Origin of the sequence: Streptomyces sp. NPDC050161, from assembly GCF_044460025.1 — a bacterium.
Lineage (GTDB): Bacteria > Actinomycetota > Actinomycetes > Streptomycetales > Streptomycetaceae > Streptomyces.
This window is the reverse complement of sequence record NZ_JBITJM010000009.1, coordinates 1-56,173: the sequence shown is the minus strand read 5'-3', so window position 1 is coordinate 56,173 and position 56,173 is coordinate 1. Positions and strand designations below refer to the sequence as shown.

The following is a 56,173-nucleotide window of genomic DNA, read 5'->3' as shown; positions in this document are numbered from 1 at the left end:
CACCTGGGGTGCGGTGCCGGGCGGCGGGGTGGTGAACTTCTCCGCCTGCGCGTCGCCCGCCGGGGCGCTGCCCGGCCCCTTGGCCGGGTCGCCGGACGTCGCGGTCAGTGCCCACACGCCGCCACCGCCGACGACGGCCACTCCGGCAGCGGCGGCTGCGGCGAGCCCGAAGAAGCGCCGACGGGACGGCTGCGCGGCGCCGCCCGCGGTGTTGCCCGTGGGGCTGCCGGTGCCGACGGCGGTGGCCGCGTACGCGGGGAGGGCGGGGGTCGGCGCGCCGCTGCCGTGCCCGCCGTCGTGCCCGTGCCCGCCGCCCGCGGTCCCGTACGCGCCCGGGGCGGTGCCCGGCGCCGCCCCCGATCCGGTTCCCCCGCTCGCGCCCCCGCCGAACACATACGTCGGCGCAGAGCCGAATCCGGACGGTGCCGCCGGGGCGGCGCCCTGGCTCGGTGCCGGTGTGCCGTGCTCCGGTGTTTCCAGGTCGAGGATGCGGGCGGCGTGCGTGGCGATGGTCGAAGAGACGGCGCCCGGCAGCCAGTTGGCGAAGGCGGCGCCGGTGCCGTCGGGGGCCAGCGCCTCCCGCACCTGCGCGGGGGTGGGGCGCTGCGCGGGGTCGCGGTGCAGGCAGGCGGTCACGAGGTCGATGAGGTGGCCGGGCACTCCGGTGAGGTCCGGCTCGCCGTGCACGACTTGGTAGAGCACCGCCGCCGGGGTCGTGTCGCCGTACGCGGTGCGGCCGGTGGCGGCGTAGGCGAGCACCGCGCCGAGGGCGAAGATGTCGCCCGCCGTGCCGACCTGCTGCCCCAGGGCCTGCTCGGGCGGTATGTAGCCGGGCGAGCCGACGACCACGCCGGTCTGCGTCATGCGGTCGCCGTCGACGGCGCGCGCGATACCGAAGTCGATGACCCGCGGGCCGTCGGCCGCCAGCAGCACGTTGGACGGCTTGAGGTCGCGGTGCACGAGGCCGGCAGTGTGGATGTCGGTGAGCGCGGCGGCGAGCCCTGCGCCCAGGGCACGGACGCTGTGTTCGGGCAACGCGCCGTGTTCATCGATGACTTCGGTGAGCGAGGGGCCCAGGACGAAGGCGGTGGCGAGCCAGGGCAGCGCCGCCTCGGTGTCGGCGTCGACGACGGGTGCCGTGTAGCGGCCCGACACCGCGCGGGCTATCTCGACCTCCTGCCGGAACCGCCCGCGGAACGCGGTGTCCTGGGCCAGGTCGGGCCGTACGACCTTGACCGCGACGGTGCGTCCGCCGGCCGACCGCGCCAGGTAGACCCGGCCCATGCCGCCCGCGCCGATGCGGCCCAACAGGCGGTACGGCCCCAGGGATTGCGGGTCGTCCGGAAGCAAGGGGTCCATCGGGTGGCCTTCCACGTCGGTCGGTGAGGGCGCGGCAGTGCGCGTCACACCGCGCCGCGGGTGACCGGCGCACCGGAGCAGTGCATCGTAACGTCGGCCGAAATCCGGGCCCCCCTTGGCTCGAAACGGCGGCGGGACGCGGGGACTTCCGCACTCCCGCCGCCCCTCACCCCGGCACGGCCGCGTGCAGGAACGGTTCTACGGCCCGGCGCCACGCCTCGGGCTGTTCCCAGGGCAACAGGTGCCCGGCGTCGGGTATTTCGGCGTAGACGCCGCGCGGCAGCACCCGGACCATCTCCTGCGCCTCGGCCCGGCCCAGCTCACCGTCCAAGCCACGGACGACGAGGGTGGGGCAGCTGACGTGCGCCAGCTCCTCCCAGTGGGCGTCGTGCACCCAGCTCTCGCGGACGGTGAGCATCTGCCGCCGGGAGAAGACGGGGCGCCAGCCGTCGGCGCTCTCGGCCATCACCTCGGCGAAGAACTCGCCGCGGGCCGGCCGGGGCCGCTCCAGCGTCGGGTCCTCCTCGCCGAACCAGGTGCGGACGTCCGCGAGGGTGGTGAAGGGGAGCGGCCAGGTGCCGAACCACTCGGTCCATTCGCGCTGCGAGGCAGCGCCGAGCGCGGAGGCCCGCATGTCGCAGATGACCAGGGCGCTGACCAGGTCGGGGCGGCGGGCCGCGAGCTGCCACGCCGTCAAGGCGCCCATGGCGTGGCCGATGAGGGTGACGGGGGCGAGGCCGAGCTGTTCGATGGCGGCTATCGCGTCGTCGACGTAGGCCGCGCGGTCGAAGGGGCCCTCGGGCGGCTTCTCGCTGCGGCCGTGTCCGCGCTGATCGAGGCCGACGGGGCGGTGCCGCGCGCTCAGCCAGCGGGCGGTGCCGGCCCAGTGCGCCGCGCGGCCCATCAGGCCGTGGAGCAGCAGTACGCCCGGCCGCTGTTCGGTCTCCTCCAGCCCGCCGCCGGTCTTGGGCGGGTCGGTGAACTCCCAGGCCGCGAGCTGCACGCCGCCGGCCCCTGTCACATCGATGCGCCGCACCATGTGCCCTGGCACCCCCAATCGTCCGTTGAGCAGCCCCACACTATCGAACCCTTATTCGAACACGGCGGTCTCGTACGCAAGTCCCCTCGTTCGGGTGACAGCGCTCAGGGGTAGACGGAGCCCGCCCAGGGGAGACAGCTACAGGGAGGCGGGCCCTACCGGGAAGGGGGCCCGTCCCGCAGGACCCTGGGAGCTCGGGGCTCCGGGTCTTGACGGGGGAACATGGGGAGGCGGGGCCTCGGCTGCTCGCAGCGCCGGGGCCCCGTTCACACCCCGGCACCGGACACCGCACCCCGGCCTCCGGATCCGGCGCGGCACATCCCCGACGCGACACGGCACCCCGCACGCGCGGCGGACCCGGTGACCGCATCCACGCTCCTCCCCGTCTCCGGAGAACGAAGCGCGCGACCTTCGCACCCCGTACGCATCCCGCGCGTACGGGCCCGGCCGCTCTGCCGCCCCGCCTCACGTCCCGGTGTCCCACACCCCGCGCACCGGCGCCGGTGCGCGCCCGTGCCTGACACCACCGTCCGCACCCGGCACGCCGCCGACACCACCCGAAGTGGCCGTACCCCGACGCAGAGGTGCGTCGCGTCAGACTGGCACGCCGTTGACGCCACCGCTCGGATTCCCACAATTTCGTTCACCGTTCACCTGCGACACAGCCCGCCGAACGGCGCGTCGGCGCAGTTCAGCGGGCTGATGAGGAAGCGGAAGGATTTTGTGGGAAAACGAGGTGAACAACGGTGACCGGCCGGGGCCGGCCGCCTCAGCGCTTGGCGACGAAGACGTGCGCGGCGATCTCGGAGTCCAGCTCGGCGGCCTCGCCGCTGCTGCCGACCAGCACTCCGGCCGGCGACTCCGTCACGCTCACCACCGCGCCCGGCTGCACCCCGGCCCGCCGCAGCGTGTACATCAGCTGGGCGTCCGCCTGGATGGGCTCGCCGATCCTGCGCACCACGACCGTCTTGCCGTCGGGCCCGGCGTCCAGGTCCATCAGGCTGACCATGCCGGCGTCCAGGAACGGATCCGCCTCCGACTGCTCACCCAGCTCCTCAAGCCCCGGAATGGGGTTGCCGTACGGCGACTCCGTCGGATGCCGCAGCAGCTCCACGACGCGGCGCTCGACCGCCTCGCTCATCACGTGCTCCCAGCGGCACGCCTCGGCGTGCACCTGCTCCCATTCGAGCCCGATGACATCGACGAGCAGGCATTCGGCGAGGCGGTGCTTGCGCATCACCCGGGTCGCCAGCATGCGGCCCTCTTCCGTCAGCTCCAGATGCCGGTCGCCCGCTACGGACAGCAGGCCGTCCCGCTCCATGCGCGCCACGGTCTGGCTGACCGTCGGGCCGCTCTGTTCGAGTCGCTCCGCGATCCGGGCGCGCATCGGGACCACGCCTTCCTCTTCGAGTTCGAGGATGGTGCGGAGATACATCTCCGTGGTGTCGATCAGTCCGGACATGCGTGCCCCTTGATGTGTCGTGCGGTGGCCCTGAACTCAATTCTGACGCATCCCACCGACAACGGTGCCGTCCCGGCCGTCCGCGGACGTCGCGCCCGTATTGACAGGGCACTGGTCCAGACCGCAACGTGATCCGCGCCACGTGTGCCCCTCGGGTGTCGCGGGCGAGAATCCATCGACTTTTTCGACGAAATTCGGCGCGATACGGCGAAATTCGACGAAATCCGACGAGAGAGGCCCGCGGGAATGGCTGAGAGTGACCGGCTTGCCGGGCAGTACTTCGATGCCGCGATCGATCTGTTGCGACAGGTGCGCGACGAAGAGGGTACGTCGATCACGGCCGCCGGGCGACTGATCGCCGACACCGTCGAGGCGGGCGGCCGGATCTTCTCCTTCGGCGCCGGCCACTCCTCGCTCCCCGCGCAGGACACCGTCTACCGCGCGGGCGGCCTCGCCGTCATGAATCTGCTGTCCGTGCCCGGGGTGGTGGGCGTGGACGTCCGCCCGGCGACGCTCGGCAGCGCGCTGGAGCGGGTGGACGGCCTGGCGGGCGCCGTCCTGGACACCAGCCCGGTGGAGCCGGGCGACGTCCTCGTGATCATCTCGCTGTCCGGGCGCAACTCGCTGCCCGTCGAGATGGCGATCAACGCGCGCGCCCTCGGCCTGAAGGTCATCGGCCTGACCTCGGTCGCGTACGCGGACACCACCAAGTCACGGCATGTATCCGGCAGTTACCTCAAGGACCACTGCGACATCGTGCTGGACAGCCGGATCCCGGTCGGCGACGCGGAGTTGACGCTGCCGGACATCGAGGCGCCGTTCGCGCCCGCCTCCACGGTCGTCACCAGCGCGATCATGCAGGCGGTGGTCGCGACCGCGGCCGGCGAACTGGCCGAACGCGGCATCGAACCGCCGCTGCTGCGCTCCGGGAACGTCGACGGCGGGCACGAGTGGAACGGCCGGGTGATGCGCGAGTACGCGGACCGGATCTACTACCGGCACTAGAAACGGCCGCCTCGGCCCCCTCAGCCCGCCCCCGCCAGATCCAGGGCCGCCGCGATCCGGGCGGCGACCTCCTCGGCGTAGGAGGCGTCCGCACGGTCGAAGGGGCGGCGGGCGGGGGTCCGCAGGAACGTCGCGACACCCAGGGTGCGGCCCCGGCTGCGCAGCACCACGCACAGCCCGTGCACCGAGCCTTCCGGCCATTTCCGGTCCGCGGCCCAGCCGTCGTCCGCGTCGTGTCCCGCGCTGGTACGGACCGAGCCGCGCCGCTCGTGCGCCTGGGCGGCGGGGTGCCCCTGCGGGTACGCGACGGGCAGTCCTGGCCCCGGCAGCGCCAGGCAGGGGCCAGGCGATCCGGCCGGGGACGCCAGGGCCCGCACCAGCCGCGGCGGGCCGCCCGTCCGGCCTGCGCTCTCCTCGGGGCCCGCGTCGGCGGCGTCCAGCGGGCCGTCCGCGGCGGCCCCGTCCGGCTGCGCCAGATCGACCAGGCCGTGGTCGGCGAATCCGGCCAGGGCGTAGTCGAGGTGGACGGCGGCTGCCTCCACCGGGTCGGGGCATTCGGCGGCGGCCCGGCCCGCGCGGTGCAGTTGCTGCGAGCGGAAGCGGAGCAGGGCGCCGTCCCGTTCGGCCTGCTTGGTGTCGGTGATGTCCTGGAAGAGCCAGGCGACGCCGAGCGGCGACGGTTCCTCGCTGAGCGGCGACGCGAGCCGGACGAAGCCGCTCCGCCAGCACCTGCGCGGGCGTTCGGCCTCCGCCGAGCGCAGCGTCACCCACAGTTCCGCGGGGTCGGGCGGCGCGCCCTGGGCGAGTACGTGCTGCACCGCGCCCTCCAGTTCCTCCACGCCCTGCGACAGCAGCTCGCCCAGTGGCCGGCCCAGCAGCGCCGTGCGGCCCGTGCACAGGGCGCGGGCGGCGCGGGCGTTGACGGCGGCGGGCCTCAGATCGGCGTCGACGAGGACCACGCCCCAGGAGGCGTCGTCGAAGAGCGCTTCACTCAGGGCGATGGAGCGTTCCAGGTCGATCTGGGTGCGGACCTCGCTGAACGCGCAGTAGATGCCGACGGCGCGGCCGTCGTGGCCGCGGACCGCCGATGACTGGGTGCGGACCAGGACGCGGTGCCCGTCCTTGGTCAGCAGGGCGTATTCGTGGACCTGGCGGCCCGGGGCGCGCAGGGCCGCCAGGAGGCCGGACTCGACCTCGCCCGCGTCCTCCTTGCGGACCGCCCAGCCCGTCAGCCCCCGGCGGCCGACGGCTTCGGCCGCCGTCCAGCCCAGGATGCTCTCGGCCTCGCGGTTCCAGTGGGTGACCGTGCCGTCGGCACCGAGGGCGATCAGGGCGGTGTCCATGCCCTCCAGGAGCGCGGCGAGGAGCCCGGAGTCGTCGCCGTACAGCCGTTTCCCGGGGTCCGTACCGGACGGCGGGAGCTGCGGGGCGCCTTCCGGCGGACCGCCCGGCGCGGTCCCGGAACGGTGTTCCGCCGAGGAAGCGGACGAAGCGGTCATGGAACCCCCTACGAACGCGGTCGCACGTGCTGCACCACGGCTCATTCAACTCGAACGTGACCCAGCCCACATCCGATTCGCGGAAATCGTTGCCGGTGGGAAATTCGGTTGTGGCGGTGCGGGCGTGTTCCTAGGGTGGTGGGCACACGAGAAGGGAGGTGGTTCGGAAGATGATTTCGCACCGGACGCGTGAGGTGGCTGCGGGCTAGGTCCCGTCGCTTCACCCAGTGCAGCGCCGGACCGCGCATACTGCAGATGCGCAGTCGGCCCATTCCCAGCAGTCACCCGACCCGCGGGCTACCGGTTCGTCCGACCGGTCCTTCGCGCCTCATGGCGCGGGGGAAGCAGCCCGCGGGTCGTCTGCGTGTGCGGACCGTCCCAGGCACTCCCCCGGGCCGCGCCCCGCCTTCAGGGGGCCAGGCGCTCGACGGTCCAGGTCCCGCCGGTGCGCACGTACCGCAGCCGGTCGTGCAGCCGGTTCTCGCGGCCCTGCCAGAATTCCACCGTCTCGGCGGTGACGCGGTAGCCGCCCCAGTGCGGCGGCGCCGGCACCTGCTCGCCCTCCGGGTAACGGGCCGCCAACTCCTCGTAGGCGCGCTCCAGTTCGGCGCGCGAGGCGACGGGCGACGACTGGTCGCTGGCCCAGGCGCCGAGTTGTGAGCCGTGCGGCCGGGAGCGGAAGTAGGCGGCGGTCTCGTCCCTGCCGATGCGGGCGGCGGTGCCGATGACGATGACCTGGCGGGCCAGCGGGTGCCAGGGGAAGAGCAGCGAGATGTGCGGGTTCTCGCCGAGTTCCCGGCCCTTGCGGCTGGTGTAGTTGGTGAAGAACACAAAGCCGCGGTCGTCGAACGCCTTGAGCAGCACGGTCCGTGAGCTGGGCCGGCCCGCCGCGTCGGCGGTCGAGACGACCATGGCGTTCGGCTCGTGCAGTCCGGCCGCCGCCGCGTCCTTGAACCAGCGCGCGAACTGCTCGTGGGGCTCGGCCGCGAGGTCGGGTCCGGTGAGTCCGTCGGCGCGGTACTGGGCGCGCATGGACGAGGGATCGAACGCGGAACGGTCTTCGGGAGAGGGCTCGTCGGCGGGGTGCACGGCCCTCATCTTGCCGTATGGGTCCGCGTACCGGCAGGCCGCGAGGGGGAAAGTCTGCCCCTCGTCGCCGGGACGTAACCCTCCCGTCGGCGAATCGATCACTGTGCCGGACGTCACGCTTCCCCGCAGGTGGGGAACCCGCCAAAATCGAGGGGCCGCACACTGTGGACTCCGGACATCGACCACTATCGTGTCCGGGCCGGGTACGCGTCGCGGCCCCGGAGAGCCACGCGTCGGCCCACGGCCGACCCAAGACACCGCACGACACGCACAGCGCCCATGGGCCGTCCCCCCTCGGGCGGAACCGTCGCGTCATCCTTGCCATCGCCGGGCATCCCCGGGGTGACCGGTACGGACCGCGAGCTGCCAGGCGCAGCCGCGTAACCGCACCGGCGCCGCAGACAGATCCGACCGCACGGCAGCCGGTCACCACGGCCGTTTGCCGTCCCCATCTTGAGGAGCCGCCTGATGTCCGACTTCGTACCCGGACTTGAGGGAGTCGTCGCGTTCGAGACGGAGATCGCCGAACCGGACAAGGAGGGTGGTGCGCTGCGCTATCGCGGGGTCGACATCGAAGACCTCGTGGGGCACGTGACGTTCGAGAAGGTCTGGGGCCTGCTGGTGGACGGGGCGTTCACCCCGGGGCTGCCACCCGCCGAGCCGTTCCCGATTCCCGTGCACTCCGGTGACATCCGGGTCGATGTGCAGTCGGCGCTCGCCATGCTCGCGCCCGTGTGGGGCCTGAAGCCGCTGCTCGACATCGACGAGCGGACGGCGCGCGACAACCTCGCGCGCGCCGCGGTGATGGCCCTGTCGTACGTGGCGCAGTCGGCGCGCGGGCAGGGCCTGCCGATGGTGCCGCAGCGGGAGATCGACAAGGCGGAGACCGTCGTGGAGCGCTTCATGCGGCGCTGGCGCGGCGAGCCCGACCCCAAGCACGTCGCGGCGGTGGACGCCTATTGGACGTCGGCGGCCGAGCACGGCATGAACGCCTCGACGTTCACCGCCCGGGTCATCGCCTCCACCGGGGCCGATGCCGCCGCCGCGCTGTCCGGGGCGGTCGGTGCGATGTCGGGCCCGCTGCACGGCGGCGCGCCGTCGCGGGTGCTCGGCATGATCGAGGAGATCGAGCGGACCGGCGACGCGGCGGGCTTTGTGCGCAGGGCGCTGGACAACGGCGAGCGGCTGATGGGCTTCGGCCACCGCGTCTACCGTGCCGAGGACCCCCGGGCGCGGGTGCTGCGGCGGACCGCCAAGGAGCTGGACGCGCCCCGTTTCGAGGTGGCCGAGGCGCTGGAGCGGGCCGCGCTCGACGAGCTGCACAACCGCCGCCCCGACCGGGTGCTGGCCACGAACGTGGAGTTCTGGGCGGCGATCGTGCTGGACTTCGCCGAGGTCCCGGCGCACATGTTCACGTCGATGTTCACCTGCGCCCGCACGGCGGGCTGGAGCGCGCACATCCTGGAGCAGAAGCGCACCGGGCGGCTCGTACGGCCGTCGGCGCGCTACGTCGGCCCCGGTGCGCGCGACCCGCGGGAGATCGCCGGCTACGACGGCGCCTGACGGATGTGGTGCGCGGGGCTCGCCAACGGGCGGGCCCCGCGCCCCTGTTCACCCCAGTGCGCGGTCCAGCAGCGCGCCCCACTGCATCACGACCCGCTCGCGCCGCGCCGTGTCGTCGCTGAGCAGCGTGGCGAGCCCCAGCCCACGGGCCATGTCCAGCAGCCCCTGGACGGTCTCGCGGACACCGGGTACGGATTCGTCCACGCCGAGGAGTTCCACGGCGATGCGGTGGGATTCGCGGCCGACCCTGGCCTCCAGCTCGGTGACGCGGGGCCGCAGCTGTTCCTCGTCGGACGCGGCGACCCAGAGGTGCAGCGCGGCCCGGAACAGCGGCCCCGTGTAGAGGTCGACGACGGCGGTGACGACGGCCTTGCGGTCGACGGCGCCCGCGGCCCGTTCGGGGAAGAGGTCGCGCAGCGCCTGCGAGCGTTCCTCGGCGACGTATTCGACGGCGGCGGTGAACAGGTCCTCGCGGGTGGGGAAATGGTGCTGGGCCGCGCCCCGGGAGACACCGGCCCGCTCCGCGACGACGGCGACCGTGGAGCCCGCCCAGCCGTGCTCCGCCAGGCAGGACACGGCGGCTTCCAGCAGCTTGCGCCGGGTGGCGCGGCTGCGTTCCTGCTGCGGTGCCTTGGCGCTGCGCGGCGTGTTCACCGCGCCCATCGCGGGGCCCTCCGCTCCAGGAAGGCGGTCATGCCCTCGCGGGCCTCTTCGGACCCGAAGAGCCGCGCCGACTCCTCGGCCAGCGCCTCGGTGTCCCGGTCGAACGCCCGCAGCACCTCGGCCGTGACCAGCTTCTTCGACGCGGCGAGCCCCTGCGGCGAGCCCTTGCGCAGGCCGTCGATGACCGGCGCGAGCCCCGCGTCGACGTCATCCGGCGCGAGCGTCACCAGACCGATGCGGGCCGCTTCCGCCGCGTCGAACCGTTCGCCCGTCAGGTAGTAGCGCCCGGCGGCGCGCGGGTCGAGGCGCGGCAGCAGCGGCAGCGAGATGACGGCGGGCGCGAGCCCGAGCCGCGCTTCGGTGAACGCGAAGGTGGCGGCGGGACCTGCGGCCGAGATGTCGCAGGCGCCGAGCAGTCCGAGCCCGCCGGCCCTTACGTGTCCCGTGACGCGGGCGACGACCGGCGTGGGCAGCTCGACGAGGGCGCGCAGCAGCCGGGCCAGGCCCAGCGGCGCGGACGTCGCGGCGCCGGGTGCGGTGGCCTCGGACAGGTCGGCGCCGGCGCAGAAGGTGGTGCCGGTGTGGGTGAGGACGACGGCGCGGGTGGCGTCGTCGGCGGCGGCCTCGTCCAGCGCCCGGCGTAGCTCGTCGACCAGCCGGGCGGACAGCGCGTTGCGGTTGTGCGGCGAGTCCAGGGTGAGGGTGGTGATCCCGCGGTCACGGGCGACCCGCACGAGCGGCCCGCCGCCCGCTGCGGCGCTCTCGGACGCTGCGGCGCTCTCGCACGCTGCGACGTTTTCGGACGCTGCGACGTTCTCGGCGTCGGTGGTGGCGTCGGTCATCAGACCCCAGAACTCCTTTCCCTGGCGCGCAGTTCGCGGCGCGCTCGGAGCGAGCGCAGGCTCGGCGGCCTTCCGAGGGTGACAGCGCCAGGGAGAACAATCAAGCGCGCTTGCATGGTTTATCGGACCGAGGCAGCGGCTCGGCCGGACCCGGCCCGCGGGGCATCGGGAACGGCGCTCCGTCCGCCGGAACACGAACGGACGGGCCCATGACCGAAATCCACGCCCGAGAAGGCCACTATGACCGTGTTCCACCCGGTCCCATTCACTCAAGGTCGGCCCGCTTTCCAACGACCGAACGGGCAATAGACACCGTTATCCCTGACAGGTTGAATGACACGAAGCGACTCGCGTGACGTCAGTGACGAATGCGATGAAGGCCGAGCTGCTTTCCTCGGGCAGCACTGCAGGGAAACTGACGGAGAGTACGGTTTTTGCGCAGCGCCGCCAGGGCAGCATCACCGGCAGCCCCACCTTGCGGGCACTTCAGGTCCGAGTCAGCCGTATGCGCATGCCATGAGAAAGGGCATTGCTTTGCTGATCTGCGGTATCAAGGTTTCACATGACGGCGGCATAGCGGTAATCGACGGAAACCGCCTGGTCTTCAGCATCGAGGCAGAGAAGATCGACAACTCCCCGCGTTACAGCCCACTGGGAGATCTCCGCCGAGTGCCGGACATTCTCAGGTCCGAGGGTATGGAGCCCGAGGACATCGACCGCTTCGTCGTAGACGGTTGGCGGACGTCCGCCAAGAACCCGTGGACCGTATCCACATCCAAGGACGGAGAACCAACGTTCCTTCCCGTAGCGCCTTACGTGGACGGTTCCCTGTCAACCGACCCCCTGCACCGCTACACCTTCACCGCACACGACTTCAGCAAGAGAACTCCCGGCTACGCCAGCTACCACCACGTGGCGAACCACCTGATCGGCGCCTACTGCTCCAGCCCTTTCGCCGCACAGAGCCACGACACTCTCGCCCTTGTGTGGGACGGCGGAATTACGGCGCGGCTGTACGAAATCACGCCGCAGGAGGGGTCCGTCAGGCTCGTGGACCGCCTACTGCCGTTCCGTGGCAGGCTGTTCTCCCTCTTCTGCTCCAACTTCGCGCCATTTCGCGCAAACACCCCGCACATTGACCAGGAAGCGGAGAAGCGGCACCACCACTCCGTCCCCGGAAAGGCAATGGCCTACACGGCATTGGGCAAGGTTGAGGAGGGCGCGCTCCCCGTTCTCGACGCTGCCCTCGGCGGCATGTCCGAGGCGGCCAGGGAGAACAGCATCGCCCTGGACCGAGAGTTGGTCGCCGAGCGCGAGCGTCTCTTTCCCGGCATGTCGGATGCCGACCTCATCGCGACCTTCCAGGAATATCTTGGCCGCGCTCTCGTATCCGCCCTCTCGGCCGTGGTGCACAGCAAGTACAAAGGCCGGTATCCGCGTCTTGTGATGGCCGGAGGCTGCGCTCTCAACATCAAATGGAACTCGGTGATCCGGGCCACCGGGCTCTTCGATGAGATCTGGGTTCCGCCGTTTCCCAATGATTCCGGCGCCGCTATCGGCACCGCCTGCTGCGAGATGGTGCACAGCACGCAACACCACTCTCTCGCCTGGGACGTCTACAGCGGCCCACGCCTCCAACAGGACGGGGCCTTGCCGGAAGGATGGCAAGTACGGGACTGCGACGAACGCCAACTGGCCGAACTGCTGCACACCGACGGATCACCCGTCGTCGTCCTCTCCGGCCGCGCAGAGCTGGGGCCAAGGGCACTGGGCAACCGCAGCATCATCGCTCCCGCCACCAACGCCGGGACCAAAGACCTGCTCAACGCGATGAAGGACCGGGAAGCCTACCGCCCCGTCGCACCGGTCTGCCTCGCGCACCGGGCCGGTGAGGTGTTCGATCCGGGCTGCGACGACCCGTTCATGCTCTTCGACCACCGCGTACGTCCACAGTGGGTGAACCGCATTCCGGCGGTCATCCACCTCGACGGCACTGCGCGGCTGCAGACGATCAGCCGCACATCGAACAGCGCCACCGCGCGCATCCTCACGGCCTATGAGGAACTGACCGGCATCCCCGTCCTGTGCAACACCAGCGCCAACCACAACGGACGCGGCTTCTTCCCGGACATCGCATCGGCCGCCGCATGGGGCCGCGCCCGCTACATCTGGTCGGACGGCCGCCTCTTCATCCATCCGGAGCAGGCCGGCAAGTCCTCGCCTTCCCGACTGTGAGAGGGACACGCCGGGGGTAGGCGCAATCGCCCTGGACACCGGCCGGCTCGGCTCGGCTCAACTGGGCCGAGCCGGCGTCCGTCATCAGCCCCCTCAGTACAGTGTCGCCATGATTCGCGCTGTGGTCTTCGATGTCGGTGAGTGCCTGGTCGACGAGACACGGGAATACGGAACCTGGGCGGACTGGCTGGGCGTTCCGCGCCATACCTTCGCAGCGATGTTCGGTGCGGTCATCGCGCAGGGGCGGGATTACCGGGAGGTTTTCCAGGAATTCGCTCCGGGTTTCGATCTCGACGCGCAGCGCCAGGCACGCGCGGACGCCGGCCGACCGGAGCACTTCGATGAGAGCGACCTGTACTCGGACGTACGACCGGCACTTGCACAACTGCGAGCCGATGGGCTGCGGTTGGGGATTGCGGGCAATCAGACCGTACGGGCGGGCGGCATCCTCCGCGAATTGTTCAGCGACGATGTCGACCTGATCGGCACATCGGACGACTGGGGCGCCGCCAAGCCCGACCCGCTCTTCTTCGAACGGGTCGCCGACGCCGTCCCGTTCACAGCGGATGAGATCCTCTACGTCGGCGACCGGGTCGACAACGACCTCAGGCCAGGGGCCGCGGCCGGGATGCGCACCGCACTGATTCATCGGGGCCCGTGGGCGACGATCCAGTGGAATACGGCCGAGGCTCGTGACCTGCCGACGTTCCGCATCGCATCGCTGATGGACCTGCCCGAGGCCATCACGAAGTTCAACGGGCCAGGGCACTGACTGTCATCGTCCATGCGTGGGCGCCTTGCCCCACACACGGAGAAGGGCCCAGCGCTGACAACGCAGGGCCCTTCTCCATACCAGCGCGCGAGGCCGCGGGGTACCGTTCTGATGTCGAGTCAGAACGGAGTTCAGTATGCCTGCCATCCCGTCTGAGCACACCGGTGCGCGCGTCGCGCGCCTTCGCGGCATCCATCATCTGACGCAAACGGGGCTAGCCCAGCGCGCCAACGTATCGACTTCCCTCATCAGCAAGGTCGAGCAGGGAAAAGCCCCGGCAAGTCCGGCGTTCATCGGAGCAGTTGCCCGCGCCATGGGCCTCTCGACAGCGGACATCACTGGTCAGCCGTACATAGAGGAACTGCGCGCCGACCAGATCGACAGGCTGATCCAGCCGATCCGCGAGGCGCTGGACGTCTACGACCTTGGCGCAGACCCGGAGATCCGGCCTCGGCAACAGTTGGCTCTGGACGCAGCCGCAGACCAACTGTGCGCGATGGTCCGTGAAACGAACATCAAAGCCGTCACGGCGGAGTTGCCGGCTCTCATCCACGAGGCGACTACGGCCGCCTATCTGAGCCCGTCGGACGATATGTGGCGCACGCTGGCTTCGCTGTACAGGACGGCGTACGACGTTTCGACGAAGCTCGGGTACACCGACCTGGCGACACTGGCCCTGGACCGACTGGATTGGGCGGCGGCCCGTGCCTCCGACCCGGTACTGGGGACGCTTCGCCAGTACCTGCGAGGTCTGGCCTACCTGCGGGCCGCCCAATACACCACCGGAAAGCGGCTGGTCGGAATAGGGCTACGGACCATCGAACAAGCGGAAGCCGGGCTGTTGCGGGACGTGGTGACCGGGCAGCTACACCTGGGCGCGGCCATCCTCGCGGCCAGGGACCAGCGCGAGGACGACGTCGCGGGGCATCTCTCTGAGGCACAGCTCATCGCCGACCGCACTGGACCTGCCGAACAGGCGCTATGGGTCAGCTTCGGCCCAGCGAACGTGACCCTTCACCGCGTGGCGGCGCTCGCAGAGATGGACAAGTATGCCGATGCGGTACAAGCGGCCCGCGGCGCCGACCTGAGTACGTTGCCGCCATCACGAGTCGGCCACCACTACGCGGATCTGGCACGGGCGGAAATGTGGTCCGGCAAACCGGAGGACGCGTACGCCTCGCTCCGGCGCGCGCGCTCGGTCGCACCGCAGCAGACGCGGTACAGCCCGTTGGTGCGGCAGACAATGGAAGACCTGACGTCGCACTACCGATCAGTGCCGGAATCGTTCGCCAACTATGCCCACTGGATCGGCATGTGACCCGAAGTAGCAGCGGGTAGAGGTTTGGCCCCAACTATCAAAAAGCTTTGATAGTTGGGGCCTTCGCACTTCGTCACCCTGATGTTGTGAGTTACACAACAGCCGGGGAGTCACAGTGAAGACGCATCCACCAGAAACCGAATCGCTACGCGCCGAGTTCGACCCGGCCGATGCAGAGATCGCTACGGCGGCGATCAACGCAGCCATGCGGCTGGCGGCGGGGCAACCTGACCGCACAATGCTGGTCGAACTGCAGCAGGCACTACGTGGTCACATCGCGCTTCTACTGCCCCTGGCACGGAAATCGGCCCGCGCCCCGCGGCACGGCAGTGTCGAGGCGAATCGGCTGACGGCTCGTTTCGACAGCATTGAGAAACAAACGCGCCGAGATCTGCCGACAGGACCACTCTCCGCCAACGTCCAGGTGCAGCAACTTGCCCACGACTGCCAATGGTTACTGGCACGGTGCGGCGATGGTGGCTCGTGAGTGACGCACCTCTCCACGCCTACGCATACGTCTACGACCGGACCCCCGCCCACCATTCCCGACGCCTGCTGGACATGCGCCTCCTGGGCTGCCGGAACACCGCCGAGCGTTACGGATGGCAGGTCGTCGGCGTCTGGATAGACCGCGGGGTCGACGCCTTGCACGAACTCCCGTCACAGCGGCCGGAGTTCATGAACCTCGTGCGGCAGCTGACGGCCGACGGGCATGCACTCGGGCGCCCCGTGGTGTGTCTGGTGCACAACTGGGACCGCCTCAGCGCCGACCATGCCGTCCGCAGCGCGTTCCAGCGCCACATCGCGGGCGCCGGCGGCCACACCGCCACGACGTTCGAGGAGTCCGACCTGCGCACCCTCAACACCTTCACCAGGAGACATCCGTGACGGATGGCGCGAGCTTTCGCAGCCGGACCTGTGGGACCGGCGCGTGAGCGACAACTCAAGTACACAGCCAGGAAAGGACTTTCCCATGACCACCCCCGAACGCTGCGACACCTGCGGCACCACCGAAGGCGTAGCGGAGGTCTACCAGCACGCGGCCTCCGGTCCCGGCTGGGAACTACCGCTCTGCGAGCCCTGCGCCCGCACCCCGCGGCAGTCGCCTCTCCATGTTCCCGAGGCGCACCCGCGGGCCGCGCGGGCCGACGCCTTCCGCGTCGGCAACCGGGGAGGCGCCAGGTGACCGTCTCCGAACGCTGCGATTGCGGTTCCACCCGGGGCCTGCGCGACGTCTACATCGACACCGCCTCCGGGCCGTGCGTCATCCGCACACTCTGCGGCCACTGCGCGCCCGGCCCGAACGCCTTGGACGCGGTTCCCTGGAAGGGCACTGACCCGCCACCTCATGTCGCCTCATCACCTCTGAACTGCTGGCCGGGGACCGGCACATGAGCAGCACCGCTGCGGCGTAGGCGACACCGCCCCGGGCGCCGGCTCGGCTCGGCTCAGCTGGGCCGAGCCGGCATCCGTCATCAGCCCACGGAACGCCGCTCCCGCTCCCGGAGCTCCCGCCGCAGGATCTTCCCCGTCACCGCGCGCGGCACCGCCTCGGTGAATTCCACGTGGCGGATGCGTTTGTACGGGGCGACACGGGCGGCGGCGTACGTGAGGATGTCGTCCGCGCTCAGTTCGGCGCCCTCGCGGCGCACGACGTATGCCTTGGGGAGTTCGTTGCCGGCTTCGTCGGGGACGCCGATGACGGCGGCGTCGGTGATGTCGTCGTGGGTGAGGAGCAGGGCTTCCAGTTCGGCGGGGGCGACTTGGTAGCCCTTGTACTTGATGAGTTCCTTGACGCGGTCGACGACGTGCAGCCAGCCGTTCTCGTCGGTGCGTCCGACGTCGCCGGTGTGCAGCCAGCCGTCGGGGGTGATCATGGCGTCGGTTTCGGCGGGCCGTCCCAGGTAGCCCTTCATGACCTGGGGGCCGCGGAGCACGATCTCGCCGCTGTGGCCGGGCGGCAGGTCCTCGCCGGTTTCCAGGGAGACGATGCGCATTTCGGTGTTGGGGAGCAGCTTGCCGACGGCTCCCGGTGGGGCGTTCTCGGTGCCGCGCGGCACCGCGTGGCTGCCGGGTGACAGTTCCGTCATGCCGTACGCCTGGAGGATGGGTGGCAGGCCCAGGCGGCGGGAGCAGGCGGCGGCCAGTTCGGCGTCCAGGGGTGCGGCGGCGCTGACGAGGTACTCCAGGGAGGAGAGGTCGTAGCGGGCGACCAGGGGGTGCTTGGCCAGGGCGAGCACGATGGGGGGTGCGGCGTAGACGGCGGTGATGCGGTGTTCGGCGATGGCCGCGAGGAACTGTTCCAGGTCGAAGCGGGGCAGGACGACGACGGTTGAGCCGTTGCGCAGCGGGGCGTTCATGAGGGACGTGAGGCCGTACAGGTGGAAGAACGGCAGCACCGCGAGTACCCGGTCGCCTGGGCCGCTGGAGATGAGGCTGTCGAGCTGGGCGAGGTTGGTGGCGATGCTGCGGTGGGTGAGCATCACGCCCTTGGGGGTGCCGGTGGTGCCCGAGGAGTAGGGGAGGACGGCGAGGTCCTGGGCGGGGTCGATGGTGACGTCGGGTTCCGGTGCGGTGGAGGCGAGCAGGTCGAGGAGGGAGCGGTGGCCTGCGGCGCGGTCGCAGACGAAGATCTCGGTGATGCCGCCTGCCAGGTCGGCGGCGGCGCGGGCGGTGTCGAGCAGGGCGGCGACGGTGACGAGCCAGCGGGCGCCGGAGTCCCCCAGCTGTTTGCCCAACTCCTCGGCGGTGGCGAGCGGGTGGACGGTGGTGACGGCGGCGCCGCAGCGCGAGGCGGCGTAGAAGACGGCGGGGAAGGCCAGGCTGTTGGGGCTGTGCAGGGCGAGCACGTCGCCCTTGCGGAGTCCGGTCTCGGCGAGGGCGGCGGCGATCCGGCGGCTGTGGTGGTCGAGTTGGGTGTGGCTGAGGGTGGTGCCGTCGGTGCCGTCGATCAGTGCCGGGTGGTCGCCGTGTGCGGCGGCGCGCCCGAGTACGTAGGAGTGGATCGGCTCTTCCACGGGGGTGATGGCGGGGTACTCGCTGTGGAATACGTGGGACACCGTGCTGGGTCCTTCCCCTGGGGTGGCGGGAGCGGGCGCCGGCGGGCCGGCGCCCGGGGGATGCGCGCCAATACAGCGGATCTCGGTACGACTACGGCGGATCTCGGTACGGCTACAGCGGATTTCCGTACGACTACAGCAGATCTCAGTACGACTTGGGCAGTCCCAGGGACTGGTGGGACACGTAGTTGAGGATCATTTCGCGGCTGACGGGGGCGATGCGGGCCACCCGGGCGGCGGTGATCAGGGACGCCAGGCCGTACTCCTGGGTCAGGCCGTTGCCGCCGAGGGTGTGGACGGCCTGGTCGACGGCGCGTACGGCGGCCTCGCCGGCCGCGTATTTGGCCATGTTGGCGGCCTCACCTGCGCCCATGTCGTCGCCCGCGTCGTAGAGGTGCGCGGCCTTCTGCATCATCAACCGGGCGAGTTCCAGGTCGATGTGGGCCTGCGCGAGGGGGTGGGCGATGGCCTGGTGGGCGCCGATGGGCTCCTTCCAGACCTGCCGGGTGCGGGCGTAGTCGACGGCCCGTTCGAGTGCGTAGCGGCCCATGCCGAGGGCGAAGGCTGCGGTCATGATGCGCTCGGGGTTGAGGCCCGCGAAGAGTTGCAGCAGCCCGGCGTCCTCGTCGCCGACCAGCGCTTCGGCGGGCAGCCGCACGTCGTCGAGTGTCAGCTCGAACTGCTTCTCGGGGGCGGCGAGTTCCATGGTGATGGGGCTGCGGCCAAAGCCGGGGGCGTCGCGCGGGACGATGAAGAGGCAGGGCTTGAGGCGGCCGGTCTTCGCGTCCTCGGTGCGGCTGACGATGAGGGTGGCGTCGGCGATGTCGACGCCGGAGACGAAGACCTTGCGGCCGTTGAGTATCCAGTCCGAGCCGTCGCGGCGGGCGGTGGTGGTGATGCGGTGCGAGTTGGATCCGGCGTCGGGTTCGGTGATGCCGAAGGCCATTTTGCGGCTGCCGTCGGCGAGTCCTGGCAGCCAGGTCCGCTTCTGTTCGTCGGTGCCGAAGCGGGCGATGACGGTGCCGCAGATGGCGGGTGAGACGACGAGCATGAGGAGGGGGCAGCCCGCCGCACCCAACTCTTCGAGTACGAGGGAGAGTTCGGCGATGCCGCCGCCTCCGCCGCCGTACTCGTCGGGGAGGTTGACGCCGAGGTAGCCGAGTCCCGCGGCCTCGTTCCACAGGTCGTCGGTGTGCTTGCCGTCGGCGACGACGCGGGTGAAGTACTCGCGTCCGTAGCGCTTGCCGAGCGCGGCGACGGCGCTGCGCAGGGCACGGTGTTCCTCGGTCTCGATCACAGGGTTGCTCATGGCGTTGCTCATGGCTGCTCCATCTGTGCGGTGGGTGAGGGGCGCGGACACACCCCGAGGGGCGGGCGCCTGCGGTCAGTCGGCGACGACGGCGAGGAGGGTGCCGACCTCGACCTGTGCGCCGGCCGTGACCGGCAGGCTGGCCAGGGTGCCGGCGGCGGGTGCGGTGATCTTGTGTTCCATCTTCATGGCCTCCAGCCACAGCAGCGGCTGCCCGGCTTCGACCGCGGCGCCCTCGGCGAGTCCCGGCGCGATGCGGATGACGGTGCCCGGCATCGGCGCGAGCAGCGAGCCGGGTTCGGCGCGGGCCGTGGGGTCGGGGAAGCGGGGCAGGGCGGTGAAGGCGTGGGCGCCGGTCGCGGTGTCGGTGTGGATGCGGTCGCCGTAGCGGGCGACGGTGAACTCCCTTCGCAGGCCGTCCACTTCGAGGACGACGCGGTCGGCGGCGAGGTCCAGCAGGCGGGCGCCGGGGAAGTCGTCGGCGTGCAGCCCCGCGCGGTCGATGCGGTAGCGGATCTCGTGGGTGGCCGCGTCGCCGCCGTCGCCCGCGTAGCTCTTGGACTGCGGCTGCGAGGGGACGTTGCGGAAGCCGCCGAAGCGGGAGCGGCCGTGCGCGTCGGCGAGTGCGGCGGCGAGCGCGGCGAGCCGTTCGCGGGCGGCGCGGGCGGTGTCGCGGGTGGTGAGGGCGGCGAGGTGGCGCTCGTAGAAGCCGGTGTCCAGGCCGGTGGCGGCGCTGAACTCGGGGTGCCGCAGCGAGCGGACCAGCAGGTCGCGGTTGGTGACGGGGCCGTGGATGCGGGCCCGTTCCAGGGCGTGTGCGAGCTTGCGGACGGCTTCGGTGCGGGTCGGCGCCCAGGCGATGACCTTGGCGAGCATCGGGTCGTAGTGCGCGGTGACGGTGTCGCCGTCGGTGACGCCGGAGTCGAGGCGGACGGCGCCGGGTACGGACAGCCGGTGCAGGGTGCCGGTCTGCGGCTGCCAGCCGGCGGCGGGGTCTTCGGCGTAGAGGCGCGCCTCGACGGCGTGGCCGCGCGGCTGCGGCGGCGCGGCGTCCAGCGGCTCGCCCCGGGCGACGCTCAGCTGGAGCGCCACCAGGTCGAGCCGGTAGATCTCCTCGGTGACGGGGTGCTCGACCTGGAGGCGGGTGTTCATCTCCAGGAAGTGCGCCCGGCCGTCGGCCGACACCAGGAATTCGACGGTTCCGGCGCCGCGGTAGCCGATCGCGCGGGCGGCCTGCGCGGCGGCCTCGTGCAGGGTGTGGCGCAGCGCGTCCGGGAGGCCGGGTGCGGGTGCCTCCTCGATGACTTTCTGGTGGCGGCGCTGGAGGGAGCAGTCGCGGGTGCCGAGGGTCCAGACGGTGCCGTGCGCGTCGGCGAGTATCTGCACCTCGACGTGGCGTCCGCCGACGACGTACGGCTCGACGAACACCTCGCCGTCACCGAACGCCGCGGCGGCTTCGGCCCGCGCCGCCCCCAACTCCCCTTCCAGCGCGTCCAGTTGCTCAACGATCCGCATGCCGCGTCCGCCGCCGCCCGCCGCCGCCTTCACCAGCAGCGGCAGCTCGGCCTCGGTGGCGAGCGCCGGGTCGACGGGCGCGAGGAGCGGCACGCCGGCCGCCGCCATCAGCTCCTTGGCGCGGGTCTTGGACGCCATCGCCTCGATGGCGGCGGGCGGCGGGCCGATCCAGGTCAGCCCGGCGTCGGTGACCGCGGCGGCGAAGGCGGCGTTCTCGGAGAGGAAGCCGTAGCCGGGGTGGACGGCGTCGGCGCCCGCGTCCAGGGCCGCCTTCACGACGAGGTCGCCGCGCAGGTAGGTGTCGGCGGGCGCGTCGCCCGGCAGCCGTACGGCGGTGTCGGCTTCCCTGACGTGCGGGGCGCGGGTGTCCGCGTCGGAGTGCACGGCGACGGTGGCCAGGCCCGCCTCCCGGCAGGTGCGGAAGACCCGGCGGGCGATCTCGCCGCGGTTGGCGACGAGGACGCAGGTCAGCGGGGCGGGGGTGGCCGCTGGGGGCGAAGTGGTCATGTGCTGCCTCACATCCGGAAGACGCCGAAGCCGCCGCGCGCGCCCTCGACCGGGGCGGTGTGCACGGCGGACAGGCACAGGCCGAGGACGGTTCGGGTGTCGCGGGGGTCGATGACGCCGTCGTCGTAGAGCCGCCCGGAGAGGAACATCGGCAGCGACTCGGACTCGATCTGCTGCTCGACGATGGCGCGCAGCCCGGCGTCGGACTCGTCGTCGTAGGGCTGCCCCTTGGCGGCTGCCGAGGCGCGGGCGACGATGGACAGCACGCCGGCCAGCTGCTGCGGGCCCATGACGGCGGATTTGGCGCTCGGCCAGGCGAAGAGGAACCGCGGGTCGTAGGCACGGCCGCACATGCCGTAGTGGCCGGCGCCGTACGAGGCGCCCATCAGGACGCTCAGGTGCGGGACCTTCGAGTTCGACACCGCGTTGATCATCATCGCGCCGTGCTTGATGATGCCGCCCTGTTCGTATTCCTTGCCGACCATGTAGCCGGTGGTGTTGTGCAGGAACAGCAGCGGAATGTCCCGCTGGTTCGCCAACTGGATGAACTGGGCGGCCTTTTGGGACTCCGCGCTGAACAGCACGCCCTGCGCATTGGCGAGGATGCCGACGGGATAGCCGTGCAGGGTGGCCCAGCCGGTCGTCAGGCTCGGCCCGTACAGCGGCTTGAACTCGTCGAAGTCGGAGCCGTCGACGATCCGGGCGATGACCTCGCGCGGGTCGAAGGGCGCCTTGAGGTCGCCGGGGACGATGCCGAGCAGCTCCTCCTCGTCGTACTTCGGCGGCTCGGCCGGGGCCGGATCGGCGTGCGCCTTGCGCCAGTTGAGGCGGGCGACGACGCGGCGGGCCCGGCGCAGCGCGTCCGGCTCGTCGAGCGCGAAGTGGTCGGCGAGCCCTGAGGTGCGGGCGTGCATCTCGGCGCCGCCCAGCGATTCGTCGTCGCTCTCCTCGCCGGTCGCCATCTTGACCAGCGGCGGGCCGCCGAGGAACACCTTGGCGCGTTCCTTGACCATGATGACGTGGTCGGACATGCCGGGGACGTACGCGCCGCCCGCGGTGGAGTTGCCGAAGACGACGGCGACGGTCGGGATGCCGGCCGCGGAGAGCCGGGTGAGGTCCTTGAAGAGCGCCCCGCCCGGGATGAAGATCTCCTTCTGGCTGGGCAGGTCCGCGCCGCCCGACTCGACGAGCGAGACGACCGGCAGCCGGTTGGTGCGGGCGATCTCGTTGGCCCGCAGCGCCTTCTTCAGCGTCCAGGGGTTGCTCGCACCGCCGCGTACGGTCGGGTCGTTGGCGGTGATCAGGCACTCCACGCCCTCGATGACGCCGATGCCGCAGACCAGCGAGGCGCCCACGGCGTAGTCGCTGCCCCAGGCGGCGAGCGGGGAGAGTTCGAGGAAGGGGGTGTCGGGGTCGATGAGCAGTTCGATCCGCTCGCGGGCGGGCAGTTTGCCGCGCTTCCGGTGCCGGGCGAGGTACTTCTCGCCGCCGCCCGCGAGCGCCTGCTCGTGCGCCTGACCGACATCGGCCAGCTTCGCGAGCATTTCCGTACGGCGTTCCGCGTACTCGGCACCCGATGGGTCGAGCGCGGTCCTGAGCAGGGTCACAGCAGAGCCTCCGGTATGTCCATGTGCCGCGAGCGCAGCCACTCCCCCACGGCCTTGGCCTGCGGATCGAAGCGGGCCTGTGCGGCGACGCCGTCCCCCAGCAGCCCTTCGACGACGAAGTTCAGCGCCCGCAGTCCGGGCAGTACGTGCCGGTCGACCGGCAACCCGGCCGTCTCGGGCAGCAGTTCACGGAAGGTCTCGACGGTCAGCGCATGCGCGAGCCACCGCCACGCCTCCTCGGTGCGGGCCCACACGCCGACGTTGGCCGAGCCGCCCTTGTCCCCGCTGCGCGCCCCGGCGACCAGGCCGAGCGGCGCCCGTCTGGTGGGCAGCGCCGCGTCCGGCGGCTCGGGCGGTGCCGGGTCCGCGAGCCGCGCCAACTCCCGTGATTGCGGGGCTGGTTGGATCGTCACGCGCCGCCCGTCGGGCAGCACCGCGGTGTGCGTCACCTCGCCCGCGTCCACCGCCACCGCTTCGAAGACGCCGTACGGGGCGCCCTTGCCCGGTGGCGCGGTGACGTGGAAGCCGGGGTAGCTGCCCAGCGCCAGTTCGACGGCGGCGCCGCTGACCGCCCGGCCCACCGCTTCCGGGTCGGTGTCCCGCACCACGAGCCGCAGCAGCGCGCTCGCCTCTTCCTGCACGTCCGCGTCGTCGCGGTCGGTGCGGGCCAGCGTCCACCGCACCTCGGCGGGCGGCTTCGGCGCCGCGGCGAGTGCCGCCGCCATCTGCTCGCGGACGAGCCGGGCCTTGGCGTCCACGTCGAGTCCGGTCAGCACGAACGTGACCTCGTTGCGCCAGCCGCCGATCCGGGTCAGCCCGGCCTTGAGCGTCGGCGGCGGCGCCTCCCCGCGGACTCCGTCGATCGCGACCCGGTCGGGCCCGTCCTCGTGCAGCCGTACGGTGTCGAGCCTGGCCGTGACGTCCGGGCCCGGGTAGCGCGCGCCGGCCGTTTCGTAGAGCAGTTGGGCGGTGACCGTGCCGGTGGTGACGGCGCCGCCGGTGCCCGGGTGCTTGGTGATCACCGCGCTGCCGTCGGCGGCGATCTCGGCGAGCGGGAAGCCGGGCCGCCGCACGTCGTGGGCGCCGAAGAAGCTGTAGTTGCCGCCGGTCGCCTGGGTGCCGCACTCCAGGACGTGGCCCGCGACGACGGCGCCCGCCAACGCGTCCAGGTCCTGCGGCCCCCAGCCGAAGTGGGCCGCCGCCGCGCCGCTGACCAGCGCGGCGTCGGTGACCCTGCCGGTCACCACCACATCGGCACCGGCCCGCAGACACGCGGCGATCCCGCCGCCGCCCAGATAGGCGTTGGCGGTCAGCACCCCGTCACCCCACCGCGCGCCGTCACCGCCACCGGCCAGCAGATCATCACCCTCGACGTGCGCCACCCGCACCGGCACCCCGACCCGGTCCGCCAACTCCCGTACGGCGTCGGCGAGTCCGGCCGGATGCAGCCCGCCCGCGTTGGTGACGATCCGCACGCCGCGCTCGACGGCGAGCCCGAGCCCGTCCTCCAACTGCCGCAGGAACGTCCTGGCATAGCCGCGGTCCGGGTTCTTCAGACGGTCCCTGCCGAGGATCAGCATGGTCAGCTCGGCGAGGTAGTCGCCGGTCAGGACGTCCAGCGGGCCGCCGGTGAGCATCTCGCGCACCGCGTCGAACCGGTCGCCGTAGAACCCGGAGGCGTTGCCGACCCGCAGCACCGCGCCGCTCATGCGCCGCCGCCCGCGTCCCGGGTCCGCCCGGCCGCCGGCGGCCTGCCCTTGCCCGGCGGCCCGGCGAATGCCTGCGCGATGCCGAGCCACCGCTCGGCTTCGGCGCCTTCGGCCCGTACGTCCGGCACATCGTCACGGTGCGCCCGCTGCGTGACCAGCAGGCAGAACTCCAGCGCGTCGCCGGTCACCCGCTGCCCCGCGCCCTCGGGCCCGTACGTCCACAGCGTGCCGTCGGGCGCCCGCAGCTCGACGCGGAACTCCTCGCCCGGAGGGTCGAGTTGATGCGCGGCGTAGGAGAAATTACGGGCCCGCACGCCGATCCTGGCGACGTGCCGCAGCCGGGCGGTGGGCGTACGGGTCACGCCGAGCGCGTCGGCGACGTCCTGGCCGTGTGCCCAGGTCTCCATCAGCCGCCCGGTGGCCATCGACGCGACGCTCATCGGCGGCCCGAACCACCCGAGTTTCGCGCCGTCCGGCTGCCCGCCGAGCGCCCGCAGCAGCGCCTCGCGCCCCTCCCGCCAGCCGGCCAGCAGCCGCTCGGGCCGCTGCCGCGCACCGGCTTCGGCGCCCTCGTCGACGAAGGTCAGCGGCGACCGGAGTGCCACCCGTACGGCATCGGCGAAGGCGTCGGGGTCGGTGGCGGAGAGCAGTGCCTGCCGGTCGGTCCAGGCCAGGTGCGCGATCTGGTGGGCGACGCGCCAGCCGTCGGCCGGTGTGGGGTCCGCCCACCGCTCGGCCGGGAGGTCGGCGACCAGGGCGTCCAGCTCCTCGCTCTCGTCCCTGAGGTCCGCCAGAACGGCGCCGGGATCGGACACGCGACACTCCCCTCGTCGGCCCGTACGCCGCGTCGGCGGGGCCTGGATGACTGCGGATTCGTGCGGTGGCTGCCCGCCGGGGACGCGGGCGGGTGGTGCCCGGTGCGGCGGCGGTGCCTGCGGTGCGGTTCGAGACTGGCAGCGACCGCAGAAACAATCAAGCACGCCTGCATGATTTTTCGGCCGACTCGGGGGCCTGGTTCGTTCGACTCCGGGACCTGTGCCTGTTCGGCCGACTCCGGGCCCGGAACGCGCCGGAGGGCGGGGACGCCGGCCCTCCCGGACCATCCGTCCCCGCCCTCCCGGCCATCGGCTCAGCCGCGCGAGGCGCTGCGCACCGCCCCCACACTCGCGATCACCACGAGCCCGATGGCGACGATCTCCGCCCAGCCCAGCGCCTGGTCCAGGACCAGGAAGCCGGCGGTGGCGGCGGCGGCCGGCTCCAGGCTCATCATCACGGCGAAGCCGGAGGCGGGCAGCTTGCGCAGGGCGAGCAGTTCCAGCGTGTAGGGCAGCACCGACGACATCAGGGCGACGGCCGCGCCCAGGCCGATGGTGACCGGATTGAGCAGCGCGGACCCGGCGCCCGCGATGCCGAGCGGCAGGCTCAGCACCGCGGCGACGGTCATCGCCAGCGCGAGCCCGTCGGCCTGCGGGAAGCGCTGCCCGGTACGCGCGGACAGCAGGATGTACGCGGCCCACAGCCCGCCGGCCGCCAGCGCGTACCCGGCACCTGCCACGTTCAGCCCGTCGAAGCCCTCGCGCCCCAGCAGCACCACGCCGCCCAGCGCCAGCGACGCCCACACCAGACTCAGCAGCCGCCGCGAGGTGGCCACCGACAGGATCAGCGGCCCCAGGAACTCCAGGGTGACCGCCGCGCCCAGCGGAATCCGGTCGATCGCCTGGTAGAAGAGCGAGTTCATGCCGACGAGGGCGACGCCGAAGGCGAGCACCGTGGCCCAGTCGCCGCGCGAGTGGCCGCGCAGCCGGGGGCGGCAGGCGATCAGCAGCACCAGCGAGGCGACCACCAGACGCAGGGTGACCACACCCAGCGCGCCGGCCCGCGGGAAGAGCAGCACCGCGACCGACGAGCCGAACTGAAGCGAGACGATCCCGCCGATCACCAGCGCCACCGACCCGAACCGGCCACGCCCGCCACCGGCTGCGGCACCCGCCGCCGCCTCGGCCGTCATCACCTCGGGCGAGGCGGGCACCGGCTGCGGCACGCCCTCCTGCGCCGGACCGCGGGCCACCGAAGCGGTGGCACCGGAGGCAGCGGAAACGGATACGGACGCGGGCGGAAAAGCGCCGTCGGATTCGAGGGGTGAGGGATTCACCCCACCCACGCTACGGCCCGCCATCCGGTCCGTGAAATGCAGTTTTTCCTGTTGTTATGCTCCGCACGCATGAGCATCGAGCTGCGTCATCTCCGCTGCTTCCTCGCCATCGCCGACACCCTCAGCATCACCCGCGCCGCCGAACGGCTCCACCTGACCCAGCCCGCCGTCTCCCGCACCCTGCGCAGCCTGGAACAGGAGCTGGGCGCCCGCCTCGTCGACCGCTCCACCCACCACCTGGCGCTCACCGATGACGGCCTGCTCTTCCGCGACCAGGCGGCCATCGCGGTCACCGCCTTCGACCGCGCGGTCGGCCTGGCCAGGCACGCCCCCTGGCCGCTGCGCCTCGGCCACGCCTGGTCGGCGGCGGGCGCGTCCACCCAACTCCTGCTCCGCCGCTGGCACGAGGAGCACCCCGACACCCCACTCGAACTCCTGCGGATCGACGACCGCACGGCGGGCCTGGCACGCGGCGAGGTGGACGCGGCACTGCTGCGCGGCGAGGTCAGCACGCCGGGACTCGTCACCGAGCGGCTGACGACCGAGCCCCGGGTGGCGGGCCTGCCCGCCGACGACCCGCTCGCCCGCCACCCGCACCTCACCCTGGCCGACCTCGCCGACCGCACCCTCGCCCTGAACACCGTCTCCGGCACCACCACCCTCGACCTGTGGCCCGCGGACAGCCGCCCGACCGCCACCCTCACCATCGGCAACACCGACGACTGGCTGGCCGCCATCACCGGCGGCCGAGCGGTAGGCGTCACCACCACCGCCACCGCCCTCATGCACCCCCACCCAGCCATGGCCTACGTCCCCCTACCCGACGCCCCACCGGTCCCCGTCGTACTCGCCTGGCGCGACGGCCCCGGCCACCCCCGAATCCCGGACCTGCTGCGGATGGCGCGGGAGGTGGTTGGGGAGGGGAGGTGAGGGGAGGTGGTGCGGCCGGCTACGGCACGGTCCCGGCGGACTGTGGAGCCCACGGCCCCGGCACCGTGGACGTGCCGACACCGGGCGGCGCGGGCGAAGGGGCGTCCCCGCGTTCGCGGGGCCCACTCGATCCAGGCAGTGATCCGGCCCTGCTCGTCGGGACCATCCCCGCGTCTGCGGGGCCCACAACAGGCCGAAGCCCTGGTCCTGGCGTGGATGGGGACCATCCCCGCGTCCGCGGGGCCCACTCGGCCAGGCGGTGGTTCTTCTCCAGCCGCCACGGACCATCCCCGCGTCCGCGGGGCCCACTCGGTGGTGGTGTCGAGGGCGCGGTGTTTGATGGGACCATCCCCGCGTCCGCGGGGCCCACACTTCCTGACCTGTGACTTTACTCGCGCCCCACGTCATTTTCCTCCAGTTGCGGTGGGGCACCCCGCCCCCACCCCCTCCGCAAGATGGCGCCCTCGACGCCCCGTGAGGTGGTCAAGCTGGGTGCGGCAGGAGAAGCCGTCGGCGAGGAATTCGGCATGCTGGGGGCCACTTCCGGCCGTAGGGCCGCTGACGGGACGTGCCGCGTTGCTGCTGACCGCGTACGAGATCGCTGCGCGGTCAGCACGTAACGGCGGGCCCACCGATTCTGGTGGGCCCACCGTTATCACTGCTGGAGAGCGCCGACCTTGTCCAGAGCGAGGTGCCAGGGGAAGGGGCGCTTCTCCCCGGGTTGGTTGGGCTCAAAGCCTCCAGGCCCGTACAGCACGCTCACCCCGGCGCCCCGCAGTGTCGCGATGGACCGGTCGAGCTGTGGGTGCTGCGCGTAGGCCGCATTGACGCACGGCATCGCCGTCGTAGGAATGCCCTTGCCGATCGCCTCGGCAGCCACGCCGACGACGAAATGGTTGGTGAGGCCAAGAGCCCAGCTGTTGATCGAGTTGAAGGTGACGGGCGCGAACAGGATGCCGTCGGCCGGCGGCCAAACGTCGCCAGATCCAGGGGCCTTGTACTCGGAGCGCACGGGATGACCGGTCAGCTCTTCGAGGGATTCGATGTCATCGGCGAGCCATCGCGCGGCCATGGGGGTCAACCCCACGCACACATCGATCTCCTGCTTCTGGAGGCGGCGCACGACGTCCGGAAGGCCATGGACCGGCGGGGCAGCGGACCCGAACAGATACAGCACCTGCGTCATGCGGCCATCACATCACACGCAACTTCCCCAGATCCGGGTGGAATTGGGGGGGGCAGTGGCACTGCACCCGCCTGCGTCGCGCGGGCATGTTCCGGTTGGCTGCAAGGGACGGAGCCGTTATGCCGTCTCCAGGCGAAAATCACGTGGGCGCTCGCATTCGGCACGAACGGAAACGCGCCCACCTCACACAGCGCGGGCCGGTGGCCCGGATCCCCCACTCGTACAGCTTGGTGAATCAGGTCGAGTGCGGCGACCGGACGGCAAATGACGAATTTCTGGCTGCTGTTGCCGACTACCACCGCCCGCGTTTTACGTGGTCATCCACCGGATCCCGATGCGCGGCACGACGCATAGGGTGCCCACATGATTCGTGCGGTAGCCCTCGATGTCGGTGAGACCCTGATCCGCGATGACCGCGTCTGGGGGGCGTGGGCAGACTGGCTCAATGTCAGCCGCCACACGCTGTCCGCCCTCGTCGGGGCGGTGGTCGCGCAGGGCCGGGACAACGCCGAAGCGGTGCGTCTCGTCCGGCCCGGTATCGACATCGAGGCCGAACGCGCCGCGATGGAGCAGGCCGGTTACGGCGAGGCTCTGGACGAGTCAGACCTCTACCCGGACGTGCGCCCGGCGCTTGCCGCGCTCCAGGGTGCCGGAGTGCGCGTCGTCGTCGCCGGGAACCAGACCGCCCGCGCGGGCGGTCTGCTGCGTGCGCTGAACCTCCCTGTGGACGCGGTGGCCACGTCCGGAGAGTGGAGGGTGGCCAAGCCGGACCCCGAGTTCTTCGCCCGAACCGTCGAGCTGGCCGGTGTTCCCGCCGGCGAGGTGCTGTATGTCGGCGATCACCCGCAGAACGACATCGCGCCCGCGCGTGCGGCCGGCCTCCGCACCGCACACCTCAGGCGCGGGCCGCTCGGGCACCTCTGGGCGGATACCGCGGAGGCGGAGGCCGCGGACTGGCGGCTGGGCGGTCTGGCCGAGCTGGTGGACGTGGTCCGGCTTCAGTGAGCGTCAACTGGGCGGCCCCGCCTGCGCGATGCTTCAGACGAGGCCGTGCCGCACCGTAGTCGTGCGGGTACCGTTCGGAGTGGACGCACCGGCCGGAGACGGGACCTGTATGCCCAATACCGTGTATCGCGGGGTAGGCCCGCACATCGCCTACGCACGCCGTGTCGCCCGCCTGACCCAGGCTGATCTCGCCCGCGCTGCCGGCATCGCCCTAGGAACTCTCCGCAAGATCGAGCGCGGGGAGCGCGGAGTCTCGGACGCCGTCCTCGATGCCATCGCCACGGCCCTCGGCACGGAACCTGCGCGGCTGCTGCCGGACCGGGAGCGGCCGGAGGACCGCCTCCATCAGCAGATGCCGGAGCTGGCGGCGGTGCTGGCCGAGTACGAGGCTCCGGAGGACGGCCCGTTCCGCCCGCTGTCGGCCTTGCAGGAGGCCGTGGCCGCAATCGTCGAACAGCGACTCAGTGCCCAGTACGCCCGCATCGCCCACACCGTTCCGGAGCTGCTCGCCGAGCTGTGCCGGGCCCTGCACGCAGTGACCGTCGCCGAGCAACCGGCGGTGGCGCGGCTGTTGGTGGACGCCTGCCGGGCAGCCGACGCCGTTGCCTACAAGCACGGCGCGCGGGATCTGTCCGGGCGTCTCCTCGACCTCATGCGCTGGGCGGCGGGATACTCACGCGACCCACTCGTGGACGCGGCCGTGGCGTACGTCCGAACCGAGCTGCATTTCGGCGCCCGCACGCATGCCGCGGGACTCCGTGCCCTGGAACGGTCCATCGACCGCGCGCCAGTTGCCGCGTCGCCGGACGCCGTGGCCGCTCGCGGTGCGCTGCACATGCGGGCCGCCGTCCTCGCCGGGCGGGCCGGGGACGGCACCGCCGCGAACGCCCACCTCGACGAGGCTCGTTCCCTCGGCGACCGAGTGAGTGAAGGGGTCTACCAGGGCACGGCGTTCGGCCCTGACAGCGTGCGCGTGCACGAGGTCTCCGTGGCCGTGAGCCTCGGCGACGACCACCTGGACCGGGCCCTCCAACTGGCGCGCGAGTGGAAGCCCCCGCAGTCGCTGCCGGCTGAACGGCGCAGCGGCTTCTACATCGAGCTGGGGCGCGCTCAGCTCTGGGCAGGACACCCGGACGCCGCGTTCGAGGCGCTGAAGGTGGCGCGCCGGATCGCTCCGCAGCACACGCGCGGGCACCGGTGGGTGAAGGAGGACGCCGCGACGCTCCGCCGCTTGAAGCGGGCCGACGCTGAGTCGCTGACCCATTTCGCCGAATGGTGCCACGCGGGAAGCTGACCGGGCGGCACTCCCGATACCCCTCGCAGGGGTACTTGAGGGGTACCAGCACCGCGAGTCTCTTCCTGAGCCCGACGAGGGGCTCAGGAAGGGGAAGCCCATGTCCACGACGAAGGCGCCACCGCCCGTGCACCCCGACGTCAGCATCGTCCGGCTGCACGGCGAGGCATGCTTCTGGTGCGGCGCCGCACACACGACGCTGATCCCCGCCGGATCAGTGTCCGCCCCGGCAGGCGGCAGCCTGCGCATCTGGTACATCGTGGCCTGCCCGGCCCATGCGGATCGTCGGCCACGATGACGCCTCGGGAGAGCCGGAGCACGAGCAGTCTGCCCGTGGACGTCGAGGTCGTCAGCGACACAATCCGGCGAGCGCTCAGCCTCGGCGGCGGCCGGCCCGACCTTGAGGCAATGGCCGAGTTGGAAGAGCGTCTTCGCGGCCACATCAACCTGTTGCTGCCCATCGTGGAGGCCGAGGCAGACAGGCTCTGCGGCGGCGGCCTCGAATGGGCGCGTCGGATGCACGTGATGAGCACCGTTCCCGCCCAGAGCGAGCGGGTCCTCAGCAATGGCCCGCTTTCAGCGCACGTCCACATCGCCCAGCTCGCCCGCGACTGCCAGTGGCTATTGGACCGGCACAGGGGAGGCGTCGAATGACACCCCCTCCCCGCGTCTACGTCTACGACCGGACCGCCGCCCACCACTCCCGACGGCTGCTGGACCAACGTCTGTTGGGCTGCCGGAACACCGCCGAGCGCTACGGGTGGGAGGTCGTCGGCGTCTGGATGGATGTCGGCCTGGACTCAATGACCGAACTTCCCTCCGAGCGACCAGGGTTCATGCGGCTCGTCCGGCAGATGAACGCCGATGGGCACGTGTTCGGGCGGCCGGTGATGTGCCTGGTGCACAACTGGGACCGCCTCACCACGGACAACTCGATCAGGCCGGCCTTCCAGCGGCACGTACTCGGCGCAGGCGGCCACACCACCACCACGTTCGACGAGTCGGACGCACGAGCCCGGGACGCGTTCGCGGGGAGGCGCCGTGCCTGACCGCAACTCTCCGCTCTGTCAGTCCTGCGGCACCGACGAAAGCACCTACCAGTTCCCCGAGCGGGGCGACTTCCCGGCCCGACGCCTGTGCCTGCCCTGCGCCCTGCGGCGCGCGGACCCCCACATCCCCGATGACGTCGTGGCCGGCGCCGTCGCCTGGGTCCACGAAGCGGCAGCCGAAGCCACCGGACGCTGCGACACGTGCGGCACCACCGAAGGCATCGTCGAGACCTACCAGCACTCCTCCTCCGGCCCCGGCTGGGATCTCATGCTCTGCGCGTCCTGCGAGAGCGCCCCGAAACAGCCCCTGCGGGACAGGACCGTCGAGACGCACCCCCGCGCCAACCGTGCCCATGCCTTCCGCGTGGGCAACCGCCCGATCAGCACCGAAGGGACCACACCGTGACCTGTTGCCGATGCCAGAAGGCAATCCGGGCCGCTGAGCGGTACCGCGAAATCGTCCACGACCGGCCGACGGGGGGCGTCCTGGTCCAGTACGCCCACGAGAGGTACTGCAAGCCGACGGCGACGCAGAGGCCACCATTCGGTGAAAGGGGGCCCATGCCAAGGGAGTTGTAGCACCGCTCGGTCGGAGAACTGGAGGAGGCCGACCGGACTCCCGCCCCGCGCTCGAATGCATCTCCCTTCGGGCGCGGCGGCGGCGCACCACCCAGGCGACCGCCGGGCCAGGGTCGCACCCGCTGAACAACAGGAGAGGTACGCATGAGCATCATCGCTCCCGAAGCCGACACCGCCGACACCACACCGAGTACGGCACCGGCCGGCATCCGGTCCATCGAGCTGGAGATCACCGGAACCTGTCAGCTCACCTGCACGCACTGCTGCACCAGTTCGGGCCCCACGGTGGGCCCTGGCGCCATGACCCGCGCGGACTGGTCCCAGGTCATCTCGGACGTGGCCGCTCTGGGCATCCCCGCGGTCCAGCTGATCGGGGGCGAGCCGACCCTCTCGCCCTACCTCCCGCAGTACATCGCCCAGGCGCTCGACGCCGGCCTGAGCGTCGAGGTCTACAGCAACCTCACCCACGTTCGCCGCGCCGTCTGGGAGGCCCTGGAACGCCCCGGCGTCACCCTCGCCACCTCCTACTACTCCGACCAGGCCGACGACCACGAGAAAGTCACCGGCGGCCGTGGCAGCCACGCCCGCACCCGAGCGAACATCATCGAGGCCCTGCACCGCGGCATCCCCCTGCGCGTCGGCATCGTCGAGGTGCACGAGGGCCAGCGCGTCGAGCAGGCCGCGGCCGAACTGCGCGCCCTCGGCGTCGAACAGGTGCAGACCGACCGCGCTCGGGCCGTCGGCCGCGCCGCGGACCCCAACACCGCCGGGCCGACCGTGGACGCGCTGTGTGGGCGCTGCTTCCGTCACCGGGTATCCATCGACCCCGACGGGAACGTATCCGGCTGCATCTTGTCGCGCTTCCTGGACGCCGGGAACGTCCGCACCCGCCGGCTGACCGAGATCCTGCACAGTGACCGGTGGAAGGAGATCACCGCGACCGTGCCCATGCCCCGCGCCGCGTGCACGCCGGACGATTCCAACGACTGCAACCCGGCCCGCACCGAAGCGTGCAACCCCGCTTACGACGACGAGGACGAGTACGCGTCGGCAGCCCGCGCAAACTGCACGCCGATGGACAGCAACGGATGCAACCCGGTAAAACTCCCGGCCTGCACCCCTGCCGTCGAACGCGTCCACCGTCCCGCCGTCCCGCTGGAGGTCATGCCGTGATCTGGCAGCCGCACGCCGAAAGCCTCGCGCGCACCATCCTGCACCGGGGGTCACGATGGCAGCAGCCGGTGGCCGCCACCCCGCGGCACCTGTTCGTCCCGCGATGGTGGCAGCGGCAGGTCGACGGGGACCGGTGGACCCTGCGCGTGCCCCGGACCGACGGTGAATGGATGCGCGCCGCGTACGCCGACACCTCCCTCGTGACCCGCGTCGGCCCCCTGCACGCCGACCGCGCCACACCGGACACCCACCCGACAGGCCGGCCCACCTCCTCGGCCACCCTGCCGAGCCTGGTCGTCGACATGCTGCGGCACGCCTACCTCGCCCCCGATGCGGAACTCCTCTACGTCGGGACCGGCACGGGCTATGGAACGGCCCTTGCCGCCGCGTACTTGGGCCCTGAGCAGGTGACCAGCGTGGACGTCGACCCGTACCTCGTGGAAGTCTCACGAGAACGCCTCGACGCGATCGGGCCCCCGCCCCGCGTCGAAACGGTCGACGCGACCGGCCCGCTCCCCCTCGCCGCCGGGGCTGTCGACCGCATCGTGTCCATGGTCTCCGTCCGTACCATCCCACCGAGCTGGCTCGACGCGCTGTGCCGTGGGGGACGGCTGGTGACCACCATCGCCGGCACCTCCCTGCTCGTCACCGCGGAGAAGGACGAAGACGGCGGCGCCATCGGCCGAGTGGAGTGGGGGCGCGCGGGATTCATGCCGGTCCGCCACGGCGAGGACTACCCACCCGGCCTCGACACCCTGCTCGCCGCGGCCCAGCTCCAGGACGGCGAGGACGTCACGACCGGCCCGTACCCCGTGGTCGACGTCGAGAACGCCTGGGACCTCGACTCGATGCTGAGCGTCACCAAGCCCGGCATCGTCCACCGATACCGCGAGACCGACGAGCAGCGCATCGCAGTCATGGCACACGCCGACGGCTCATGGGCCCGCGCCACCGCCACCGGCACCGACCGGCCCACCGTGCACCAGGGCGGACCGCGACGCCTGTGGGACCTGCTCGACGAGGTGCGCTCCCACTGGCTCACCCACGGCGAACTACCGGTACGCGGCGCCCGCGTGTTCATCAATCCCGAGGGACGCACGGTCCTCGCCCGAGGGAAATGGCACGTCAAACTCACATGACGCTGCCGCGGCGGCCTTCCTGCCGGGGCTGCTACGTCCCGGCATCGGGAACATCCCCGCACTCGCGGGGCCCACACTCCCTAACCCATGACCCTACTCGCGCCCCACGTCATCACCCTCCAGTTGCAGCGCGCCCCCTCCTCCCCCCAACCCCTCCGCCAACACCTCCGCCAGATGTCGCCCCCGCCGCCCCGTGAGGTGGGCGAGTTGGGTGCGGCAGGAGAAGCCGTCGGCGAGGAGTTCGGCGTGGGTGGGGGCCTCGCGGACGGCGGGGAGGAGGCGGTCTTCGGCGCAGGCGACCGAGACGTCGTAATGGCCGCGTTCAAAGCCGAAGTTGCCTGCCAGGCCGCAGCAGCCGCCGGTCAACTCGCCGGTCAGACCGGCGCGTTCGCGTAGTCGTCGCTCGGCCGCTTCGCCTAGTACCGCGTGCTGGTGGCAGTGCGTCTGGCCGACGGCGGGGCGGTCGATGCGTGGTGGCTGCCAGTCGGGGGCCAGTTCCTCCAGGGCCTGGGCGAAGGTGCGGACGGAGCGGGCGACGCGGGCGGCTCTGGGGTCGTCGGCGAGGAGTTCGGGCAGGTCGGTGCGGAGCGCGGCGGCGCAGCTCGGTTCGAGTACGACGAGCGGGCGGCCGTCGGCGAGCAGCGGGTCGAGTACGTCGAGGGTGCGCCGCATGACGGTGCGCGCCTGGTCGAGCTGGCCGGTGGAGACGTAGGTGAGGCCGCAGCAGAGCGGGGAGCGGCGGCGGGGCAGGGGGCGGGGGCGTGCGCCTTCGGCGCGTGGGGGTGTGGTGGGCGGCAGCAGGGGGCGCAGTCCGGCCGCTTCCAGGACGCGGACCGCGGCCCTGCCGACTTCCGGGGAGAGGTGGGTGGTGAAGGTGTCGGCCCAGAGGAGCACCGTAGGGGCGGTGCCCTGCTTCCCTGCGCCCGTGCGCCTGCGCCTACGCCACCAGCGGGTGAAGGGTTCGGTGGCGAGTGCGGGGATGGGGCGTTCGGCGGTGATGCCGGCCAGGCGTTTGGCGGGGGCGGCCAGCGGTGTGCGGGCCAGGGCGTTGAGCACGGGTGCGGCGGGCGCCGCGGCGTGCAGCCACTGCGGCAGCCGGCCCATCGCGTAGTGCGCGGCGGGCCGCAGCCTGCCCTCGTAGTGGTGGTGCAGGAACTCCGCCTTGTAGGTGGCCATGTCCACCCCGACGGGGCAGTCGCTGCGGCAGCCCTTGCAGGACAGGCACAGGTCGAGCGCGTCGCGTACCTCTTCCGAGCGCCAGCCGTCGGTCACCACCTCGCCCGCCAGCATCTCGTGCAGCAGCCGGGCCCGGCCGCGGGTGGAGTGCGTCTCCTCGCCGGTCGCGCGGAAGGAGGGGCACATGACGTCGGCCGCTCCCGAATGCGCGGACGTGGTGCGGCACTTGGCGACGCCGACGCAGCGGCGCACCGCGGCGGAGAAGTCACCGTCGTCGTGCGGGTAGCCGAACTCGACGGGGACCGGGCGGCGGGGCAGCACGTCGAAGCGGAGGTTGTCGTCCAGGCGGGCGGGGCGTACCAGCATGCCGGGGTTGAGGCCAGCCGACGGATCCCAGAGGGTCTTGAACTTGCCGAAGACGCCGACGAGTTCGTCGCCGTACATCTTCGGCAGGAGTTCGGCGCGGGCCTGCCCGTCGCCGTGTTCGCCGGAGAGCGAGCCGCCGTGGGCGACGACCAGTTCTCCCAGGTCGTAGGAGAAGGCGCGGAACTGCCGGATGCCGGTGTGGCTCAGGAGGTCGAAGTCGATCCGGACGTGGATGCAGCCGTCGCCGAAGTGGCCGTAGGGCGTGCCGCGCAGGCCGTGCTGGGCGAGCAGCGCCCGGAAGTCGCGCAGGTACGGGCCGAGCCTGGCGGGCGGCACGGCGCAGTCCTCCCAGCCGGGCCATGCCTCGCTGCCGTCCGGCATCCTGGTCGCGGTGCCGGACGCGTCCTCGCGCACCCGCCACAGGGCCCGCTGTCCGGCCGGTTCGGCGACCACGGTGTGATCGGTCAGGCCGTCGGCCGCCGCCCGGCACAGCGCATCGGCCCGCGCCACCGCTTCGGCGCGGCTCGCGCCGCCCATTTCGACGAACAGCCAGGCGCCGCCCTTGGGCAGCCCCGCCGCGTCGCCCACCAGGTCGGCCGCCATGCCCTCGACGGTCAGCGGTCCGTGCGGCAGCAGTGTGTGCGCGGCTTCGGCCGCCGCGCTCTCGTCGGGGTAGCCGAGCACCGCGAGCGCCCGCGCGGCCGGGGGTTCCACCAGCCGTACGGTGGCCTCGGTCAGCACCCCGAGGGTGCCTTCGCTGCCGGTCAGCGCCCGCGCCAGGTCGGTGCCGCGTTCGGGGAGCAGTGCGTCCAGCGCGTAGCCGGAGATCCGCCGCGGCAGGTCGGGGTAGCCGGTACGCAGCAGCGCCAACTCGCCTGCCACCAGGGCCCGCACGCCATCCCGAAGGCGCGGCGGCAGTCCGGTGGGCGCGCCGCCGGCGTCCGTGCCGCGCCCGGCCCGCGCCTCTTCCCCCGCGTACGTCAGCAGCTTCAGCTCCTCGACGCTGTCGGCGGTGGTGCCCCAGGCGACGGAGTGCGAGCCGCAGGAGTTGTTGCCGATCATGCCGCCGATGGTGCAGCGGCTGTGGGTGGACGGGTCGGGTCCGAAGGTCAGGCCGTGCCGCCCGGCCGCCGCCCGCAGGTCGTCGAGGACCACACCGGGCTGCACGACGGCCGTCCGCGCCTCGGGGTCGAGCGACACGATGCGCCGCAGGTGCCGGGTGAAGTCCAGCACCACGCCGACGCCGGTCGCCTGCCCCGCGATGCTCGTCCCGCCGCCGCGCGGCACCACCGGCACGCCGTGCGCCCGGCACACCCGCAACGCCGCCGCGACGTCTTCGGCGTCCCGCGGCGCGACCACCGCCTCCGGCACCCGCCGGTAGTTCGACGCGTCCATCGTCATCAGCGCCCGGTCGGCCGCGGCGAAGGAGACCTCACCCCGCACCGCCGCCGCCAACTCCTTCTCCAGTTCCCGCCTCTGCGACTCCGTACGATCAGCCATGCCCCCAGCCTGCCCACTGAGCGGCCTTCTTGGCGCCATGGCGTGCCCGGTTTCCGGATCAGGGCCGGGCGTCGGCGTACGGGTGGCGGCGGAAGGGGTCCGATGGGTCGTGGGCGGTCTTGACGGCGGGCGCCACGCGATGGACCCGCCCCTCCCCCGGACCGATCCATCTCATCCGCTGGACGCGCCGCAGGAGGCCGGGACGGGACGGATTAGGCTGCGTCCGTGGCTGATATCCAGATTCCCGCTGACATCAAGCCCGCCGACGGACGCTTCGGCGCGGGCCCCTCGAAGGTGCGTACGGAGGCGCTGGCCGCGCTGGCCGCCACCGGAACCTCCCTGCTCGGCACCTCTCACCGCCAGGCCCCGGTCAAGGACCTGGTCGGCAAGGTGCGCGACGGCGTGAGCGATCTCTTCCAGCTGCCCGACGGCTACGAAGTCGTCCTCGGCAACGGCGGCTCCACCGCCTTCTGGGACATCGCGACGCACGGCCTGATCGAGAACAAGTCCCAGCACCTCTCGTTCGGCGAGTTCTCCTCCAAGTTCGCCAAGGCGGCCAAGCTCGCGCCCTGGCTGGCCGACCCGACCGTCATCTCCGCCGACCCGGGCTCGCACCCGGAGCCGCAGGCCGAGGCGGGGGTGGACGTCTACGCGTTCACCCACAACGAGACCTCGACGGGTGTCGCCGCCCCGATCCGCCGTGTCGCGGGCGCCGACGAGGGCGCGCTGGTCCTGGTCGACGCCACGTCCGGCGCCGGCGGCCTGCCCGTCGACATCGCGGAGACCGACGTCTACTACTTCGCCCCGCAGAAGTGCTTCGCCTCCGACGGCGGCCTGTGGATCGCGGCGTTCTCCCCGGCGGCCCTGGAGCGCGCCCGCACCGTGCACGCCTCCGGCCGGCACGTCCCGGAGTTCTTCTCGCTGCCCACCGCGATCGACAACTCCCTGAAGAACCAGACGTACAACACCCCGGCGCTGTCCACCCTCTTCCTCCTCAACGAGCAGCTGGAGTGGATCAACGGCCAGGGCGGCCTCGACTGGTCGGTGGGCCGCACCGCCGCCTCGTCGCGCGCCCTCTACGGCTGGGCCGACGGTTCCAAGTACGCCACCCCGTTCGTCACCGACCCGGCGAAGCGCTCGCAGGTCATCGGCACCATCGACTTCACCGACGAGGTGGACGCGGCGGCCGTCGCCAAGGCCCTGCGCGCCAACGGCATCGTCGACACCGACCCCTACCGCAAGCTCGGCCGCAACCAGCTGCGGGTCGCGATGTTCCCGGCCGTCGACCCGGCCGACGTCGAGGCCCTGACGGCCTGCATCGACTACGTCATCGAGCAGCTGTAACACCCGGCACACCGGCACCGGCAACCCCGCAGGGCCCCGGCGAGCGCGTCACCGTACGCGTCCGCCGGGGCCCTGCGCCGTCCGTACACACCACCGGGAACCGCCCGCCACCTCTACCGCTCCTACCGCCCGAACGGACCCGCCACGGCAGGACGTACCGGCCGGGATATGCCTGTATGGGAGGTATGACCACTCCGACGGACCCCGACCTCGCCGCCTTCGTACGCCAGGCGACGGTCCTGCTCACCACGTTCAAGCGGGACGGCACGGGCGTCGGCACCCCGGTCAATCTGTCCGTCGACGGCGACCACGCCTACTTCCGCACCTCAGGTTCGACGTGGAAGGTCAAGCGGCTGCGGAACAACCCCGACGCGGAGATCTGCGCCTCCACCCGGCGCGGTCGCCCGACAGGGCCGACGTACACCGCGCGGGTGCGGCTGATCGACCCGGCCACCCGGGAGTACCGGCGCGCCGAGCGCAGCCTGACCCGCAAGTACCCGCTGCTGCACGGCCTGTTCGTGCCGCTCATGCACCGCATCAAGCGGGAGCAGACCCTCCACTACGAGCTGCGCCTGACCGGCCTGAAGGAACCCCAGGACGAGCCGGGCGGCGGGCCGAGCGACCAGGATTCCGCCCGGTGGGACGACGAGGGCGGCGCGCTCTGACGACCGCACCGCCCTGCCCCGCGTGCCTCAGCTGCCGTCGCCATCGGTGAGCGCGCCGACCAGGAACTCGTTGCCGCACACCCGCACACCGGAATCGGCACGGGCGGTCATGGCCTCCTTCGAGCCGGGCGGGTACGCCTGCACCAGCGACGCGCTCTCCCAGCAGCCGCCGTCCTTCATGCCCTCGTTCACCGTGTGCAGATCCGCGTGCGCGGACGCGCCTGCGGCCAGCGTGACGGCCTGCCCCGCGGCGCCCTCGCGGGCGGCGGGCTTGCCGATGGCCTGGCCGTCCTTGGCGAGCAGGGCGACACCGGGGAAGCCGCGCAGGGTGCAGCTCTGCTTGCCGGTGTTGGTGAAGTTCAGGGCGTAGTGGATGTTCCCTGCGCCCGCGTCCGCCCGGCCGAGTGCCATCCGCAGGGCGGTGGCCGTGCAGCGCCCCGACGAGTCGTCCCGGGACGCGGCGCTGCGGGCCGCCACCGAGCCATCGGACGACGACGAGGCGGCGTCGCCGGACTTCCCGTCGTCGGCCGCCCCCTGGCCACCCGTGTTCTGACCGCCCGTGCTCTGGCCACCCGTGTTCTGGCCGCCGGACGTGTCGGACGCCGCCGCGCTCGACGACGACGAGGCGCCCTGGGTGTCCGAGCCGCCGATGTCACAGGCGGTGAGGCCGAGGCCCGCGGCGGCGGCGAGCGTGAGGGCGGCGGTGGTACGGACCGGGCGGAGGAAGGTGCGGGTGCGGGTGCGGTGCGACATGGTTCAGCAGTTCCTTATCCGTGGGGGGCGGCCTGCGGGCGCCGTAGCTGTGGGGGCGGGCATTCATCACAGTGCCCATCCCCGCTGCCGTCCCACTAACAGCGCGCTAACACCCGGCTGCGCGGCATCCCGTCCCCCGCCGGGGCCCCTTGCGACTGCCGGGCCGACGCGTCTCGGCCGCAGCCGGACGGGCTGTCGGGCTCACGGCTGCCGCCGTCGGTGCCATTCGGCCATCAGGCCGAACAAGGCGAACCTGTCGACCACGGGCTGGTCGGGGTGGATCTCGCGGTAGCGCTGATAGATGTTGACCACGACCCGTTCGGCGTCCAGCCAGCCGGCGTACTCGGCCAGATCGACGCCGAACGCCGCCTCCTCAAAGTCACGTCCCTTGGCGTACGCGGCGTCGGCCTGCTCGACGACATGGCGGAAGTAGTCCCGGACCGCGCGGATCCCGTCGGCGTCCGTCACCGGGCCGTGGCCCGGCACCACGGTCGGCGCTCCGAGCCCGATCATCGTGTCGCAGGCGTCGATCCAGCCGGCGATGGGGCCGCTCCACACGATCGGCGTGCACCCGATGAACAGCAGGTCGCCCGCGAAGAGCACCCCCGCGTCGGGAACGTGCACCACCGTGTCGGCCTCGGTGTGAGCGGGCCCGAGATTGAGCAGCCGCACCTCGCGACCGCCCACCTCGACGGTGAGCCGTCGGTCGAAGGTCTGGTCGGGCGTGCGCAGGCGGATGCCGCTGAAGTCGAACGCTCCGAAGCGCTCGCGCAGGTACGGCGTGAGCGTCGGCCCGAAGTCCATCACCTGAAGGGCCGCGGTCAGCTCCGGCGCCATCTCGCCGCGCATCTCGTGTGCCGTCCCCTCGGCGGCGATGACGCGGGCCGCACCGGGCAGCAACTGGCCGCCGTGGGTGTGGTCACCGTTGGAGTGGGTGAGCACGGCGTGGCTCAGCGGGTTCCGGTCCGTGACAGGACGCATGCCGGAGAGCATCTCGGCAGTGAGCGGCAGGTCGTAGAGCGTGTCGACCAGCAGGGCGGCGCCGTCGCCCGCGACCAGCCCCGCATTGCTCATGCCGTACTCGCCGTGGGGCAGCAGCCATGCCCAGACGCCGTCCCCGACCCGGTGCAGCCCCTTGGTGTAAGGCAGGGCGGAGGCAGCCGGGTTGACCCGCGGCCTGCGGGGCCTGGCGGTGGGGTCGGGGCGGGCGGCGAGCGGGTGGGGAGCGGTGCCCGCCCGTACGGTCTGCCGTACCTCGCCCAGCCCCTCGGCGCGCAGCGACACCACATCGCCGTCCTTGAGCCAGCCGCGGAACGCCGCGAGGTCGCCGAAGTCGAGATGTTCGAGCAGACAGCAGCCGGGAACGGTGCCTGAGCCGAAGACCTCTCCCGGCTGGAGCTCGACTCCGCGAGAGGCGTACGAGATGACCTCGGCGAAGGACCAGTCCATGGCATCGGTACAGCCTTCGCCGACCGTCTCGCCGTTGACCTCGGCCCGCACCTGGAGTGCGAGTCCGCCGTCCGGGCCGAAGGGCAGCTCATCGGGCGTGACCAGCCACGGCCCGAGCGTGGACGCGCCGTCCTTGCCCTTCGCCTGGCCGATCTTGAGCTGGCTCTCCAGGCCCTGCAGGTCGCGGGCGCTCCAGTCGCAGAAGAGGGTGTAGCCGGCGATGTGACCTTCGGCCTGTTCGGGCGTCAGGTCGCGGCCCGCGGTGCCGATCACCGCGGCGATCTCCAACTCGAAGTCGAACCAGGCACTGCCGGGGGAGATGGTCACGTCGTCATGGGGGCCGATGACGGTGGCGGGATTGGCGAAGTAGAAGGCGGGGATCTGATACCAGGTCGGCTCCAGCTCTCCCGTACCGCCGATCGCCTTGAGGCCACCGCGCATGTGGTCGAGAAAGCACAGGCAGTCCCGTACGGACGGCGGCCTGGGGATCGGGGCCCGCAACGTGACATCGGCGAGTGCGACGACCTCGGCGGGCTCGGCGAGTGCCCGCTCGCCGGCCTGCCGCAGTGCGGGGCCGAGCAGTTCCGCCAGGGTCGTGCCCTGCGGAAACGCGTGGATCAGGTCACCGTCGATGACACCGGCCCGGTCGCCGTCCGTCGAGGCGTAGGTGACGAAGCGCAAAACGCCCTCCTTCTGCCTGCCGACCGTCTGTGTTGGCCAGCATAGAATATGATTCCTAGCATAGAAGGAGGTGCCGTGGCTACGCGACGACAGCACACGAGTCACGAGAGCAGCGAGCGGATCCTCAATGCCGCAGCGGAGCTGTTCGCGGAGAAGGGCTACCGGCAGACCACGTTCGCCGCCGTGGCCGAGCGGTCCGGGATCAGCAGAGGCTCGATCCCGTGGCACTTCGGCAGCAAGGAGGGGCTGCTGCTGGCCGTGCTCGAACGCTCGGTGAACCTGATCAGCGCGGGCCTCACCGAGGAGCCGGCCGAACCGGCGGGCACTGAAGGAGCGGAGGCGGGTTTCGACCGCATCACGGAAGGCGCCCACGCCCTGTGGGCACTGCCCACCACCAAGCTTTTCGTCACACTCCTGGTGGAGGCGCTGGAGCCGGGCTCGCCGATCCACGGCCGCTACGCCGAGATCCACCACGCCCTGCGCGACCACTGCCGGCGACAGCTGGAACGGCTGCCACTCCCGCCCGGGGTGTCGGCCGAGGCTCTGTCCGTCGCGATCATCGGCGCCGGGATCGGCATCCACCAGCAGTGGCTGCTGGCACCCGACCGGGTCGACGCCGAGCAGGCGCTGGCCGCGCTGCGCGCGATGGTGGCGGCGTCGGTGCCGCCGGCCAGGAAATGAACGGCGCCATAGCCCCGCCCCGCGCCTGAGCCACCCCTGCTCGGGGGACCTGCCGCCTGCCGGTCCCACGAGCAGGCCCGGCCCTCACCTCCGCCGGAACAGCCGCCGCAGCCCGACGACCACGACCGTCGCCAGCACGAACACCAACCCGGCCTTGACCACACCAGGGCTGAACGACGAATCGCCCCCCGCGCCCGTCTTCCCGCTGTCCTCCCCGCTATCCTCCCCGCCGCCCCCGGCCGCCGATTCCGGAAGCTGCTCCCCGCTCAGCCCCACCGGCTGCACCTCACTCCCTGACCCCTCGGAGCCGAACATCAGCGTCCGCCCGTCCGGGGTGAAGGTCACCGACTCCCCCTGCTGCTGGATCGGTACACCCACACTGCCGATGTCCTTGGGACGCCCGTCCTGCCACCCGTAGATACGGGCACCGAAGTAGCTGCGCATCACCAGCCGGCTGCCGTCCGGCGAGAACGCACCATCGGTCACCCACAGATCAATCGGCGCGACCTTGCGGAAGACGTTCGTCCCGGACGTGCTCAGCCGCTCAGGACCGGCGTAGAGGGCGCCCCCGCCCCCCTGCTTCTTGCTCGCGATATAGACCCGGCCGGTCTTCGGGTGCACCATCAGCGCCTCGGCGTCCCGCGGCCCGTCGGCGTACTTCACGTCGAACTGCGCGGCGGTGACCGTGGCGTCCCGCAGCTCCTTGGGCTCGGGAAACCGGTAAACCCAGACGTGATCCCACTTCCCGCCGAGGTTGTCCCCGATGTCCCCGACGTAGATGTTGCCGTCAGGACCGACGGATATCGCCTCGACGTCCCTAGGGTCACCGATGCCGCGCATCGTGATCCTGGCGACGGTGCGCCCGGTCTTCGCGTCGACGCCGTAGACGTACGGCCCGTCGTCGCTGTCGTTGTGGGTCCAGTAGACCCCCGGGTGCGCACGGCTGGCGGCCAGCCCGCTGGACTCCGTGATCCGGCTGTCCCCGATGGTGAACTTGTCCGGCTCGTCGGCAACCGCCGGCGTGACGGCCACACTCATCAGAACCCCCGCGGCACCGGCCGCGCACAGTAGCGAACGCATGGGCCAAGAGTGCCAGCGGCGGTCGGGGGGCGCGAGTGTGGGCGGGGGCGTGGGGCCGCCGGAGCTCCTTTGTGGCTGGTGGTCACCAGCCGGTGAGGTCGACGACACGTGAGCAGTGTGGGTCGTCGGCGTCGACGGTGGTGAGCCACTCTTCGTCGAGCAGCGACGGCAGGGCCGCCAGCAACGCGGTGAGGGCGCCACCGGGGTGAACGTCGGCGGCTGTTACCCCGGGAAGGGCCTCGTCGCCGGCGTCGAGGTAAAGGCGGAGGCGATCCGGAGCCAGGAACAGGAAGCCGCACAGGCGCACCGGCGGGCTTTCCTCGGTGGCGGGTGAAGTCAGGCAGCGCAGGAGCGTGAGGGCCCAGTCATCGTCAGTGAAGGGAGCCGGGTCCACGGTCGCAGGATCCACGGTGAACAGGGTCATTCCCATAACGGAGCCGACCTTGTCGCGAGGATAGATATGGGTGCCCGTGTGGACGGTACGCAGGAGGGCGACGACGTCGTGCGGTGTGCGCAGCGCATCGTCCACGCGCAGGGGGATCTCGTAGGCGGTGAGCCGGTCGGTGGCGTACTCGTCCTTCTCGCCGAGGACAACGCGCACGGCGTCGGTTGTAGGGGGCGCCGGGAGGACACCCCGCACGTGTTGGTCCTCGATGAGGGGCGCGTAAACGTGGTGGAGCAGCAGGCCCGTGATGTCGGCCTGCTGCTCCACGATCTCTTCGTGCTCTTCTGTCACTGATTTACCCAACTCGGGCATTTCTGCATGCCCTTGCAGTAGGCGGTGATCACGCCCGTGGTCCGGCATCTCCGCCCGCACCGGCTCCCGACGGCGAGCCTCCCGCCCCTCAGCTCAGAGACTTCTCAATGGCTTCGAAGATGTCCGCGTCCGTTTCCTGTTGCCAGGACGGCAGTTCCGGCCAGTCGGCCACGTATCCGGGCTTCGGGTCACCGAATTGCTTGAACATCTGGGCCGTCCAGCACGTCGCGACAAAGCGTCCCTTCTGCTCACGGGACAGCCGCGAGGCATGGCCGTCGCTCAGCTGGACGAACTGGGCCACCTGCTCATACACGGCGCCTGCGGCCTGCCGCTCCCAATCCGGGGTTTCCTCCCAAGGAGTCACGTAACCGCTCTTCGGCTCGCCCGGGAAGTGCGCCCGTACACCGGCAATCCACGTCTCACGAAACAATCGCGCGCCTTCGTGCTGCGGCATTTCTACCCCTCTCGTCACGTCGTTCTCAGAGTGCTGATTTCCGGGCGGCATCACCCGAGGACCCGTCACGTTCTCAGGCTTCGATCTCCCCCATGAGCATCCTCAACGTGAGCGAGTGCTTCTCCGGCGGAAGCGCCTTCATCGCCGCGCGGCCGTACGCGACTCCCCCTGCCTTGTCACCGGACCGGGCGAGCATGAGCCCCCTGTGCATTTCCAGGTGCGTGCGGAAACGCGGCAACTCCGGGGGCACTTCGCGGGCCGCCGCGTCCTGCGCCTCCACCGCAGTCCTCTCATCACCGAGCCGTGCGGCCAATAGCGAGGTGAAGACCGACATCCGCCAGTACGGCACGGCATAGTCGGAGGTCTGTTCGTAGGACGCGGCCGTGTCGAATACCCGTCGGCCGTCGTCCAAGAGCCGCCGCGCGGTGGCGTCGTCCCCTCGAATCGCCGCCGCGTGAGCTTTCCCCATGATGGCATTGAGCAAGCCGAGGGACGGTTTACCGCTGATGGCCATGGCCTGGTCGCCGAACATGTCGGCCACCCCCAGCGAGGCACCCTCGTAGCCAAGAGCGATGGCGGCTCGCCCCCGTACCCAGACCCGCGCGTCGTCATCGCCGGACCGGTCCGCCGCCTGCGCCGCCATCCGGTACCAGTTGACGGCCTTCGAGCCGTCGCTTCCGGGAAAGGTCTTCGCGTACAACGTCATCAACCGCGAGGCGACGGACCACAACCGCTTGTCATCCAACTGCTGCTGAACGACCACGAGTTCCCCGGACACCCGTCGTTGAATGTCTCCGGCCCCCAGCGACATGTAGTCGGTGCCGTACGTCGCGAGCTTGCCCTCCCAGTCGTCCGCACTGGGCCCTCCATCGAGGCGGGCAGCGAAGCCGGAGGTGAGGAGGTCGGATGCCACCACGGGTGCTATGGCCGTGGCAGCCGCGTTGAACAGAAAGTTACGTCGATCCACTTCACCCTCAAGTACCGCTAGCGGAACGTCCAGCAGGGATGACAAGCACGCCAGGTAAAAACGGCTCGGTGTGCACTTCCCACTCTCCCAGCGCCGACTGATGTACTCACGCGTCAAGTTGGTGCCGTATCGCCGGTTTATCTCGTCAGCCAACCTGCCTTGGCTCCATCCTCGCGCCTTCCGCAGGTCGTGAATCAAGTCCCCAATGGCCATGACCCCAGAGTGCCACTAGACGTGCCACTGGGGCGTTACGGCGTGTGCCTCGATAGTTACAGCATGACCAGGTCGGCCGCTCTCTCGCCCGGCGCCCACGACTTCGCGGCCTGTTGGAGCGCAGTCGACCCACCCCCGAGACAGCCGACTGCTCCACCACTCCGGAGGGAAGAGCACGTGCCCATGACAGCAACAAAATCAACGGCGATCGGAGTGCCGGGCTACAGCCAGACGTACCCTCGCGAGGCAGCGTCGTCGGGTAAAGCTCGCCGATTGACATCAACAGCCCTGCGCACGTGGAACGTTGCCCCCTTAACGGACGACGCCGAACTCGTCACCGCCGAGTTGGTGAACAACGCCGTCCAGCACGGCACCGGCCACTCCCTGCGGGTCAGCATCAAGCGGATCTCGGCATCGCGCGTACGCATCGCCGTGACGGACAGGTCGCTGCGCCTGCCGGCCATCAGGCACCCGGACGTCGAGGACGTGGCGGGCCGGGGGCTGCTGCTGGTTGTCGCTCTGTCGGCTCGATGGGGAACCGACATTCGGGGGTGGGGCAAGGTCGTCTGGGCCGAACTGAGCCTGACGGAGGTGGCGTTGTGAGCGACGAACACTGCCACGGCTCTCCGGAACACTCCCCGCCGACGAACCCCGGCGTCGGCGACGAAGTGGAATACGCGCCCGGCCTCCTGGCCATCGTCACGGACATCCGCCGGGGCGTGCCCTACCTCCGCTCCGGTCCCCGCCAGTGGCCCGTGGACGACACGTCCGCGCTGCGCGTGAGGCGGTCGCGTGAGCGGCGGATCTCGGAGGGGGACGTCTGGTGAGCCGCCCGCACCCGCAAGGCGGCAGGCAGCGCGCGCCGCGTGACCGTCGGGCCCTGCCCCTCCTCGCCCAGGGGGACCTTCAGCGCGCGGCCACCGACCCCGCCTACGCCACCCGGCTCGTCGACCGTCTCATCGCGACCGGCCGGATCACCCCCGCCTGCGACGAACAGCCCCACCTCACCCCGGAACAGGAGGACGCAGCGCGTGCCGCCGTCGGCGGAGGCTCCGGCGGCGAGGAGTACGTGGGCGCATCGCGCTGCGTTCTGTGGCCGCGCCACTCCCGATGGCACTACGCGGTCGTGCGCTACCTCGCCCCGCACACCCTGTGGATCAAATGGCGCTACCCGGTAGCCCGGTTGCTGATCCTGCCCGACTGCGACGCCACCGACGCCACCGGAGGGTGCTGCACCCACTTTCACCGTCATCCCGGCCCACACAACTTCCCGCGGGCCATGACGTAGACACCGCCGCCCAAGGATTCCGCCCGAGTCCGGGCGGTCCGCACCATCGTTCCCCACCGAACAGGAAGGACAGCTCCATGACCATCGCCGTCGAAACTCCCTCACCGAGCCGCAATCCGCAGGCCGTCGGCCTCCGCCCGTGGGGTGCCGGGCGGCTCGCGCCGTACCCGACCACCGTGCGTCGCCCGCACACCACCGTCACCGTCGATCCCGCCACGCAGCTCGGCGTGTTCCGTGACCGTGCCGGCCACGTCGTCGAGATGGGCAGGCACGGCACCAACTCCGGCACCGAGACCTCCACCGCCACGAACTCCGACTCCGCGCCCGACCAGGGCCACGACCAGGACAGTCAGCAGGACTGATGACGCCGATGACCTCGGCCGATGAGAGACCGGTGCTGGTGGCCACCGAGGCGGACGACGTCACCGCCGACATGGTGATCAGCCAGCTCAACCGGCGCGGTGTGCCGGTGGTCAGGTTCAACCCCGCCGACATCGGCGCGGACCTGACGGTCTCGGCTCTGTTCGGTACCTGTCCGGCCCCGGTGGCCGGACAGGTCCGCACCCCGTCGAGAAGCACCGACCTGGCCCAAGTGCGGGCGGTGTACTGGCGCCGCCCCGTCTGGCCCGCCTTCCCGCAGCTGAGCGATGACGACGCCCGGTTCGCCGCCGCGCAGGTCCGCTACGGGCTCGGGGGCATCCTCTACGCCCTGAACCGTCCACTGTGGATCAATCACCCACTCCTCAACGCCGCCGCCGACTACAAGCCTGCTCAACTCGCCCTGGCCCAGCGGATCGGCCTCAGCGTGCCGCGGACCCTGGTCACCAACGACCCCGACGAAGCGCGGGAGTTCATCGCCTCCCACGATCAGGTGATCCACAAGACGCTCCGGTGGACCCCGTACGAGCGCAACGGAGTCCCGCTCACCGGGTGGGCGGAGCCGGTCACCGCCGCCGAGATCGACGACAGCGTGCGCGTGACGCCACACCTGTTCCAGGCCCGCGTCGACAAGGTCGCCGACGTGCGGGTGCTGGTGGTCGGCCGACGGGTGTTCGCCGTCCGGATCGACTCCGGGCTACTGGACTGGCGCACGGACTACTCCGCCCACTCCTACGCCGCGCTGCACCTGCCCGCTCCCATTAACAAGGCCCTCCTCTCCTGCCTTGACCACTTCGGGCTTGCATCCGGGAGCTTCGACCTCGCCGTGGACCGGGCGGGGGACTACTGGTGGCTGGAGCTGAATCCGAACGGCCAATGGGGGTGGCTGGAGGAGAAAACCGGTCTTGAGATGTCCACCGCATTCGCTGACCTGCTGACACAAGGAGACGCCCCATGACCGACACCGCCCCCGCGAGGCGCGCCCTCGCCGACCGGCTGGAGAAGGCCGGCGTCCTGACGACCCCGCAGTGGCGGGCAGCGGTGGAGGCCGTACCGCGTGAACTGTTCCTGAAGCCAGGGGTGTTCCTGCCCGAGGACGGTGGCCGCTGGCGGCCGGTCGCCGCAGGCGGGGCCGACCCGGCCGAGTGGGCAGAGATCGCCTACCGCGACCAGTCCCTGACCACGCAGCTCGACGGGCACCTCACCGCCGACCAGGCCGACACTCTCGTCACGGGCTCCCCCACCTCCTCGTCCACCACACCCGTCACCGTGCTGGACATGATCGAGAACCTGGAGGTGGCGGACGGCCACCAGGTACTGGAAATCGGCACGGGCACCGGCTACTCCTCCGCCCTGCTGTGCCACCGGCTCGGCGAAGACAACGTCACGACGGTCGAGTTGGACCCCGGGGTGGCGGCCCGCGCGGACGCCGCGTTGGAGGCGGCCGGGTTCTCGACGTGGACCGTGACCGGTGACGGACTCATCGGACACCCCCGCCGCGCACCGTACGACCGGGTGATCGCCACCTGCGCCGTCCGCCGGATCCCGCATACCTGGATCAGGCAGACCAGGCCGGGCGGCATCATCCTGGCCACCGTCGGCTCCTGGGGCTACGGCACCGGCCTGGCAAAGGTCACCGTGGGCGATGACGGCACCGCCGAAGGCCGGATCACCGGCCGCTCCTCCTTCATGCAGGCGCGATCCCAGGCCGTCGTACCGGTGTCCGGGGACCTCTCCGCCCGCACGGCCTATGCCGACAGCGAGCGGGCGACGAAGGTGCCTCCCACCGTGCTGGACGAGTGGATGCCCGCCTTCCTCGCCCAGCTCGCCGCGCCGGGGGCACACCTCGTCCGTGCCGCTCGGAGCGACGGGACCAAGCTCCGGTACGTCTTCGACCCGGAGCGCGAATCCTTCGCCGCCTTCACCCTTGACGGCGACGGCGACGGCGACGGCGACGGTTGGAGCGTCCGCCAGGGCGGCCCTGTGGCCCTGTGGGACGAAATCGAGCGAGCGCTGACCGCCTGGCATGCCGCCGGAAGCCCCGACATCAACGCCGTACGGCTCCGCATCACAGCCAGCTCCCACACGTACTGGATCGAGGGCAACCCGTCGCTTCGCTGGCAACACCACCTCGCCTGAACGACGGCGAAGCGATCACGCCGGCCCCAGCACGAGCCGAGCCGAAGGGCGGCCCCGCCCCACCACTTGCTCACGGCACGACGGCGGCTCCACTGTCCCCGGTGGGGGGGACGGAGGACGCTCGACGGCATGCGGATCCCCCCTCCGGGAGGGTCGCGAGGGCTTACGGGTGGTACTTCTCCTCGACCACGTCGCCGGTGCCGTTCTTGCGGTCCATGGTGACGCGGACGGTCACGCTGCCGCTCTTCGCGGCCTTCTCCAGCTGCTCCACGGTGCACTTCGTGGTGCCGTAACCGTCCTTGCCGATGGTCACGTTGCCGTCGGGGCCGCCGCAGATCGCGGCTGCGCCGAGGACATTCGTGGTGTTGGCGACGAGGAACGCCTGGTCCATGCCGCCGCCTTCGGGTTTGACGATCAGCTTGCCGGGCGCGAGGTACTCCAGCTTGCCGACGAGCGTGCGGTGGTTACCCGCGTTGGCGGCGCCGCCCCCGCCGGGCGCGGACCGGCCGCCGGTGCTGCCGCCGGTCCCGGTGCTCCCGCCGGTGCCCGAGCCTTGGGCGGCGGACGGTGCCGCGCCGGACTCGCCGCCGTCCTGGCCCTGCGAGCCGGAGGTGCCTGAGGACGAGCCGCCCGTGGACTGGGCCGAGTCCGGGGCCTGCGGTGAGCCGGCCGCGGACGAAGAGTCCGAGGCGTCGGCGGCGCCGGAGTCGGGTCCGCAGGCCGTGGCCCCCAGGCTCAGCGCCGCGGCGGCGATGACGGCGGCGGCGATGCGGCGGCCTCCGCGGCCTCGGAAGCGGTGGGTGGCGGTGGCGGTGTTCATCGGGTCTCCCGTTGCTCTGTTCTCTCGTCTCGCTCCCGGACGGCAATCAGCTTCGAAGATCGGGTTGGCGTTCCGCTAACGGGCGACTAATGCGGGGGGGCAGTGCCATTCACTTCACGGTCGCTCAACCGCTGACCTGCGCCGATGCCACCCCTGGAGGGATCCGGCGATTCGCACCCCCGCCGACCGGCCCGGAGGCGCGCGGAGAGCTGCGCGGTCCGCTCTGAGGGGCGGCTCGTGTCCAGCATCACGTACCCACCGGTAACGATCGTCGGCCATCATGTTCCGATGAGGATCATGTTCGTCGGCGACTCGATGACGATCGGCAGCTCCGGCGACTTCACGTGGCGTTACCGCATGTGGCAGCACCTGAACGCGGCCTACGGCGGCCCGTATCGCATCGTCGGTCCGCGCTGCGCGCTCCACGACGCGGCCACCGACGCGCCGTCCTCGCACGCGTACCGCGATCCGGACTTTCCCGCGTCCGCCCGGCGGCACCTCGCGGGCTGGGGCGAGGGGTGGCTGCACATGGGGCCGCTGATCGGCGACGCGGTGCGTGCGCACGGCGCGGACACGCTGCTGGTCTCGCTCGGCCTGATAGACCTCGGTTTTTACACGAACGCCGACCAGACAGCGGAGAACGTACGGCACTTCGTGGCGCGGGCGCGGCAGGCGGCGCCGGGGGTCAGGGCCGTTCTGCTGCCGGTGATACCCAACGTGCGGGCGTCCGCCGATGCCGCGTTCGCCGCGGAGTGCGGACGGTTCAACGAGCTGCTGGCGAAGGCGGTGGGCGACCTGTCGACCCCGTCGTCCCCGCTGCTGCTGGCCTCCGCGCCGGCCGCCTGGGACCTGGCGCGTGACACCTACGACGGCACCCACCCCTCCCCCACGGGCGAACACCTCATCGCCGCCGCGTTCGCGGACGCCATGCACCAGGCGTGGGGCGTCGGCGCTCCGTACGCGGCGCCCGGTGTGCCGCAGCCGGCCGCATCGGCGGGGTGACACGGGGGCCGGGCCACCAGCGGCCGGGCCACCACCGGCTGCGCGGCCGGGTCTCCCCTGGCTACCCGTCCAACTCACCGCCCCCGCCCCGCTCCTGCCCGCCCTTCCGCACCCCGGCCACCAGGAACACCGCCGCCGCGAGCAGTGCGCAGCAGCCGGCCGCCACCGGCAGCGCGCCCGCGCCCTGGGTCGCCAGTACCCGGCCGCCGATGCCGCCGCCGAGCGAGGCGCCGACGTAGACGGCGCTGCTGCTGAGGGCGAGCGCCTGGGGTCCGTGCCGTGGGCCCGCGAGGGTCAGGACGCGGGCCTGGACGGCGGGCGGCACGGACCAGGCGGCGGCCGACCAGAGGATCAACAGGGGGACGACGAGGGCGAGTTGGGCGGGGCGTAGCGACCAGGTCAGGGCCAGTCCGGCCATCGCGGCAGCGAAGACGGCGCAGGCGGTGGCGAAGGCGGCGCGTGGGCCCCAGCGGTCGACGAGGGTGCCGCCGGCCCGCGCGCCCGCGATGCCCGCGACGCCGGTGACCACCAGCAGCAGGCCGAGCCCGGACGGCGTGACGCCGGCGGCTCCGCGCAGGAACGGCGCGAGGTAGGTCTGGAGCAGGAGGTTGCCGAGCACCGCGAGGGCGGCGGCGAGCAGGGCGCACAGGATGGCGGGCCTGGTCAGCGGGGTCAGCCGGGCGGCGAGCCCCGGGGCCGGTGCGGGCGGCACGTCGGGGACGCAGGCCCGTACGCACACCAGCGCGGCCAGGCCCAGGACGGCGCCGAGGAGGAAGGTGGCGCGCCAGCCCAGGGCGGCGCCGGTCCAGGTGCCGGCCGGAACGCCGATGACGACCGCGCAGGTCAGCCCGGCCATGACGGTGGCGAGGCTGCGGCCCTGCCGTTCGGCGGGCGCCAGTTGGGCGGTCAGGGCGAGGGTGGCGGGCAGCGCCGTCGCGGCGGCGAGCGCGGCCAGCACCCGCAGCGCCATCAGCGTGCCGTACGAACCGGCGAGCGGGACGGCGGCGTTGGCGAGGCAGAACACCGCGAGGGCGGTGGTGAGCAGGCGGCGGCGGGGGATGCGGGCGGTGGCGACGGCGGCGACCGGGGCGGCCACCGCGCAGATCACCGAGAAGACGGTGACCAGTTGTCCGGCGGCGGCCTCGCCGACCGCGAGGCCGTGGGCGAGTGCGGGCAGTACGCCGACGATCACGAAGTCGTCGGTCTGGAGGGCGAAGGCGCACAGCGCGAGGGCGAGGAGCCAGGCCGCGGGGCGGCGGGACGCGGGTACGGGCGTGGTGCGGGGCGAAGTCCCCGGTGTGGCAGACATACCCGTTAAGGTAACAGTCGTTTCCGTAATTAGGGTGGGGCGGAGCAGAATCCCGCACCGCAGGTCCCGCAGCGCAAGGAGTCCGACCGATGGCCAGACCCCGCGATCCGCACCGCCGCACCCAGATCCTCGACGCCGCCATCGAGCACCTGGCGGAGACCGGAATGGCGAACCTCTCGCTGCGCCCGCTGGCCCAGGCGCTCGGCCACAGCACCCGCGTGCTGACCCACCACTTCGCCGACAAGGACGACCTCTTCCGGGCGGTCCTGGAACGCCTCGACGAGGTCCAGCACACGCAGCTGCGGGCCACCGAAGGCTGGGACGACACCGCCCGCGGCATCGGCGCGATCGTCCGGGACTCCTGGCGGCGGCACCTGGCACCGGAGAACCTCGCCGCGACCCGCCTGATCCACGAGATCGAGGGCCTCGCCGCGGCCGGCCGGCTGCACGGCCGGGTACCGGCCTTCCTCGCCGACCGCGCCGAGTTCGTCGCCGCCGCACTGGTGGCCCGCGGGCTGCCCCCGGAGGTGGCCAGGATCCGCGCCACCTTCCTCAACAGCGCCTACGCGGGCCTCCAGACGGACGTCCTGGTGACCGGCGACCACACCCGCACCGAAGCGGCACTGGACGAACTGTGCGCACTCGCCGACTCCTGGACGACGGCGCCCGCACAGCCCTGAGAGCCCGCGCCCGCCCCCGGCCAGGGGCCCGCCATCCGGCCCGCACGACGCGCCGCCCTCCCCGTCTTGATTCGAGCGCACTCCAAGGCGTTGGCTGACCCACCATGGAGTACACGCAGCTCGGACGCACCGGACTCAAGGTCAGCCGCCTCGTCCTCGGAACGATGAACTTCGGCCCGCAGACGGACGAGGCCGAAAGCCACACCATCATGGACGCCGCCCTCGACGCCGGGGTGAACTTCTTCGACACCGCCAACGTCTACGGATGGGGCGAGAACAAGGGCCGCACGGAGGAGATCGTCGGCTCCTGGTTCGCCAAGGGCGGCGACCGGCGCGACAAGACCGTGCTGGCCACCAAGGTGTACGCGAACATGGCACCGGACGGCGCCCCGGCCTGGCCCAACCACGACAAGCTCTCCGCGCTCAACATCCGGCGCGCGGTCGACGCCAGCCTCCGGCGCCTGGGCACCGACCACATCGACCTCTACCAGTTCCACCACGTCGACCGGGACACGCCCTGGGACGAGATCTGGCAGGCCATGGACGTCCTCGTCCAGCAGGGCAAGATCCTCTACGCCGGCTCGTCCAACCACGCCGGCTGGCACATCGCCCGCGCCAACGAGACCGCCGCCCGCCGCGGTTCGCTCGGCCTGGTCAGCGAGCAGTGCCTCTACAACCTCGCCGAACGGCGCGCCGAGATGGAGGTCGTCCCGGCCGCCGAAGCCTACGGTCTCGGCGTCATCGCCTGGTCGCCGCTGCACGGCGGCCTGCTGGGCGGCGCGATCCGCAAGCAGCAGGAGGGCGGCTCGTCCCGCTCGACGTCGGGCCGCGCGGCCGACGCCCTGGCCGACCCCGCGGTACGCGCCCGCATCCAGGTCTACGAGGACCTGCTCGCCGAGCACGGCCTGGAGCCAGGCGAGGTCGCCCTGGCCTGGCTGCTGACCCGCCCCGGCGTGACGGGCCCGATCGTCGGCCCCCGCACCACCGCCCAGCTCGACTCCGCCCTGCGCGCCGTCGCCCTGAAACTCTCCGACGACCTGCTGACCTCACTCGACGAGATCTTCCCCGGCCCCGGGCCTTCGCCGGAGGCGTTCGCCTGGTGAGGAACGGCGTGGCCGACCGGCATGCCGACCCGTCAACCAGCCTTCCTTGAAAGCTGGTTGACCGCAGGACAAGAGGGCCACTCGCCCCCGGAGCGGCGCGGCCCGCCCCGACCGGTCGCTGTCAGCCTCCGCACGGGCCGACAGCGACCGGTCGCCATGCACACCGTGCCGCTCCGGCAATCCGCCATGGCACCCTCCCCGGCCAGTCGCACCTACAGCGGGAGGACGACCCGCATCGTGAGCCCGCCGCCCTCACGCGGCTCCGCCGTGATGCTCCCGTCATGCGCACGCACCACCGAACGCACGATG

Annotated in this window: 53 protein-coding genes and 1 CRISPR repeat array (1 of these 54 cut by a window edge); of the genes, 29 read left to right on the top strand and 24 right to left on the bottom strand. The window is 71.7% G+C overall.

All coding sequences use genetic code 11. The features are described 5' to 3' along the window. From ACIBK8_RS17185 to ACIBK8_RS17175, 3 genes are all read right to left on the bottom strand, one after another. Positions 1-1,359, bottom strand: partial view of a serine/threonine-protein kinase gene (locus ACIBK8_RS17185; protein ID WP_399042659.1) — the 5' portion only. It extends 1,014 nt beyond the left edge of the window; the window shows 1,359 of its 2,373 coding nt (coding positions 1-1,359); the start codon lies at positions 1,357-1,359; its stop codon lies beyond the left edge, outside the window. A gap of 166 nt (positions 1,360-1,525) precedes the next feature. Then, the gene (locus ACIBK8_RS17180; RefSeq protein WP_399042658.1) at positions 1,526-2,398 is read right to left on the bottom strand and encodes an alpha/beta fold hydrolase; all 873 of its coding nucleotides are present in this window, start codon (positions 2,396-2,398) and stop codon (positions 1,526-1,528) included. Positions 2,399-3,167: 769 nt separating this feature from the next. Then, positions 3,168-3,860 (bottom strand): metal-dependent transcriptional regulator, encoded by a 693-nt coding sequence (locus ACIBK8_RS17175; RefSeq protein ID WP_393687477.1) that lies wholly within the window; start codon positions 3,858-3,860, stop codon positions 3,168-3,170. Positions 3,861-4,106: 246 nt separating this feature from the next. On the opposite strand from ACIBK8_RS17175, the gene ACIBK8_RS17170 reads away from it, so the two are divergent. Further along, a complete protein-coding gene (locus ACIBK8_RS17170; protein ID WP_393687478.1) occupies positions 4,107-4,865 on the top strand; it encodes an SIS domain-containing protein in 759 nt (252 codons plus the stop codon). 20 nt (positions 4,866-4,885) lie between these two features. Here ACIBK8_RS17170 and ACIBK8_RS17165 read toward each other — a convergent pair whose 3' ends face one another. Continuing rightward, positions 4,886-6,364, bottom strand: a complete 1,479-nt coding sequence (locus tag ACIBK8_RS17165; RefSeq protein WP_399042657.1) for a PAS domain-containing protein — start codon at positions 6,362-6,364, stop codon at positions 4,886-4,888. 408 nt (positions 6,365-6,772) lie between these two features. Beyond that, complete coding sequence (gene pdxH, locus ACIBK8_RS17160; RefSeq protein WP_399042830.1) at positions 6,773-7,396, bottom strand: pyridoxamine 5'-phosphate oxidase; 624 nt, start codon at positions 7,394-7,396, stop codon at positions 6,773-6,775. Positions 7,397-7,921: 525 nt separating this feature from the next. Between pdxH and ACIBK8_RS17155 the strand changes: the two genes are divergently transcribed. After that, positions 7,922-9,016, top strand: coding sequence for a citrate synthase 2 (locus ACIBK8_RS17155; RefSeq protein WP_399042656.1), 1,095 nt, complete (start codon positions 7,922-7,924; stop codon positions 9,014-9,016). A gap of 48 nt (positions 9,017-9,064) precedes the next feature. Here the strand turns inward: ACIBK8_RS17155 and ACIBK8_RS17150 are convergent, their stop codons facing one another. Both ACIBK8_RS17150 and ACIBK8_RS17145 read right to left on the bottom strand, forming a co-directional pair. After that, on the bottom strand, positions 9,065-9,679 hold the full coding sequence (locus ACIBK8_RS17150; protein ID WP_399042655.1) for a TetR/AcrR family transcriptional regulator: 615 nt from the start codon (positions 9,677-9,679) through the stop codon (positions 9,065-9,067). Continuing rightward, entirely contained in the window at positions 9,667-10,521 is an 855-nt protein-coding gene (locus ACIBK8_RS17145; RefSeq protein ID WP_399042654.1) for an enoyl-CoA hydratase family protein, read from the bottom strand. Before ACIBK8_RS17145 ends, ACIBK8_RS17150 begins: the two co-directional genes overlap by 13 nt. 516 nt (positions 10,522-11,037) lie before the next feature. Here ACIBK8_RS17145 and ACIBK8_RS17140 point away from each other — a divergent pair. The 6 genes from ACIBK8_RS17140 (at position 11,038) to ACIBK8_RS17115 (ending at position 16,032) form a co-directional block, all read left to right on the top strand. Then, positions 11,038-12,756, top strand: coding sequence for a carbamoyltransferase N-terminal domain-containing protein (locus ACIBK8_RS17140; protein WP_399042653.1), 1,719 nt, complete (start codon positions 11,038-11,040; stop codon positions 12,754-12,756). 109 nt (positions 12,757-12,865) lie between these two features. Further along, complete coding sequence (locus tag ACIBK8_RS17135; RefSeq protein WP_399042652.1) at positions 12,866-13,528, top strand: HAD family hydrolase; 663 nt, start codon at positions 12,866-12,868, stop codon at positions 13,526-13,528. 136 nt (positions 13,529-13,664) lie between these two features. Continuing rightward, positions 13,665-14,846, top strand: coding sequence for a helix-turn-helix domain-containing protein (locus ACIBK8_RS17130; protein ID WP_399042651.1), 1,182 nt, complete (start codon positions 13,665-13,667; stop codon positions 14,844-14,846). Between the two features lie 115 nt (positions 14,847-14,961). Beyond that, the gene (locus ACIBK8_RS17125; protein WP_399042650.1) at positions 14,962-15,333 is read left to right on the top strand and encodes a DUF6415 family natural product biosynthesis protein; all 372 of its coding nucleotides are present in this window, start codon (positions 14,962-14,964) and stop codon (positions 15,331-15,333) included. Continuing rightward, positions 15,330-15,734, top strand: coding sequence for a hypothetical protein (locus ACIBK8_RS17120; protein ID WP_399042649.1), 405 nt, complete (start codon positions 15,330-15,332; stop codon positions 15,732-15,734). Before ACIBK8_RS17125 ends, ACIBK8_RS17120 begins: the two co-directional genes overlap by 4 nt. A gap of 85 nt (positions 15,735-15,819) precedes the next feature. Further along, on the top strand, positions 15,820-16,032 hold the full coding sequence (locus ACIBK8_RS17115) for a hypothetical protein (protein WP_399042647.1): 213 nt from the start codon (positions 15,820-15,822) through the stop codon (positions 16,030-16,032). Positions 16,033-16,321: 289 nt separating this feature from the next. On the opposite strand, the gene ACIBK8_RS17110 is transcribed toward ACIBK8_RS17115, so the two are convergent. The 7 genes from ACIBK8_RS17110 to ACIBK8_RS17080 form a co-directional block, all read right to left on the bottom strand. Further along, positions 16,322-17,905 (bottom strand): 4-coumarate--CoA ligase family protein, encoded by a 1,584-nt coding sequence (locus ACIBK8_RS17110; protein WP_399042646.1) that lies wholly within the window; start codon positions 17,903-17,905, stop codon positions 16,322-16,324. Positions 17,906-18,050: 145 nt separating this feature from the next. Then, complete coding sequence (locus ACIBK8_RS17105) at positions 18,051-19,214, bottom strand: acyl-CoA dehydrogenase family protein (protein ID WP_399042828.1); 1,164 nt, start codon at positions 19,212-19,214, stop codon at positions 18,051-18,053. Between the two features lie 75 nt (positions 19,215-19,289). Then, complete coding sequence (locus ACIBK8_RS17100) at positions 19,290-21,236, bottom strand: acetyl/propionyl/methylcrotonyl-CoA carboxylase subunit alpha (RefSeq protein ID WP_399042644.1); 1,947 nt, start codon at positions 21,234-21,236, stop codon at positions 19,290-19,292. 8 nt (positions 21,237-21,244) lie between these two features. Beyond that, positions 21,245-22,843: an acyl-CoA carboxylase subunit beta gene (locus ACIBK8_RS17095; protein ID WP_399042642.1), complete on the bottom strand. Its 1,599-nt coding sequence runs from the start codon at positions 22,841-22,843 to the stop codon at positions 21,245-21,247. Next, positions 22,840-24,552 (bottom strand): acyclic terpene utilization AtuA family protein, encoded by a 1,713-nt coding sequence (locus tag ACIBK8_RS17090; protein WP_399042641.1) that lies wholly within the window; start codon positions 24,550-24,552, stop codon positions 22,840-22,842. The genes ACIBK8_RS17095 and ACIBK8_RS17090 overlap by 4 nt, the downstream gene beginning before the upstream one ends. Beyond that, positions 24,549-25,367 carry a TIGR03084 family metal-binding protein gene (locus ACIBK8_RS17085; RefSeq protein WP_399042640.1) on the bottom strand — a complete coding sequence of 273 codons (819 nt, stop codon included), beginning with the start codon at positions 25,365-25,367 and terminating at the stop codon, positions 24,549-24,551. The genes ACIBK8_RS17090 and ACIBK8_RS17085 overlap by 4 nt, the downstream gene beginning before the upstream one ends. Positions 25,368-25,681: 314 nt before the next feature. Next, positions 25,682-26,560: an EamA family transporter gene (locus ACIBK8_RS17080; protein WP_399042827.1), complete on the bottom strand. Its 879-nt coding sequence runs from the start codon at positions 26,558-26,560 to the stop codon at positions 25,682-25,684. A 213-nt stretch (positions 26,561-26,773) separates the two neighbouring features. Between ACIBK8_RS17080 and ACIBK8_RS17075 the strand changes: the two genes are divergently transcribed. Next, on the top strand, positions 26,774-27,634 hold the full coding sequence (locus ACIBK8_RS17075) for a LysR family transcriptional regulator (protein ID WP_399042639.1): 861 nt from the start codon (positions 26,774-26,776) through the stop codon (positions 27,632-27,634). Positions 27,635-27,732: 98 nt separating this feature from the next. Continuing rightward, positions 27,733-28,004: direct repeats of the CRISPR family, unit length 28 nt; unit sequence GGACCATCCCCGCGTCCGCGGGGCCCAC. Between the two features lie 285 nt (positions 28,005-28,289). On the opposite strand, the gene ACIBK8_RS17070 is transcribed toward ACIBK8_RS17075, so the two are convergent. Next, a complete protein-coding gene (locus tag ACIBK8_RS17070) occupies positions 28,290-28,820 on the bottom strand; it encodes a flavoprotein (protein ID WP_399042638.1) in 531 nt (176 codons plus the stop codon). Between the two features lie 363 nt (positions 28,821-29,183). Between ACIBK8_RS17070 and ACIBK8_RS17065 the strand changes: the two genes are divergently transcribed. From ACIBK8_RS17065 to ACIBK8_RS17030, 8 genes are all read left to right on the top strand, one after another. Then, positions 29,184-29,825, top strand: coding sequence for an HAD family hydrolase (locus ACIBK8_RS17065; RefSeq protein WP_399042637.1), 642 nt, complete (start codon positions 29,184-29,186; stop codon positions 29,823-29,825). A 109-nt stretch (positions 29,826-29,934) separates the two neighbouring features. Further along, positions 29,935-31,119 (top strand): helix-turn-helix domain-containing protein, encoded by a 1,185-nt coding sequence (locus ACIBK8_RS17060; RefSeq protein ID WP_399042636.1) that lies wholly within the window; start codon positions 29,935-29,937, stop codon positions 31,117-31,119. A gap of 100 nt (positions 31,120-31,219) precedes the next feature. Continuing rightward, positions 31,220-31,417, top strand: coding sequence for a hypothetical protein (locus ACIBK8_RS17055; protein WP_399042635.1), 198 nt, complete (start codon positions 31,220-31,222; stop codon positions 31,415-31,417). Between the two features lie 35 nt (positions 31,418-31,452). Continuing rightward, entirely contained in the window at positions 31,453-31,773 is a 321-nt protein-coding gene (locus tag ACIBK8_RS17050) for a DUF6415 family natural product biosynthesis protein (RefSeq protein WP_399042633.1), read from the top strand. Beyond that, positions 31,770-32,168 (top strand): hypothetical protein, encoded by a 399-nt coding sequence (locus tag ACIBK8_RS17045; protein ID WP_399042632.1) that lies wholly within the window; start codon positions 31,770-31,772, stop codon positions 32,166-32,168. The genes ACIBK8_RS17050 and ACIBK8_RS17045 overlap by 4 nt, the downstream gene beginning before the upstream one ends. Next, positions 32,161-32,574, top strand: a complete 414-nt coding sequence (locus ACIBK8_RS17040; protein WP_399042631.1) for a hypothetical protein — start codon at positions 32,161-32,163, stop codon at positions 32,572-32,574. The genes ACIBK8_RS17045 and ACIBK8_RS17040 overlap by 8 nt, the downstream gene beginning before the upstream one ends. A gap of 317 nt (positions 32,575-32,891) precedes the next feature. Then, entirely contained in the window at positions 32,892-33,920 is a 1,029-nt protein-coding gene (locus ACIBK8_RS17035; protein ID WP_399042630.1) for a radical SAM protein, read from the top strand. After that, positions 33,917-35,059, top strand: coding sequence for a methyltransferase domain-containing protein (locus ACIBK8_RS17030; protein WP_399042629.1), 1,143 nt, complete (start codon positions 33,917-33,919; stop codon positions 35,057-35,059). The genes ACIBK8_RS17035 and ACIBK8_RS17030 overlap by 4 nt, the downstream gene beginning before the upstream one ends. A gap of 93 nt (positions 35,060-35,152) precedes the next feature. Here ACIBK8_RS17030 and ACIBK8_RS17025 read toward each other — a convergent pair whose 3' ends face one another. After that, entirely contained in the window at positions 35,153-38,101 is a 2,949-nt protein-coding gene (locus tag ACIBK8_RS17025; protein ID WP_399042628.1) for an FAD-binding and (Fe-S)-binding domain-containing protein, read from the bottom strand. 225 nt (positions 38,102-38,326) lie between these two features. On the opposite strand from ACIBK8_RS17025, the gene serC reads away from it, so the two are divergent. After that, the gene (gene serC, locus ACIBK8_RS17020) at positions 38,327-39,445 is read left to right on the top strand and encodes a phosphoserine transaminase (RefSeq protein ID WP_399042627.1); all 1,119 of its coding nucleotides are present in this window, start codon (positions 38,327-38,329) and stop codon (positions 39,443-39,445) included. Positions 39,446-39,630: 185 nt separating this feature from the next. Further along, complete coding sequence (locus ACIBK8_RS17015) at positions 39,631-40,110, top strand: PPOX class F420-dependent oxidoreductase (protein WP_399042626.1); 480 nt, start codon at positions 39,631-39,633, stop codon at positions 40,108-40,110. Positions 40,111-40,137: 27 nt separating this feature from the next. Here the strand turns inward: ACIBK8_RS17015 and ACIBK8_RS17010 are convergent, their stop codons facing one another. Further along, positions 40,138-40,863, bottom strand: a complete 726-nt coding sequence (locus tag ACIBK8_RS17010) for a DUF4232 domain-containing protein (RefSeq protein WP_399042625.1) — start codon at positions 40,861-40,863, stop codon at positions 40,138-40,140. 201 nt (positions 40,864-41,064) lie between these two features. Beyond that, positions 41,065-42,993, bottom strand: a complete 1,929-nt coding sequence (locus ACIBK8_RS17005) for a fumarylacetoacetate hydrolase family protein (protein ID WP_399042624.1) — start codon at positions 42,991-42,993, stop codon at positions 41,065-41,067. Between the two features lie 75 nt (positions 42,994-43,068). Between ACIBK8_RS17005 and ACIBK8_RS17000 the strand changes: the two genes are divergently transcribed. Further along, the gene (locus tag ACIBK8_RS17000) at positions 43,069-43,674 is read left to right on the top strand and encodes a TetR/AcrR family transcriptional regulator (RefSeq protein WP_399042623.1); all 606 of its coding nucleotides are present in this window, start codon (positions 43,069-43,071) and stop codon (positions 43,672-43,674) included. 84 nt (positions 43,675-43,758) lie between these two features. Here the strand turns inward: ACIBK8_RS17000 and ACIBK8_RS16995 are convergent, their stop codons facing one another. The 4 genes from ACIBK8_RS16995 to ACIBK8_RS16980 all read right to left on the bottom strand — a co-directional run bounded on the left by ACIBK8_RS16995 (position 43,759) and on the right by ACIBK8_RS16980 (position 47,145). Then, positions 43,759-44,754 (bottom strand): hypothetical protein, encoded by a 996-nt coding sequence (locus tag ACIBK8_RS16995; protein WP_399042622.1) that lies wholly within the window; start codon positions 44,752-44,754, stop codon positions 43,759-43,761. Between the two features lie 82 nt (positions 44,755-44,836). Continuing rightward, entirely contained in the window at positions 44,837-45,511 is a 675-nt protein-coding gene (locus ACIBK8_RS16990) for a hypothetical protein (protein WP_399042621.1), read from the bottom strand. Between the two features lie 88 nt (positions 45,512-45,599). Further along, a complete protein-coding gene (locus ACIBK8_RS16985; protein ID WP_399042620.1) occupies positions 45,600-45,965 on the bottom strand; it encodes a hypothetical protein in 366 nt (121 codons plus the stop codon). A gap of 73 nt (positions 45,966-46,038) precedes the next feature. After that, the gene (locus ACIBK8_RS16980; protein WP_399042619.1) at positions 46,039-47,145 is read right to left on the bottom strand and encodes a helix-turn-helix domain-containing protein; all 1,107 of its coding nucleotides are present in this window, start codon (positions 47,143-47,145) and stop codon (positions 46,039-46,041) included. Between the two features lie 63 nt (positions 47,146-47,208). Between ACIBK8_RS16980 and ACIBK8_RS16975 the strand changes: the two genes are divergently transcribed. From ACIBK8_RS16975 to tgmC, 6 genes are all read left to right on the top strand, one after another. Further along, positions 47,209-47,748 (top strand): ATP-binding protein, encoded by a 540-nt coding sequence (locus ACIBK8_RS16975; protein WP_399042618.1) that lies wholly within the window; start codon positions 47,209-47,211, stop codon positions 47,746-47,748. Beyond that, a complete protein-coding gene (locus ACIBK8_RS16970) occupies positions 47,745-47,972 on the top strand; it encodes a hypothetical protein (RefSeq protein ID WP_399042617.1) in 228 nt (75 codons plus the stop codon). The genes ACIBK8_RS16975 and ACIBK8_RS16970 overlap by 4 nt, the downstream gene beginning before the upstream one ends. Next, positions 47,969-48,433 (top strand): hypothetical protein, encoded by a 465-nt coding sequence (locus ACIBK8_RS16965; RefSeq protein WP_399042616.1) that lies wholly within the window; start codon positions 47,969-47,971, stop codon positions 48,431-48,433. The genes ACIBK8_RS16970 and ACIBK8_RS16965 overlap by 4 nt, the downstream gene beginning before the upstream one ends. 77 nt (positions 48,434-48,510) lie before the next feature. Then, positions 48,511-48,795 carry a putative ATP-grasp-modified RiPP gene (tgmA, locus tag ACIBK8_RS16960; RefSeq protein WP_399042615.1) on the top strand — a complete coding sequence of 95 codons (285 nt, stop codon included), beginning with the start codon at positions 48,511-48,513 and terminating at the stop codon, positions 48,793-48,795. An 8-nt stretch (positions 48,796-48,803) separates the two neighbouring features. After that, on the top strand, positions 48,804-49,769 hold the full coding sequence (gene tgmB / locus ACIBK8_RS16955; RefSeq protein ID WP_399042614.1) for an ATP-grasp ribosomal peptide maturase: 966 nt from the start codon (positions 48,804-48,806) through the stop codon (positions 49,767-49,769). Further along, positions 49,766-50,950: an ATP-grasp peptide maturase system methyltransferase gene (gene tgmC, locus ACIBK8_RS16950; protein ID WP_399042613.1), complete on the top strand. Its 1,185-nt coding sequence runs from the start codon at positions 49,766-49,768 to the stop codon at positions 50,948-50,950. Before tgmB ends, tgmC begins: the two co-directional genes overlap by 4 nt. A 163-nt stretch (positions 50,951-51,113) precedes the next feature. Here tgmC and ACIBK8_RS16945 read toward each other — a convergent pair whose 3' ends face one another. Then, on the bottom strand, positions 51,114-51,770 hold the full coding sequence (locus ACIBK8_RS16945; RefSeq protein ID WP_399042612.1) for a hypothetical protein: 657 nt from the start codon (positions 51,768-51,770) through the stop codon (positions 51,114-51,116). 288 nt (positions 51,771-52,058) lie between these two features. Between ACIBK8_RS16945 and ACIBK8_RS16940 the strand changes: the two genes are divergently transcribed. Next, a complete protein-coding gene (locus ACIBK8_RS16940; RefSeq protein ID WP_399042611.1) occupies positions 52,059-52,772 on the top strand; it encodes a GDSL-type esterase/lipase family protein in 714 nt (237 codons plus the stop codon). A 61-nt stretch (positions 52,773-52,833) separates the two neighbouring features. On the opposite strand, the gene ACIBK8_RS16935 is transcribed toward ACIBK8_RS16940, so the two are convergent. Then, positions 52,834-54,081 carry an MFS transporter gene (locus tag ACIBK8_RS16935; RefSeq protein ID WP_399042610.1) on the bottom strand — a complete coding sequence of 416 codons (1,248 nt, stop codon included), beginning with the start codon at positions 54,079-54,081 and terminating at the stop codon, positions 52,834-52,836. 89 nt (positions 54,082-54,170) lie between these two features. On the opposite strand from ACIBK8_RS16935, the gene ACIBK8_RS16930 reads away from it, so the two are divergent. Together ACIBK8_RS16930 and ACIBK8_RS16925 are read left to right on the top strand one after the other, a co-directional pair. After that, entirely contained in the window at positions 54,171-54,761 is a 591-nt protein-coding gene (locus tag ACIBK8_RS16930; RefSeq protein ID WP_399042609.1) for a TetR/AcrR family transcriptional regulator, read from the top strand. Positions 54,762-54,865: 104 nt separating this feature from the next. Further along, positions 54,866-55,864 carry an aldo/keto reductase gene (locus ACIBK8_RS16925; RefSeq protein ID WP_399042608.1) on the top strand — a complete coding sequence of 333 codons (999 nt, stop codon included), beginning with the start codon at positions 54,866-54,868 and terminating at the stop codon, positions 55,862-55,864. The last annotated feature ends 309 nt before the right edge of the window (positions 55,865-56,173 follow it).

Coding starts and splice junctions, on each gene's coding strand:
- ACIBK8_RS17155 (WP_399042656.1), top strand. CDS start 7,922: ATGTCCGACTTCGTACCCGGACTTGAGGGAGTCGTCGCGTTCGAGACG.
- ACIBK8_RS17180 (WP_399042658.1), bottom strand. CDS start 2,398: ATGGTGCGGCGCATCGATGTGACAGGGGCCGGCGGCGTGCAGCTCGCG.
- ACIBK8_RS17025 (WP_399042628.1), bottom strand. CDS start 38,101: ATGGCTGATCGTACGGAGTCGCAGAGGCGGGAACTGGAGAAGGAGTTG.
- ACIBK8_RS16930 (WP_399042609.1), top strand. CDS start 54,171: ATGGCCAGACCCCGCGATCCGCACCGCCGCACCCAGATCCTCGACGCC.
- ACIBK8_RS17135 (WP_399042652.1), top strand. CDS start 12,866: ATGATTCGCGCTGTGGTCTTCGATGTCGGTGAGTGCCTGGTCGACGAG.
- ACIBK8_RS17045 (WP_399042632.1), top strand. CDS start 31,770: ATGACACCCCCTCCCCGCGTCTACGTCTACGACCGGACCGCCGCCCAC.
- ACIBK8_RS17070 (WP_399042638.1), bottom strand. CDS start 28,820: ATGACGCAGGTGCTGTATCTGTTCGGGTCCGCTGCCCCGCCGGTCCAT.
- ACIBK8_RS17060 (WP_399042636.1), top strand. CDS start 29,935: ATGCCCAATACCGTGTATCGCGGGGTAGGCCCGCACATCGCCTACGCA.
- ACIBK8_RS17035 (WP_399042630.1), top strand. CDS start 32,892: ATGAGCATCATCGCTCCCGAAGCCGACACCGCCGACACCACACCGAGT.
- ACIBK8_RS17065 (WP_399042637.1), top strand. CDS start 29,184: ATGATTCGTGCGGTAGCCCTCGATGTCGGTGAGACCCTGATCCGCGAT.
- ACIBK8_RS17080 (WP_399042827.1), bottom strand. CDS start 26,560: ATGACGGCCGAGGCGGCGGCGGGTGCCGCAGCCGGTGGCGGGCGTGGC.
- ACIBK8_RS16995 (WP_399042622.1), bottom strand. CDS start 44,754: ATGCGTTCGCTACTGTGCGCGGCCGGTGCCGCGGGGGTTCTGATGAGT.
- ACIBK8_RS17170 (WP_393687478.1), top strand. CDS start 4,107: ATGGCTGAGAGTGACCGGCTTGCCGGGCAGTACTTCGATGCCGCGATC.
- ACIBK8_RS17150 (WP_399042655.1), bottom strand. CDS start 9,679: ATGGGCGCGGTGAACACGCCGCGCAGCGCCAAGGCACCGCAGCAGGAA.
- tgmB (WP_399042614.1), top strand. CDS start 48,804: ATGACCTCGGCCGATGAGAGACCGGTGCTGGTGGCCACCGAGGCGGAC.
- ACIBK8_RS17175 (WP_393687477.1), bottom strand. CDS start 3,860: ATGTCCGGACTGATCGACACCACGGAGATGTATCTCCGCACCATCCTC.
- ACIBK8_RS16945 (WP_399042612.1), bottom strand. CDS start 51,770: ATGAACACCGCCACCGCCACCCACCGCTTCCGAGGCCGCGGAGGCCGC.
- ACIBK8_RS17140 (WP_399042653.1), top strand. CDS start 11,038: ATGAGAAAGGGCATTGCTTTGCTGATCTGCGGTATCAAGGTTTCACAT.
- ACIBK8_RS17100 (WP_399042644.1), bottom strand. CDS start 21,236: ATGACCACTTCGCCCCCAGCGGCCACCCCCGCCCCGCTGACCTGCGTC.
- ACIBK8_RS17010 (WP_399042625.1), bottom strand. CDS start 40,863: ATGTCGCACCGCACCCGCACCCGCACCTTCCTCCGCCCGGTCCGTACC.
- ACIBK8_RS17075 (WP_399042639.1), top strand. CDS start 26,774: ATGAGCATCGAGCTGCGTCATCTCCGCTGCTTCCTCGCCATCGCCGAC.
- ACIBK8_RS16990 (WP_399042621.1), bottom strand. CDS start 45,511: ATGCCCGAGTTGGGTAAATCAGTGACAGAAGAGCACGAAGAGATCGTG.
- ACIBK8_RS17145 (WP_399042654.1), bottom strand. CDS start 10,521: ATGACCGACGCCACCACCGACGCCGAGAACGTCGCAGCGTCCGAAAAC.
- ACIBK8_RS17165 (WP_399042657.1), bottom strand. CDS start 6,364: ATGACCGCTTCGTCCGCTTCCTCGGCGGAACACCGTTCCGGGACCGCG.
- pdxH (WP_399042830.1), bottom strand. CDS start 7,396: ATGCGCGCCCAGTACCGCGCCGACGGACTCACCGGACCCGACCTCGCG.
- ACIBK8_RS17130 (WP_399042651.1), top strand. CDS start 13,665: ATGCCTGCCATCCCGTCTGAGCACACCGGTGCGCGCGTCGCGCGCCTT.
- tgmC (WP_399042613.1), top strand. CDS start 49,766: ATGACCGACACCGCCCCCGCGAGGCGCGCCCTCGCCGACCGGCTGGAG.
- ACIBK8_RS17055 (WP_399042635.1), top strand. CDS start 31,220: ATGTCCACGACGAAGGCGCCACCGCCCGTGCACCCCGACGTCAGCATC.
- tgmA (WP_399042615.1), top strand. CDS start 48,511: ATGACCATCGCCGTCGAAACTCCCTCACCGAGCCGCAATCCGCAGGCC.
- ACIBK8_RS16980 (WP_399042619.1), bottom strand. CDS start 47,145: ATGGCCATTGGGGACTTGATTCACGACCTGCGGAAGGCGCGAGGATGG.
- ACIBK8_RS17105 (WP_399042828.1), bottom strand. CDS start 19,214: ATGAGCAACCCTGTGATCGAGACCGAGGAACACCGTGCCCTGCGCAGC.
- ACIBK8_RS16935 (WP_399042610.1), bottom strand. CDS start 54,081: ATGTCTGCCACACCGGGGACTTCGCCCCGCACCACGCCCGTACCCGCG.
- ACIBK8_RS16940 (WP_399042611.1), top strand. CDS start 52,059: ATGAGGATCATGTTCGTCGGCGACTCGATGACGATCGGCAGCTCCGGC.
- ACIBK8_RS17015 (WP_399042626.1), top strand. CDS start 39,631: ATGACCACTCCGACGGACCCCGACCTCGCCGCCTTCGTACGCCAGGCG.
- ACIBK8_RS17115 (WP_399042647.1), top strand. CDS start 15,820: ATGACCACCCCCGAACGCTGCGACACCTGCGGCACCACCGAAGGCGTA.
- ACIBK8_RS16975 (WP_399042618.1), top strand. CDS start 47,209: ATGACCAGGTCGGCCGCTCTCTCGCCCGGCGCCCACGACTTCGCGGCC.
- ACIBK8_RS17090 (WP_399042641.1), bottom strand. CDS start 24,552: ATGAGCGGCGCGGTGCTGCGGGTCGGCAACGCCTCCGGGTTCTACGGC.
- ACIBK8_RS16925 (WP_399042608.1), top strand. CDS start 54,866: ATGGAGTACACGCAGCTCGGACGCACCGGACTCAAGGTCAGCCGCCTC.
- ACIBK8_RS16985 (WP_399042620.1), bottom strand. CDS start 45,965: ATGCCGCAGCACGAAGGCGCGCGATTGTTTCGTGAGACGTGGATTGCC.